This is a genomic window from Phreatobacter sp., from assembly GCF_052440005.1.
GTDB lineage: Bacteria > Pseudomonadota > Alphaproteobacteria > Rhizobiales > Phreatobacteraceae > Phreatobacter.
In genome coordinates, this window is record NZ_JBQVQL010000023.1 from 1 (window position 1) to 49,964 (window position 49,964).

Genomic DNA, 49,964 nt, shown 5'->3' on the forward strand with positions numbered 1-49,964 from the left:
ACACCACCATGGTCGCGCCTCTGCCGCTGCGCCGCCCCGCGCAGGCTTCCGCCACCGCGACACCGGAGACGCCGCGCGTCGCCGCCCGTCGCCCGGCCGGCGAGACGCAGGCCGCGGCACCGGCCGCCCAGTCCGACGGGCGCAACTTCTTCGAACGCATCTTCGGCCAGCGCCGCGAGGCCGACGGCCCGCAGCTCGCCTATGCCCCCTCCAGCGGCGGCGCGGTGGACGGCGGCAGCGCCGGCACCGGCGGCGGTTTCGGCGGCAGCCTCGGCCTGAGCTTCCCCGGCATGTCGGCGCCGAAGCCCCCGATGGGCCTCGCCATCTACGACATCGGTTCGCGCATGGTGTACCTGCCCAACGGCGAGCGGCTGGAGGCCCAGTCCGGCCTTGGCGAGATGCGCAACGACCCGCGCTATGCCCATGTGCGCATGCGCGGCCCGACGCCGCCCCACACCTACGACCTGACCGAGCGCGAGGCGCTGTTCCACGGCGTGCGCGCCATCCGCCTCAATCCGGTGGGCGGCAGCCAGGCGATCCATGGCCGCGCCGGCCTCCTCGCCCATACCTACCTGCTGGGGCCCAACGGCGATTCCAACGGCTGCATCTCGATCAAGGACTACAACCGCTTCCTTCAGGCCTTCCTGCGCGGCGAGATCCGCAGGCTGATCGTCGTGCGCACGCGGTCCGAGGCGGTCGCGGCGGTGGCGCGGGCCAATCTCCAGGTGTCCCAGCGCTCGGACGCGTCGCAGCGCTCGGACGTGGCGCAGCGCTGATTTCACGGTCAGCGGTCACATTCATGTGACAAGGCTGGACGACACCCCCATTCCGGCAATGTAATCGCCTGCGCGTGACGGCTGCCATGGTCGTCGTGCGTCCTGCTGCCGGAGGAGCTCCCATGACCACGATCGACCGCCGCACCGCCCTTGCCGCGGGCGCTGCAACCCTTGCCGCCCCCGCCTTCCTGACCGGCGCGACGACGCCGCTCTTCGCCCAGGCCGCCGCTGCCGCCGCCCAGGCGCCCGGCTTCTACAAGTACAAGGTCGGCGACATCACCGTCACCGCCATCAACGACGGCTTCTTCGCCCGCCCGATCGATGGCTTCATCCGCAACGCCGAGCTTCCGGCGGTCCAGGCAGCGCTCGGCGCGGCCTTCCTGCCGACCAACGCCGTGCCGATCCCCTTCAACACCCTCGTCGTCGAGACCGGCGGCAAGGTCGTCCTGCTCGACACCGGCAACGGCAATGTCGGCGCGCCGACCTCCGGCACCTGGATGTCCAACTTCAAGGCCGCCGGCTTCGACCCGGCCAAGGTCGACTCGGTCGTCATCAGCCACTTCCACGGCGACCACATCAACGGCCTGCGCCTGCGTGATGGCACGGCCGTCTTCCCCAATGCCGAGATCTCCGTGCCGGCCCCGGAATGGGCCTTCTGGATGTCGGACGAGCGGATGAACGCGGCTCCCGAGGCCATGCGCGGCGGTTTCCAGAACGCCCGCCGCGTCTTCGCCCCGATCGCCGCCAACGTGAAGCGGTTCGAACCGGGCGCCGAGGTCGGCAGCGGCATCACCTCCATGGCGGCCTTCGGCCATTCGCCGGGCCACACGGTCTTCGTGATCTCGTCGGGCAACGCCAAGCTCACCTACATGGCAGACGTGACCAACCATCCCGCGCTCTTCGTGCGCAACCCCGACTGGTCGGCGATCTTCGACATGGACGCGGACGCTGCCAGGGCGACCCGCCGCAAGCTGCTCGACATGGCGGCGAGCGAGAAGACCCGCGTCCACTTCTACCACGCGCCCTTCCCATCCAACGGCTTCATCGCCAAGGACGGCAACGGCTTCCAGCTCGTCCCGGCGCAGTGGACGCCGTCGATCTGATCCACCGGACCTGACGACGGAAGGCCGGCCGGCGACGACCGGCCTTTCTGTTTCTGGGGAAAGCCGGCGTTCCTTGACAGGGCGGCCGCACGCGGCGCATTCATGGGGCCTCGCGACGGCGGCCGCCCATCATCCGGGACGGCCACGGGAATGCGGTGCGTGGCGGGCCCCAAAGCCTTCCACAAGGCCGCAGCTGCCCCCGCAACTGTAAGCGGCGAGCCCTTCCCCAGATGCCACTGAGGCCGCAAAGCCTCGGGAAGGCGGGACCGGGCGACGACCCGCAAGCCAGGAGACCGGCCGCCGCGACGTCACTGTCCGACCGTGCGGGATGGCGCGTTCGGGAGCGGTTGGTTCCGCTTGATCCGTGACACCGAATGTCGCGGATTCATGCCCTCGCCCGTCGAGGCACTCCGCGACCCTTTGTGGTCCCGAGCGGAGTGCCGCCCATGTCGTCCCCGTCTGCCCCCTGTCCCTTCCAACGCCGTCTTCGCGCCGGCCTGCTCGCTACCGCGGCGCTGGTCGCGACCCCCGCCCTCGCCCAGCAGACACCGGGGCAACTCCCCGAAATCACCGTCTTCGGTGCCAGCAACGTGCCGCTGGAGGCGCCGCGCGTCGGCGCGTCGGTGACGGTGATCACCGCCGAGGACATCGCCACCCAGGGCGCCGCCTCGGTACCCGACGTGCTGCGCCTCGTTCCCGGCGTCGCGGTCAACCAGTCCGGCGGGCGCGGCGGGCTCACGCAGACCCGGGTGCGCGGCGCCGAATCCAACCAGGTTCTGGTGGTCGTCGACGGCATTCCCATCAACGACGTCAATTCGGGCGACGCCGACCTCGCCAACGTGCCGGTGGACAACATCGCTCGGATCGAGGTCATCCGCGGTCCGCAGTCCGGCATCTGGGGCCCGAACGCCCAGGCCGGCGTCATCTCCATCACCACCAAGTCCGGACGCGGCCTCGCCAAGCCCGAAGTTTCCGCGCGGATCGAGGGCGGCTCCTTCGGCACGGTGCAGGGGTCGGCGCTGGTGCGCGGCGCGCAGGGACCGTTCTACGGGTCGCTGTCCATCTCCGGCCTCAGGTCCGGCGGCTTCGTCGTGGCGCCGGGCACGACCCGCCCCAACGGCTCGGACATGGGTGCCTTCACCGCCAAGATCGGCGCCGACCTGACCGACTGGTTCAACGTCGAGGGCGTCGTGCGGATGGTCAGCCGCGGCGGCTTCTACAATCCCGGCAACACCGCCTTCGGTCCCGGCTTCGTGCCCGATCCCGGCTACGGGTTCCTCGCCGACGGCACCGGCCGCAACACCGCCAACGACCTGCAGGGCCGCTTCGTCGCCAATCTGAAGCTGCTCGACGGCGCCTGGACACATCGCTTCTCGGCCGACGCCTCGCAGCAGTCCACCAATGCCCGCGACAGCTATCTCTCGGCCTTCGGCTTCCTGGAGTCCCAGGGCTTCTGGTCGCGCACCCAACGCACCCGCGCCGACTACCGCACCGCCTATACGTTCGAGACGCCGGGCCTCCTCGGCGCGCGCCATACGATCGTCGGCGGTGCCGACATGAGCCGCGAGCATTTCCGCTACTACTACGAGAGCGACGGCTTCTTCGGGCCCTATGTCAACGACAGCTACGCGACCGCCGGCCGCTCGCGCGAACGCAAGGGCCTCTACGGCGAGTATCTCGTCAGCCTGCCGACCGGCCTGTCGCTGTCGGCGGCGCTCCGGCAGGACTGGAACTCCACCTTCCGCAACGCGCTGACCTGGCGGATGACCGCCGCGCAGACCTTCTCGACGGGCACGCGGCTGCACGGCTCGGTCGGCAAGGGCGTCACCAACCCGACCTTCTTCGAGCTCTTCGGCTTCCTCGCCAACTTCACCGGCAATCCGACGCTCAGGCCCGAGCACTCCATCGGCTGGGACGCCGGCATCGAGCAGCGCTGGTTCGGCGGCCGTCTCGTCACCGACGTGACCTATTTCCGCGCCAGCGTGCGGGACGCCATCGTCCAGTCCAACGGCACGGCGATCAACCTGCCCTTCGAGACCACCCGCCAGGGCGTCGAGGTATCGGTGACGGCGCGCCCCGTGGACTGGCTCGCCATCACCGGCTCCTACACCTACACGGACAGCCGCTCGGCGGAGCTCGTCGGCCTGACCTATGTTGCCAAGGAGGCGCTGCGCCGGCCGCGCCATGCGGCGAGCCTCTCGGCGGTGGCGACCCTGCCGGATGACAAGACGAAGATCACGCTCACGCTGGCCCACAACGGCAACATGCGCGACTCGTTCTTCGGGCCGTTCGGCACGACGGACGTGCGCCTCGGCTCCTACACGCTGGTGGGCGCGCAGATCTCCCACGACCTGACGAAGGCGGCGACCGTCTATGTCCGCGGCGAGAACGTTTTCGGCCAGCGGTTCCAGGAGGTCTACGGCTACCAGGGGCCGGGCGCTGCGGTCTATGCCGGCATGCGGGTGAAGCTCGGCGGCGAATAGGGCTTTTCAACCGTTTCGCATCGCAGCCTTGCCGCGCCCCCGTCGACAGGGGCGCGGCTTTCCGCCAGTCTCCGGGCCTCAAGAGCGGGCCGCAGTGCCCGCCGGATCGGGAGGATGACATGTCGCAGCGGATCGCAATCGTCACGGGCGCGGGATCGGGTATCGGCCGCGCCTCGGCCCTCGGCCTCGCCAAGGCGGGCTATGCGGTGGCGGTCGCCGGCCGGCGCAAGGATGAACTGGACAAGACGGTGGCAATGGCCGCCGGCGCCACCGTCATTGCCGTGCCGACCGACGTGTCGGACGAGAACTCGGTCGCCGCCCTGTTCCAGACGGTGAAGGAGCGCTTCGGCCGCCTCGACGTGCTCTTCAACAATGCCGGCATGGGCGCGCCCGCCATCCCCATGGACCAGCTCTCGGTCGCCCAGTGGAAGCAGGTGGTGGACGTGAACCTCACGGGCTCCTTCCTCTGCGCCCGCGCCGCCATGGCGATGATGCGCGCCCAGGACCCCAAGGGCGGCCGCATCATCAACAACGGCTCGATCTCGGCCTATGCGCCGCGGCCCTATTCGGCGCCCTATACCGCCACCAAGCACGCCGTGCTCGGCCTCACCAAGGCCATCTCGCTGGATGGGCGCGCCGATCGCATCTCCTGCTCGCAGATCGACGTCGGCAATGCCGCGACCGAGATGACCGAGCGGATGACCAACGGCGTGCTGCAGGCAGACTTCTCCGTGAAGGTGGAACCGCGCATGGACGTGCGCCACGTCGCCGAGGCCGTCGTCCACATCGCCAACCTGCCGCTGGACGTGAACATCCTCACCATGACGGTGATGGCCAACGACATGCCCTTCGTCGGCCGCGGCTGAGGCTGCGGGACTGGCGAATAGAGCCCCACCCGCCCCTCCCCTTCGCGGATGCGTGGAGGGCTGGGGCGGGGCCGTCCGCCGCACCACCCGTCAGGCCGTCTCCGCCCTCAGCCAGGCGAGATAGTCGGCATCCCCGCCGGGGACCTCGATCACCAGGAAAGCCGGCGTTTCGTAGGAATGGGCCTCGCGGAAACGAAGGCGGGCCGGCTCGACCAGCCTCCGGGCGGTCTTGACGATCATCACCACCTCGTCGGCCCGCTCCACGGCGCCCTTCCAGCGGTAGAGGGAGCGCATCCCGGGCAGGATGTTGACGCAGGCCGCCAGCCGCCGTTCGACCAGATCGGCGCCGATCGTCTCCGCCTCGACAAGGCTCGCCGCCGTCGTATAGACCAGAACCACGTCGTCCGGCGCTTCGGTCCGCGTCATCTTGTGTCCCCGTTCCGATCGGTCGCCCGCCATGCCGGATCATCGACCCGACCCGAAGAAGATCGCCTTCGTCGCCTCGCCGGCGTCGGAAGCCCAGGAGGCGTGGAAGCGCCTCACCGCCCGCTACGGCCAGGTGCCGGGCGACGAGGCCGAAGTGGTCGTCGCCCTGGGCGGTGACGGGCTCATGCTGCAGACGCTGCACAAGTACATCTCCACCGGCAAGCCGATCTACGGGATGAACCGCGGCTCTGTCGGGTTCCTGATGAACGAATATGCCGAGGACGGCCTGGTCGAGCGCATCTGGAACTCGGAACGCTCGGTGATCCACCCGCTGCTCATGACGACGGTGGACATCCATGGGGAGCGGCAGGACGCGCTCGCCATCAACGAGGTGTCGCTGCTGCGCCAGACCTCGCAGGTGGCGAAGCTCCGGATCAGCGTCGACGGGCACCCGCGGATGGACGAGCTCATCGCCGACGGCGTGCTCATCGCCACTCCGGCCGGCTCGACGGCCTACAATCTTTCGGCCAACGGACCGATCCTGCCGCTCAATGCCACCCTCCTCGCCCTCACCCCGATCTCGCCCTTCCGGCCGCGGCGCTGGCGCGGGGCGCTGCTGCCCGACAGGGTGGCGATGACCATCGAGGTGCTGGAATCGGCCAAGCGCCCGGTCAGCGCCACCGCCGACCACCACGAGGTGCGCGACGTCGCGACCGTCTCGGTGGCCATGGACCACACCCGCTCGATGATCCTGCTGCACGATCCCGGTCACTCGCTGGACGAGCGCATCCTGCGCGAACAGTTCGGCGCCTGACGCCATCAGCCTTAACGGAGCGCTAACGCCCCTCCGGTAAAGTTGCTGGCGATGATCCGCATCGACTTCAACCGGCTGCGATTCCTGGTGATCGACGACAACGCGCACATGCGCCGGATCGTGAGAACCCTTCTGCACGGCTTCGGCGCCCGCGAGGTCTACGAGGCGGAGGACGGCGCGGCCGGCCTCGAGGCCTTCACCCACTACATGCCTGACATCGTCATCACCGACTGGTCCATGCCGATCTTCGATGGCCTGGAACTGACCAGCATGATCCGCCAGCCGGGGGCCAATGCGAACCCCTATGTCGCGATCATCATGCTGACCGGTCACTCGGAAAAGAAGCGCGTGCTGGAATCGCGCGATGCAGGCGTCACCGAGTTCCTCGCCAAGCCGATCTCGGCCAAGGCGCTCTACCAGCGCATCCTCAACGTGGTGGTCAATCCGAGACCGTTCATCAAGACCAAAACTTTTTTCGGACCGGATCGCCGCCGCAACCACGGTTCCAGCTATGTGGGTCCCGAGCGCCGCAAGGGCGAGAAAGCCGAGATGATCAAGGTCCAGCCGCTGCTGGACAAGACCAAGAGCTCGATGTGAGGGGAGCGGCATGACCAAGACACCTGTGAAGAGCCCCTCCCGCATCGGCTCCAAGGGCGGCCTGGACGAGGCGAGCGTCTCGGCCTTCGCCGACCACGAGGTCGTGACGCCCAAGCGCAACCTGAAGGCCTACGGGAAGAAGGCCAACATCAAGGTCGATGAGTTCGGCTTCGACATGGAAGCGATCGAGCGGGCGGAAGCCGCGCTGGCCGACCTCTCCTCCGAGTTCGACGACTGGATGGCGAAGGAGGTCGAGCGCCTCACCCGGGCACGCGATGCGGTGGCCGCCGAAGGCATCAACGCCGGCTCGCGCGCCAACATCTATATCGCCTCCCACGACATCAAGGGCGAGGCCGCGACCTTCGGCTATCCGCTCGCCGCACGCGTGGCGGAGAGCCTCTGCCACCTCCTCGACGGCGTCGCCGACGACGCCAGGGTGCCCGCAGACCTGGTGATCCAGCATGCGGACGCCATCCGCGCGATCGTGCGCGAGAACGCCAAGGGCACCGACCATCCGCTGGCCGTGACGCTGTCGGAGCGGCTGGGCGAAGCGACGACGCAGATGCTCGTCACCATCAACGGCGCCCCGTCCATCACGCCCTGAGCCATCCCAGAATCAGCCCTGCATCCGACCAGTACGTCCTTCGAGGCTCGCACCTCAGGATGAGGACCGGTCTGCGTGGCCCGGCGCCAAGCCATCGCCGCACCCTTCTTGCAGGCCACACTCCTCCGCATCCCGAGGTGCGAGCGCATAGCGAGAAGCGGACGCATCTCGCGTGCGCTCGATGCTATGGAGCCTCGAAGGGCGCACTCCATTGATGCAGGGCGCGAAGCCGGGCTCAGGCCGCGGCGACCATGGGGAAATCCAGCGCGTCGTCGTCCAGCGCCTCGTTTCCGGCAATGAGGTCGCGGGTGAAGGCGCGGGCCTCGTCGCGCGCTGCCTCGGCAGCGAACCGGCGGAGCTGGGCGAGAAGCTGGTCGAGGTCGTCCTCGGCGAGCGGCGCATAGGCGGTCAGTACACGCTCCACCATGCGGCGGCGCAGCTGGGCATGGCCACCGCGCTGGGTGCCGCCGCCGTCCTCGTGCCAGGCATCGAGGGCGGCGCGGAAGGCCTGCCAGGTGGAGGCCGGCAGCCCCGCCCTGTCGTAGAGGGCGCGGAAGCCGGCGCCACGGCGGTCGTGGACGAGGCCGGAGGCCTGGCGGAGGGTCAGGCCGGCGAGCTCTGCCAGCGCCTCTTCGAAGAGCCGGACATTGCCGGACAGGAGGGCACGGAGGACCAGCCCGGTGGAGAGCTGGCCGGACTGGCGCAGGTGGCGCACGAGCGGGCCCAGCCCCTCGCCCCGGCAGTCGGCGGCGATGGCGACGGTGGCCTTGTCGGAGGCCTCGCGGGCGATGCGCCGGGCGCGATCCTCCGGCAGCCAGGCACGGCCGGCGACGAAGGCCGACAGCGCGGCCGACAGCTTGACGACCAGGGCCTGGCGGGCGCCAGGGGAGAGGTCGGCGCGGGCGAACAGCGCCTCGCGGATGTCCGGGTCCTCGCCAAAGCGCTCGATGATCCGGTCGATGGAGAAGGCCGGCACCTCGGCCGTACCGAGCGAGACAACCGCGAGGCAGGCCTCGAGGCAGCCGACCTCGGCGATGGCGGCCGCCACGGGGGCCGGCACATGGTCGCGGCGGGAGACGGCATATTGCACCTGCGGATCGCCGCCGCCGACGAGGTCGACGAGTTCGGCGTCGAAGAGCAGGGGCGAATGGCGGGCGATGATGGCGGCGATCTCAGGCTGGTCCTGCAGCAGGCCGACGATCACGGTGTGCGGGGCGTCCTCGGAGGTGGCGAGCGCGTCGGCGAGCGCCCGGCGGACCAGCGGCGAGGGATCGTCCATCAGGGTGATCATCGCGGCCTCGGCCGCGGCGCGGTCGTCGCCGGCGAGGTCGGAGTGGAGATAGGCGCGGGCGAGGGCCGAGGTGGCATCCGCCCGGTCGCCGGCAGCGGCCGTCTGGATCCAACGCAGGAAGTGACGAACGATCATCGGGTGCGCCTGAACGGAGGCATGAAACTGGAACGGGGAACGCGTCTCGCTCCTGGGGACCAGCTTACCGGCGGCGCGCTTAACAAAGCGTTCACCATGGAATTTAAGTGATTTTTATCGCGGCAGCCGCGGACTGCTCAGCGGCGGGTGTCGGGACGCAGGAAGCTCGACAGGTCGAGCGGCTGGCCCCGGCGGGCCGTCTGGACCTGGACCGGGATGAACGGGCCGCCGATGGAAGACCCGCCCGCGGCGGAGAGCTGCGGCGCCGTTGTCCCCGAGGCAGACGACGACGCGGGGGTCAGTACGGCGGCCATGTTGACCGGCCGCGAGGCGGTCGCCGCGTCGCGCCCGAGCGAGGTCCAGGTGGCGGCGACGAAGGCGTTGATCGGCCCGCCGCCGCCCGAGAACAGCGAGTGGAAGGGCCGTGTCGGATCGGCGTTGATGCGCGGCACGGCGGACCAGGAACTCGCCTGCTCCTGGGCGCTGGTGGCGGCGGCGAGCGTCGTCTGGCCGGCCGGGGTGGCCGCGGGGGGCGTGCCGGCAACGGCGGTCGACTGGCCCGAGGCGAGGACCTGGTAGACCTCGGCGACGGTGCGCGGCCGGCCCTGGTCGAAGAAGATGCGGCGGTTGGCGCCGGCCGCGTCGGGAAAGAGCAGCGCGGCGCTCGCCTGCGGATTGGTCTGGTTGGAGTTGATGAGCCGCGCCGCCCCGCCCGAGCCGAGGAAGTGGGCCATGTAGAGTTCGCCCTCGGTCGGGTCGCGGCCGGTGGCGGCGCGCAGGTCCGCGGCGTTGCGGTTGGTAAAGGCACCGGCCATCAGCGCGGCGACGGAGGGATCGTCGCGCAGGGCGAGGATCTCCTGGCGCGCCGCGGGATCGGCGACGGTAGGCCGGCCGCTGGCGTCGCGGCCGATCTTCTCGGCATAGCTGCCGAGGCCGAGATTGCGCCCCTCGTCGCGCACCATGGTGAGCCAGGTCGAATCGATGAACTGGTAGAGGCCGCGGGCGCTGGAGGTGGAGGCCTGGGCGGTGGGCTGGAGGCTCGATTCGCGCCGCGCCGTGCGGAGCAGGTAGTCGAAGCCGGCACCGGTCTTCTGCGCCGCCGCCTGAATGGCGGAAACCACGCGGCTCACGCCGGCCTCGGCCGCCGTGGTCGGGCGGCTCTGCGGTTCGGCGGATGAGCGGAACAGAAACATCTCGGCTATGTCCCCGGGGAGGAGGCGGTGCCGATCAGCGTCCCTCATTATGGTAAACGAAGTCGTAACGACCTGACCCAAGGGGACGCCCTCATGACCGCCACGACGCTCATCACCGACGACAGGCGCCATCCGCGCGGCGGCATCTATTTCGACGACTTCGCCGTCGGCCAGCTCATCCGCCACCGCATCACCCGCTCGGTGACGCAGATGGACAACGTGCTGTTCTCGACCCTGACCATGAACCCCCAGCCGCTGCACATCGACCGGCAGTTCTCGGAGGCCTCCGACTGGGGGCAGCCGCTGATGAATTCGCTGTTCACGCTCGGCCTGCTCATCGGCATCTCGGTGCCGGACACCACCAACGGCACGCTCTTCGCCAATCTCGGCATGACCGACGTGAAGTTCCCGCACCCCCTGTTCGAGAACGACACGATCCATTGCGAGAGCACCGTGACCGCCACGCGCGAATCGAAATCGCGGCCGACCATGGGCGTCGTCGAGTTCCACCACCGTGCCTATAACCAGAACGACAAGCTGGTGGCCGAGTGCACGCGCCAGTCGCTCGTCCTGAAGCGCGGGGCCTGAGGCCATGCGCTCGCTGCTCTTCGTACCCGCCGATTCGGAGAAGAAGCTCGCCAAGGGGCTGGAGAGCGGTGCCGACGCATTAATCCTCGACCTCGAGGATTCGGTCTCGGCGGCAAACAAGCCGCTGGCGCGGGAGACGGCGCGGGCCTTTCTCGCCGCCCATGCGGCGCGCAAGGACCGTCCGCGGCTGATGGTGCGGGTCAACGCGCTCGACACCGGCCTGACCGATGAAGATCTCGCAGCCGTCGTCGGAGCGGGACCCGACGCCATCATGCTGCCGAAGAGCGAGTCGGGCCGCGACGTCGCCCATCTCGACGCCAAGCTGACGGCGCAGGAGGCCATCGCCGACCTGCCCGAGGGACGGATCACCATCACCGTGGTGGCGACGGAGACGGCGAAGGCCATCTTCACGCTCGGCACCTACCAGGGTGCGAGCCCCCGCCTCGCCGGCCTCACCTGGGGGGCGGAGGACCTCTCCGCCGACATCGGGGCAGAGACGAACCGCAGCGAGGACGGCCGCCATACCGAGCCGTTCCGCCTCGCCCGGGCACTCTGCCTGATGGGTGCGGTGGCGGCGGGGGCTCAGCCCATCGACACGGTCTTCCCGGCCTTCCGCGACCTCGACGGCCTGAAGCGCGAATGCGAGGAGGCGCGACGCGACGGCTTCACCGCCAAGATGGCGATCCACCCGGCGCAGGTGCCGGTGATCAACCAGGTGTTCACGCCGACGGCGGAGGCCATCGCCACGGCGGAGGCCGTGGTGGCGGCGTTTGCGGCGCAGCCCACGGCGGGTGTCGTCAATATCGGCGGCGAGATGTTCGACCGCCCCCACCTGACGCGGGCGGAACGGCTGCTGAAGCGCGCGGGGCGCTGACAGGCTGGCGGAGAAACCGGTTCGCAGGGGCCGGTCCGAGGCCCCTGCCCTCACTCCGCCGCGAGCACGAGGTCGTCGCGGTGGATCATCTCGCTGCGGCCCTTGTAGCCGAGCACCGCCTCGATGGCGCCCGAGCTCTTGCCCATGATCTGCACCGCCGCCACGGCGTCGTAGGCGACGAGGCCGCGGCCGATCTCCGCCCCGTCCGGCCCGCGCACGACGACGCAGTCGCCGCGCTCGAACGTCCCGTCGACCTTGGCCACGCCGGCCGGCAGGAGGCTGCGCCCGAGCCGCAGGGCGCCGACGGCGCCGGCGTCCAGCCACAGCACGCCGCGCGGCTCCAGCGAGCCGGCGATCCACTTCTTGCGGCTGGTCACGGGATGGGTGGGCGTGAGGAACCAGGTGCATGGCCCGCCCGCCTCGATGCGCGCCAGCGGTGCGTCGTGCTTGCCGGAGGCGATGACCATGGTGGTGCCGGCCGTGGTGGCGATCTTGCCCGCCTCGACCTTGGTGGTCATGCCGCCGCGCGACAATTCGGAGGCCGCGCCGCCGGCCATGGCCTCGATCTCCGGCGTGATGCGCGGCACCACCGGGATCAGCGCCGCCGAGGGGTCCTTTGCCGGCGGGGCCGTATAGAGCCCGTCGATGTCGGAGAGGAGGACGAGGCAGTCGGCGCCGACCATGGTGGCGACGCGGGCGGCGAGCCGGTCGTTGTCGCCGTAGCGGATCTCGTCGGTCGCCACCGTGTCGTTCTCGTTGACGACGGGGACGGCGCGCACTGCGAAGAGCGTCTCCATGGTGTTGCGGGCGTTGAGGTAGCGGCGGCGCTCCTCGGTGTCGTGGAGCGTGACGAGGATCTGGCCGGCGACGATGCCGTGGCGGCCGAGCACCTCCGACCAGGCGCGGGCGAGCGCGATCTGGCCGACGGATGCCGCCGCCTGGCTTTTCTCGAGCTCCAGCGGCCCGGCCGGCAACTTCAGGATGGTGCGGCCAAGGGCGATGGCGCCGGAGGAGACGACGAGAATGTCGGCGCCGCGGGAAGCGTGGCGGGCGAGATCGGCGCCGAGCGTCTCCAGCCAGGCCTGGCGGATGGCGCCCTTCGCACCGTCGACGAGCAGCGAGGAGCCGACCTTCACGACGATGCGGCGGAAGGCGGCGAGCGCGGGCGTTGCGGCGGGAGCGGACATGGGACGGATGGCCTGGCCCGCCGCGGGCTGCGGCGGGTGCCGGTTCTTAGACGAGGAGGATGGCGCGAGGCAATCGGGCCCCTGCCTGCCCCTCACCCGGCCTTCGACCGATCACAGGCCCACTCGCCCGGCCTGCGGGCGAATCCACCCCTTCACCCGGCCTTCGGCCGACCTCTCCCCATCGGGGAGAGGTGAAGGGAAGCACAATCCTTCTGGCCTCGACAGGCGCGACCGCGCCGTCGCGTCACCTCTCCCCGGCGGGGAGAGGTCGCCAAGCGAAGCGAGGCGGGTGAGGGGGCCTTAGGGACCATCCCGACGCGATTGTCATGCGGCCTCCGGCTATTCTGACGGGAAGTGAGGAGGCTAACCGTGTCCCGCGCCGCGGCCTTCCACCGCCGACTCCGCCGCGAGAACACCAGAGCCGAAGCCACGTTGTGGTACGCCCTGCGCAACCGCCGCTTCGGCGGCTACAAGTTCCGGCGCCAGCACCCCATCGCCGGATATGTTGCCGACTTCGTTTGCATCGACGCGAAGCTCGTTATCGAGGTCGACGGCGAGACGCACTCGACGGGGGCCGAAAGGCGGAAGGACGCAGAACGAACCCACGTCCTGGAGGCAGCGGGCTATTTCGTTCTTCGGTTCGACAATGACGACATCCGCCGCAATCTGTCGGGGGTCCTCGACGCGGTATGGATGCATCTGAACATGCGCGCAACGCTCTGAGGTGATTGCCCCCTCACCCGGCCTTCGGCCGACCTCTCCCCACCGGGGAGAGGTGAAGTGGCGCTTCGCCCACCAGCGAACAGGACGCGCGGCCGCCGTTCCCCTCCCCTCAGTTCGCGCTCGGCACCCGCTCCTCGATGCCGCGGATGTAGAAGTTCATGCCGAGGATCTGCTCGTCGGCGAGCGCGCCATTGCCCTTGCACTCCACCGTCTGGCCGTCCTGACGGACGATCGGGCAGCGGAACGGGTGCAAGGTGCCGGCCTTGATGGCGGCTTCCGTCGCCTCGGCCATGGCCTTCACCTCGGCCGGCATGTTGGTGTAGGGCGCCATGTGGACGAGGCCGGTGTTGAGGCCGCCCCAGGTGTCGCCGGAGGACCAGCGGCCGTCCAGCATCGCCTGCACCCGCTGGATGTAATAGGGCGTCCAGTCGTTGACGATCGAGGTCAGCTGCGCCTTCGGCCCGAAGCGGATCATGTCCGAGTCCTGCCCGAAGGCGAGGATGCCGCGCTGCTCGGCGATCTGCATGGCGGCGGGGGAATCGGTGTGCTGGGCGAGGATGTCGGCGCCCTGGTCGGCGAGCGCCTTGGCGGCGTCCGCCTCCTTGCCCGGGTCGTACCAGGAATTGACCCAGACGATGCGGATCTTCAGGTCGGGCCGGATCGACTGGGCGCCGAGCATGAAGGCGTTGATGCCGGAGACGACCTCGGGAATGGCGAAGGAGCCGATGTAGCCCACCGTCCCGGTCTTCGACATGCGGGCGGCGATCTGGCCGAGGATGTAGCGCCCCTCGTAGAAGCGGCCGGCATAGGTGGCGAGGTTCGGCGCCCGCTTGTAGCCGGTGGCGTGCTCGAAGCGGACGTTGGGATGGCGGCGGGCGACGCGCTCGGTCGGGTCCATGAAGCCGAAGGACGTCGTGAAGATCAGCCGGTGACCGGTACGGGCGAGCTGCTCGATGACGCGCTCGGCGTCGGGCCCCTCGGCCACCTTCTCGACGAAGGTCGTCTCGACGCGGTTGCCGAACTGGCGCTCCACCGCCTGGCGGGCGACGTCGTGCTGGTAGGTCCAGCCGTGATCGCCGACCGGGCCGACATAGACGAAGCCGATCTTCAGCTTCTCCTGTGCCCAGGCGGTCGCCGTGGCGGCAACGGCGCCGGCGGCGGCGAGAGCGACGGCGGCGAGAGTCCTGCGGTTGAACCAGACTGTCATGGAGACGCCCCTTGCGAATGGCCGGACCGGCCCTGAAAGGGAATGGTGACGCGGCGGCTTGCGGCGATCAAGTCTTTCGGGCGAGAACAGGCGACACGGCCGCCGGAACCCATGACCTCATCAGCCAGCCCCGCCGAAGGTCCCCTGCCCCGCCCCTGGAAGGAACGGGTGCGGGCGCTCTACGAGGACCACACCGAAGCCTCGGAGCGCTTTCGCTACGCGCTGCTCGCCTTCGACCTCTCCACCATCGCCTTCGTGGTGGCGACGAGCTTCATGCCGCGCCACACCACCATCGAGGTGGTCGACTTCGTCATAGGCCTCGGGCTGCTCGCCGATTTCGCCGCCCGCCTGTGGATCGCCCGGCGCCCGTGGCGGGAGATGGCGAACCCGCTCACCTGGGCCGACATCGTCGCCATCGCGTCCTTCCTCGCCCCCATCGTCGGCGAGGGCGGCGGCTTCCTGCGCGTGCTGCGCACCCTGCGGCTGATGCGGACCTACCAGCTCGTCAAGCAGCTGCGCGGCGACAGTGCCTTCTTCCGGCGCAACCAGGAGGTCATCTTCGCCGCGACGAACCTCCTGGTCTTCATCTTCGTCATGACCGGGCTCGTCTACGAGACGCAGCACCGCACCAATGCCGGCATCAACAACTATGTGGACGCGCTCTATTTCACCGTCACCTCGCTGACGACGACAGGCTATGGCGACATCACCCTGCCCGGCACGGCCGGGCGGCTGACCTCCGTGGTGATCATGATCTTCGGGGTGACGCTGTTCCTGCGCCTCGCCCAGGTGCTGTTCCGGCCCGTGAAGGTCCGCTTTTCCTGCCCAACCTGCGGGCTGCAGCGCCATGAGCCCGACGCCGTCTGCTGCAAGGCCTGCGGCACCGTGCTCAACATTCCCGACGAGGGGAGTTGAGGGCGCGGGAGCGCCCTCCCCGGCTCAGCGCCGCTCGTTGAAATTGCCGCCGCCGGGCGGCCGGGTCATCTTGAACATCTGCTCGGAGCCTACCTGGAAATACTGGTCGTAGCCGCCGCGCATGACCGGGTGCATCCGGCCGGTATCCACGATGCCGTCCTTGATGAAGTCGTCGTTGATGTAGATGCCGACCACCTGGCCGATGACGAGGTGATAGCTCGTCACGCCCTCGAGCGAGGTCAGCGGCACGGTCTGCAGCCACTTGCACTCGAGCGCGGCGGGGGATGCCTTCACCCGCGGCGGCTTGACGAAGACCGAAGGCGCGGCCTCGAGGCCGGCGAACTCCATCTCGTTCTCACCGCGCGGCAGCGGCGCGGAGGTGGCGTTCATCGCGTCCCGCAGCTCCCAGGAGACGAAGGAGCAGGTGAACTCGCCGGTCTCCTCGGCGAAGGCGAGCGCGTCCTTGCGGCCGCCGGAGCCGAAGCAGACCATGTGCGGCTTGTCGGAAATGGCGTTGAAGAAGGAATAGGGCGAGCAGTTCACGCGCCCGTCCTTGTCGACGGAGGTGATCCAGCCGATGGGGCGCGGCGAGACGATCGCCTTGAAGGGATCGAAGGGCAGGCCATGGTCGGCGGCAGTGACGTTGTAGTGCATGGTCTTCAGCCCTCAGAGACGTGTGACGATGGCGGCCATGTCCGGCCTCTGGCGGTCTTCCGCCTTCGCCTCCGGGGTGCCGATATGGACGAAGCCGGCGATCTTCTCCTCGGCCGACAGGCCGAGATGGTCGAGGACCCGGCGGTCGTAGGAGGGCCATTCGGTGACCCAGTTGCCGCCGAAGCCGAAGGCATTGGCGGCATGGAGGAGGTTGAGGCAGACGCCGCCGGCGGAGAGCACCTGCTCCCATTCCGGGATCTTCGGATGGGGAGCAGCGCGCGAGACGACGGCGACGCAGACGGGCGCGCGGGCGAAGCGGGCGCGGTCGATCTCGATCTTCTTCGGATCGGTGGCCGGGTCGTCGGCCAGGACCAGGCGCTCGATCTGCGCACCGAGTCTCGCTCCGGCGGCGGCGTCGATGACGATGAAGCGCCAGGGCGCGAGCTTGCCGTGGTCGGGGACGCGGGCGGCGATCGCCAGCATGGCATCCAGGGTCGCGGCGTCGGGGCCGGGACCGCGCATCAGTGCGAAGGGCGTGGACCGGCGGGTCCTGAGGTGATCGACGAGGTCGGAATCGACAGGCATGCTGGTCCCCGGGGCGCGGCCGTGCCTCCAACTAGGCAAGTTCCCCGCTTTCGCCAAGGGGACAAAGCGCAGGACTTGCCCGCCGATGCTTGCGTCCGGCCGGCGGGCGCACCAAAAAGGGCCATAATCGGACGCGAGATGATCGACGCATGAGTTGGATCGACGCATGAACCGGAGCGCGAGATCGCTCATCGCCGTGGCCGCGCTCGCCGCGATCTTCGGCCTCGCCGTCCCGGCGGGCGAGGCGATCGCGCAGGGCTTCGAGCGCCCGCCCCTGCCGCGCATCACCCCCTCGCCTCACTCGGATCTGCCGCCCATCGCCATCGAGCCCCAGCAGCGCCGCCGCCGCAACATGCCGGGCGGGGCGGCGACGCCGTTCTTCACCCTGCCCGACGGGGCGACGCCCTTCACGCCGCAGATGGGCACGCCGCCTGCGCTGATGCCGAGCATTCCCGGCCTTCCCGGCAGCCCCGGCCTGCCGCCGCAATTCGCCGACCGCACCGCGGTGGCACTCGACGCGCGCTACCGGCAGGGCGGGCAATATGTCCGCGACGGCCTGCACTGGCGCATCTTCGCCGACACGCCGGAGGCGAGCGGCGCCTTCGCGCTGGTGGCCGAATCGCGCGACCCCGCACCGGTGTTCGCCCTGCGGCCGGGCAGCTACATCATGCATGTCGCCTTCGGCACCTTCGCGCAGACGCGCCGCCTACGCATCGCCGGAGAGCCCTATCGCGAGAGCATCATCATGAACGCCGGGGCGGTGCGCCTCGTCGGCAAGGTCGGCGAGAGCCAGATCCGCAACGCCCGCCTGTCCTTCGACATCTTCGCCGGCGGCCTGTTCGACGGCGGCGAGCCGCGCCTCGTGCTGCGCCAGGCGCCGGCGGGCGATCTCATCGCCCTGCCCGAGGGCACCTACCACGTCGTGTCGATCTACGGCGACGCCAACGCCACCATCCGCGCCGACCTGCGCATCCGGGCGGGACAGGTGACCGACGCGACGATCCAGCACCGGGCGGCCAATGTCAGCCTGAAGCTCGTGCAGCAGCGCGAGGGGGGCGAAGCGATCGGCAACGCGGCCTGGACCGTGCTGACGCCCGGCGGTGACGTGATCAAGGAATCGATCGGCGCCTTCCCCTCCATGGTGCTGCAGGAGGGCGAGTACCTCGCCATCGCCCGCCACGAGGGCCGCGTGTTCAACCGGCGCTTCACGGTGGAGGCCGGCAAGGACCAGAACATCGAAGTCGTAGCGCGGTAGGCGCAGGCCAACGCACTGCCCCACTCGTCATGCCGGGGACAAGCCCGGGCATGACGACAAGGTCGGGCGTGCGGACTGGGGCCCGCCCTACTCCGCCGCCTGCGCGCGTCTGACGTCCGGCGGGGTCGCCTCGTCCTTGAGCTGCGCCACAAGCTCGGCGAGGCCGAGCGTCTCCTGCGCCTGGCTGCCGAAGCGGCGGACCGAGACGGTACGCTCGGCCGCTTCCTTCTTTCCGACCGCGAGGATCACGGGGATCTTCTGCAGCGAGTGCTCGCGCACCTTGTAGGAGATCTTCTCGTTCCGCAGGTCGGCATCGGCCCGCAGCCCCGCCTTGCGGCAGGCGGCGAGCACCTCCAGCGCGTAGTCGTCGGCCTCGGAGGTGATCGGGGCGATCACCACCTGCTTGGGCGCGAACCAGAAGGGGAAGGCCCCCGCATAGTTCTCGATGAGGATGCCGATGAAGCGCTCCATCGAGCCGCAGATGGCGCGGTGGACCATGACCGGCGGGGTCTTCTCGCCGTCGGCGCCGATGTAGAAGGCGCCGAACCGCTCGGGGAGGTTGAAGTCGACCTGGGTGGTGCCGCACTGCCAGTCGCGGCCGATGGCGTCGCGCAGCACATATTCGAATTTCGGCCCGTAGAAGGCGCCCTCGCCCGGGTTGATGGCGGTCTTGATGCGGCCGCCGGACTGGCTGGCGATCTTCTCCAGCACCTTCTCCATGACGCTCTCGGCGCGTTCCCACAGGGCGTCGGCGCCGACGCGCTTCTCGGGGCGGGTGGAGAGCTTCACCACGATCTCGTCGAAGCCGAAATCGGCATAGGTGGTGAGGATGAGGTCGTTGATGCGGATGCACTCGGCCTCGAGCTGCTCGTCGGTGCAGAAGACGTGGGCATCGTCCTGGGTGAAGCCGCGGACGCGCATCAGGCCGTGCAAAGCGCCGGAAGGCTCGTAGCGATGCACGACACCGAATTCCGCAAGTTTCATCGGCAGGTCGCGGTAGGACTTCAGGCCGTGCTTGAAGATCTGCACGTGGCCCGGACAGTTCATCGGCTTGATGGCGAACCAGCGCTTGTCCTCGGCCTCGTCGCCGGCAGACTGGGCCGCGAACATGTTCTCGCGGTACCAGCCCCAGTGTCCCGAGGTCTCCCACAGCGACTTGTCGAGGAGCTGCGGGGCGTTGACCTCGTCATAGCCGTGCTCGGCGAGGCGGCGGCGCATATAGGCCACGAGGGTCTGGAACATCGACCAGCCCTTGGGGTGCCAGAAGACGACACCGGGCCCCTCCTCCTGGAAGTGGAAGAGGTCCATCTCGCGGCCGAGGCGGCGATGGTCGCGCTTCTCCGCCTCCTCGAGCATGGTCAGGTAGGCCTTCAGCTCCTCGTCGGTGCGGAAGGCGGTGGCGTAGATGCGGGTCAGCATCGGCTTGGTGGAATCGCCGCGCCAGTAGGCGCCGGCCACCTTCATCAGCTTGAAGGAATTGCCGATCTGGCCGGTGGAAGCCATGTGCGGGCCGCGGCAGAGGTCGAACCAGCCGCCCTGGTCGTAGAGCTTGATGTCCTGGCCGGCGGGGATCGCCTCGACGAGCTCGACCTTGAAGGCCTCGCCCTTGTCGCGGAAGATCTGCGCCGCCTCCTCGCGCGACACGACGCGCTTGGTGAAGGGCTTGTTGGCGGCGATGATCTTGCGCATCTCCGCCTCGATCGCCGCGAAGTCCTCCGGGGTGAAGGGCTCGTTGCGGAAGAAGTCGTAGTAGAAGCCGTTCTCGATCACCGGGCCGATGGTGACCTGGGTGCCCGGCCAGAGCCTCTGCACGGCTTCCGCCATCACGTGCGCGGCGTCGTGGCGGATCAGCTCCAGCGCCTCGGGGCTGTCGCGGGTGACGAACTCGATCCGCGCGTCGCCGGGAATGGGATCGGTGAGGTCGACGACGACGCCGTCGAGCTTGGCGGCGATGGAGCGCTTGGCGAGCGAGGGCGCGATGGCCTTGGCGACGTCGAGGCTGGAGACGCCGGCGTCATAGGACCGCTGGGCGCCATCGGGGAAGGTCAGGACAGGCATGGTTCTCTCCGCTCACTCCTGCCGACGGAGCAGGTAAGGGGCTGGTGGTCGGGACGAAGGCGCCGGCGGATTTGCCGTCACAGGGCGGCATCAGCCGGGCGCGCACCGGAGATAGCCGAGCCGCAGCGCGATTGCAAAACCTCAGCCGCGCCCCGCGCCGTGGTTTGACAGGAGCGGCTTACCGCGGGCGCGGGGAACAAGGAGGCCAAATGGTGGGTTGATGCCGGCAACACGGAGGCACCACCATGTCACTCGGCACCATCCTTCTCATCCTTCTCGTCCTCGCCCTGCTCGGCGGCTTCAGCGGCATCGGCGGCGGGCCCTTCTACGGCACCGGTTACTACGGCGGCGGCGGCCTCGGCGTCGTGCTGGTGATCGTGCTGATCCTGGTGCTGATGGGACGCCTGTAGGCCCGACGGCGGAGCCGCCTCAGCCGGCGGCCTCCGGCCGGTCAGGAATCTCGCGGCGCGACCGCCTCGCAGACGGGGCCGCCGCGCCGCCAACGCCACCTGCCATAGCGCCACGGCAGATACCAGCGGCTATCCACCGGCCGCTCCATCGGCGGATTGTCGATGCCGGACGTTCCGAAGGGATGGCAGCGACAAAGACGCGCCAGCCCCATCCAGCCCCCCGCCCAGAGTCCGTGCCGCAGCATGGCCTCGTCCATATAGGCCGAGCAGGTCGGCATGTGACGGCACCAGCGGCCGACCAGCATGGAAATCGTCAGCTGATAGGTGCGGATGAGCCCGTGGCCGGCGAGGCGAGGCCAGCGCCGCGGCCTGATGTCGCCGAACAGGCGGTCAAGCTCGCCTCCCGCACTCACTGTGCGGCGGCGGGGACGCGGGCCGCCTCGGCCCGGGCGATGGCGTCCACCACCGCGTCGAAGGTGAGGAGCGTGGAGGCATGGCGCGCCTTGAAGTCCCGCACGGGCTCCAGCACGGCCACGTCGGCCCACTTGCCCGACGGCGCCGGACCGTTCTCCTTCAGCATGCGGCGCACGTCCTCGCGCAGCCTGCGCAACTCGTCGGTCGTCGATCCCACCACATGCTGCGCCATCAGCGCGGAGGAGGCCTGACCGAGGGCGCAGGCCTTCACGTCGTGGGCAAAATCCACCACCACGTCCCCGTCGAGGGCGAGATCAACGGTCACCGTCGAGCCGCAGAGCCTGGAATGGGCGGTAGCCGAGCCATCGGGGGCCGCGAGGCGGCCGAGCCGCGGAATCGTCGCGGCGAGTTCGAGAATGCGCTTGTTGTAGACGTCATCCAGCACGGCGGGCGCTCCCAGGGCCAAGATGAACGGCTGTTCATGGCGCGTTCAGGCCTGCTCATCATATATGCGTCGCATCGAGGCATTAAAGCCCGGCACGAGACCGGGACATCGATGGGCGGCGCAGGATCGCGACAATCTGTCGCAGAGGTGTCCCGATCCCGGGAGCCGGTCCGAAACGTTGTCACGAGGCGTAGCTGGAAACGTTTCCAAGACCGGAGTTGAGTCTGATGGATGCCGTCGTCACGTCCCTTCCCCTCCAGAAGGGCACGGAGGCACTGCGCCGCCGCCGCCCCACCCGCGAGGAGGCGGAGGCCGCAGTCCGAACCCTGATCGAATGGATCGGCGACGATCCCGACAGGGAGGGCCTCGTCGCCACCCCCCGCCGCATGGTCAAGGCCTGGGAAGATCTCTTCCGCGGCTATGGCCAGTCGGCGGCCAAGGAGCTCGGGACGGTCTTCGAGGAGGTCGGGGGCTACGGCGACATCGTGCTGGTGCGCGACATCCCCTTCTTCTCCCACTGCGAGCACCACATCGTGCCGATCAGCGGTCGGGCTCACATCGCCTACTATCCCCGCGAGGGCGTGGTGGGCCTCTCCAAGCTCGCCAAGGTGGTCGACATCTATGCCCGCCGCCTTCAGACGCAGGAGAACATGACGGCGGAGATCGTCGGCGCCATCGAGGAGAGCCTCAAGCCGCGCGGCCTGGCCGTGCTGGTCGAGGGCGAGCACATGTGCATGTCCATGCGCGGCGTGCAGAAGCAGGGCGTCTCGACGATCACCACGGGCTTCACCGGCCTGTTCAAGGACGATGCGTCCGAGCAGGCGCGGTTCATGCAGATGATCCGCGGCTTCCGCTGACCAACGTCGCACGGACCTGAACGACAACGCCCGCCGCACAGGCGGGCGTTGTGCGTTGGGGATCAGAGATCGACGCTCCCGCCCGGCTTCGGCACCGCCACCTTCGTCTTCGATCCCGCCATGCCCGCCACGAACTTGTCGGCGGTCGGGTCGAGCAGGCCGAAGGTGGCGTAGTGGCACGGGACGACCGTGTCGAAGGTGAAGAACTTCTGGCAGGCGAAGGCCGCGGCGTCGCCGCCCATGGTGAAGCGGTCGCCGATCGGCACCAGCGCGTGGGTCGGCTTGTGATACTCGGCGATCAGGCCCATGTCCGGCATCATGTCGGTGTCGCCCATGGCGTAGAGCACGACGCCGCCCTTCTGCTTGACGATCAGCCCGTTGGGATTGCCGAGGGCGTGGCTGACCCCGTCATGGAAGTCGCAGGACGAGTGCAGGGCATTGGTGAGCGTCACCGTGAAGTCGCCATGGTCGGTGGTCCCGCCGCAGTTCATCGGGTCGAAGGCCTTGAGGTCCTTGTTCGCCAGATACATGCAGAGATCGTAGTTGGTGACGACCTTGGCGCCGGTCTCCGCGGCAATGGCCAGCGTGTCGCCCACATGGTCCGCATGGCCGTGGGTGAGGAGAATGTGGGTGGCGCCAGCGATCGCCTCGGCGCGGTCGCCGGTGAAGCTCGGATTGCCGGTGAGGAACGGGTCGATCAGCACCACCGACGCGCCGAAGTCGAGGCGGAAGGCCGAATGGCCGAGCCAGGTGAGTTTCATCGTGCTTCGCTCCAAAATGGGATGAGCCGTGGCAGGGCGCCCGTTGTAGGATGAGACCTCGTTTCAGGCAAAGCGGGGGAGATCCATCATGAGCATCTGGCCTATCGCGCAGCTGGTCCCGGGCACCGTGGCGCAGAGCATCCTGCCCGGCTGGGGGTCGACCAACGTCACCGTCAACTACCAGGGCTCCCCGGATGTCGAGACCGAGGTGGTCCGCGATGTCGCCAGCTTCGGCCGGCAGATCGGCTGGCTGACCGAGATCGTTCTCGCCCAGCGCGACGGCACCCCTGAGAAGGCGGCAGAGGCGGAGGCGAAGCTGCGCGGGGCTGCCGCCAAGATCCGCGAGATCAAGGAACGCCGTGCCGCGAGCGCGCGTGCCGAGGCGGCCGAGGCGCTGGAGCGGTTCCGCAAGGAGCACCCGGAGCGCTATAGACGCTTCCTGCGCGAGAAGGCGGCCGAGCTGCCGCCGGCCGGCCCGGAGGACACCACGACTTGATCGCCGAACTCCACGACATCCGCGGCAAGGTCGGCGTCGGCCGCCGGCTGCTGGGCCTCGACCTCGGAACCAAGACGATCGGCCTCGCGCTTTCCGACGTCAACTGGACCATTGCCACCCCGCTGGAGACGATCAAGCGGGTGAAGTTCACGCCGGACGTGGCGGCCCTGCTGGCGCTCGCCGAGAAGCATGATGCCGGGGCGCTGGTGATCGGCCTGCCGAAGAACATGGACGGCACGGAGGGACCGCGCGCCCAGTCTACCCGCGCCTTCGTCCGCAATCTCGTGCCGAAGACGGAGCTTCCCATCGTCTTCTGGGACGAGCGCATGTCGACGGCGGCGGTGACGCGGACGCTGCTCGAGGCGGATGCCTCGCGGGCACGGCGGGCCGAGCTCGTCGACAAGATGGCCGCCGCCTACATTCTGCAGGGTTTTCTCGACCGGCTGGGCTACGGGGATTTCGAGGGGCGGTGAGGCGCGCAGCCGCAGCCGGAGCCACCGTCGTCGATCTCGCCCTCCCTTGTCGTCATGCCCGGGACAAGCCCGGGCATGACGCGTGGATGGTGCGGCACGACTATTCATCGCCCCCCGGCGCCAGACGGCGCGTGGCCGGCAGGACTCCGACAAGCGCAATGGTCCGCCGTCACCTCATCCCGAAATCCAGCGTCCAGTTCTGCCCGACGAGGTCGACGCCGAAGGAATGGTGCCTTTCCTCCGCCGACAGCGCGAAGCCCTCGTCCACGTAGATGCGGCGGGCGGCGGCGAGAATATCGTTGGTCCACAGGGTCATCCCCGCATAGCCCGCGCCCTTTGCGAAGGCGATGCAGTCGCGCACCAGCCGGCGACCGAGGCCGGTGCCGCGCTGGGAGGCGTCGACATAGAGCATGCGGAGCTTGGCGATCCCCTCGCCGCCGTCGACGCAGAAGACCGAGCCCACGACCTCGCCGGCCCTGTCCGCGATGAAGGCCCGCTCGCGGGCGGGGTCGTTCGCTCTGAGGAAGGCGGCCGCGATCTCGGCGACGAGGGCCTCGAACTCGTCGTTCCAGCCGTATTCTCCGGCGTAGATGCGCGCCTGGCCGGCGATGATCGCGCCCATGTCGCCGGGGCGATGGCGGCGGACGACCACCTCCGGGCCCTCCCCCGCCACGAGATCCCGCACCGTCGCCATGGCGGCGACGAGCCGGTCGCGATCCCCCGGGCCGAGGCGCGTGAGCATGGTGCCGACCTCGGCGCGCGAGGCCTCGTCATAGGGTGAGAAGGCGTCGCGGCCCGCGGCCGTGAGGCTGAGCAGGCTGCGGCGGGCATCGTCCGGCGCGGGGCTGCGGGAGACGAGCCCCTCCGCCTCGAAGCGGCGCAGGATGCGCGAGAGATAGCCGGCGTCGAGGCCGAGGTCCTCGCAGAGGTCGCTCGCCGCGAGGCCGTCGCGGGTGAAGAGCTCGTAGAGCACCCGCGCTTCGGTCAGCGACCAGGAGGAGCCGAGATAGCGGCCAAGAAGGCCGATGGCGCGGGTGTAGAAGCGGTTGAAGCCGCGCACGGCGGCGATCTGGCCGTCGAGGTCATCCGGTATCATATGAAGCTCTCCCCAGACGGGAGGCTTCAGCATTTAGTTGACCGAGTCAACCAATTAGCGGAGCTCGATCGGGCGCGGCAGCATCTCGGTGATCTGCACGCCGATGCGGTTGCCGTTGATGACCACCTGCCCCCGGGCGATGGGCATGTCGTTGGCGAGGATTTGCACCTCGTCGTCCTCCGTGGCATCGAGTTCGATGATGGCGCCGCGGGCCATGCGCAGCATCTGGTGGATCGGCATGACGGTCGTGCCGAGGACCACGGAGATGTCGAGGGAAACTGTTTCGAGCTGGGCCATGTCGCCTTTTGCCAAATGCACGTCGCGGGTTCCCGAGCACCCTGACCAAACATGGTGAACGAGTGGTAAACGATCGTTCCAATCTGGTGCTGGGCCTCGCCGCGCCGGCCGATGCGCCGCCGGTCGAATGGGTCATCAGCGAGGGCCTGGTGCCCTATCCGGAGGCGCTGGCGGCCATGGAGGCCCATGTCGCGGGGATTTCAGCGGGCACGGCGCGCGAGCGGGTCTGGCTGCTGGAACACCCGCCGCTCTACACCTCCGGCACCTCGGCGACGGCAGACGGCGTGGTCGATGCGCGATTCCCGGTCTTCGAGGCCGGGCGCGGCGGGCAGATGACCTATCACGGGCCGGGCCAGCGGGTGGCCTACGTCATGCTCGACCTCAACCGCCGCAAGCGGGACCTCCGGGTCTTCGTGGCGGGACTGGAAGACTGGATCATCGGTACGCTCGACGCCTTCAACATCCGCGGCGAGCGGCGCGAGGACCGCGTCGGCGTCTGGGTGAAGCGACCGGGCAGGGGCGAGGGATCAGAGGACAAGATCGCCGCCATCGGCATCCGGGTGAAGCGCTGGGTCACGCTGCACGGCATCTCGCTGAACGTCGAGCCGGACCTCGCCCATTTCGGCGGCATCGTGCCCTGCGGCATCGCCGATCCGCGCTACGGCGTCACCAGCCTCGTCGATCTCGGCCTGCCGGTGACCATACCGGAGGTTGATGCCATCCTGCGGACTGCCTTCGAGCAACGTTTCGGACCGACGGCGGTGGAAGCTGCCTGAACCGGAGACGCCGCGATGCCCGCCTCGAACGTCCAGACCTTCCGCGCCTCGGCCTACAACAATGCCTGGGCGAACCATCGCCTGCTGACGGCCTGCGCGTCCCTGACGCCGGAGGAGTTCGCCGCGACGCGGACGAGCTTCTTTCCCAGTATCGCGGCCACGCTGAACCACAACCTCATCATTGACTGGTTCTACGTGGATGCGCTGGAGGGCGGCGACCTCGGTCCGAAGGCCTGGGAGAACCAGATCCCTCATCCCGCGCTCGCCGACCTGAAGCGGGAGCAGGCGGCGGTGGACCGACGGCTCATCGCGTTCTGCGATGCCCTGACGGAGGACAAGCTGAACGGCGAGATCAGGGTCAACCGCATCACGCGCTGGCAGGTGGAGCGGACCGACCGGCTCCTCATGCACCTCTTCCAGCACCAGGTGCACCATCGCGGCCAGGCCCATGCCATGCTGGCGGGGACGGCGGTGAAGCCCCCGCAGCTCGACGAGTTCTTCTCCATCGGCGAGGCGCCACTGAGGGCGGCGGAGTTTGCGGAACTCGGCTGGACCGAGGAGATGGTGTGGGGGAAGGACGGCGCGTAAGGCGCCGCTTGCACTACCCGAGTGCGTCCTTCGAGGCTCGCTGACGCTCGCACCTCAGGATGAGGACGGTGAAGTCTGGCACAGCCGGCGACGAGGACAGCGCTCGGGGCAATGCACGGCCTTCCTCATCCTGAGGTGCGAGGCCGGAACGGCCGAGCCTCGAAGGACGCACTGACGTCGTGCAGGGCGCCCATTCCCCCGGAAAGGGCCCCACCCGCACCCTCCCCTCGCTCCGCGAGGAGAGGGGGACTTCGACGGCGAGGGCCTCCTTGTCGGCCGTGCCTGGCTCGGCCGGTCTTCAGAGAGGCGGGCCGCTGTGGTTCCCTCCCCGCGCAGCGGGGGGGTGCGGGTGGGGCCTTCAACCCGAAAGACCGTCATTCCGTAGGTAGGATGGCCATGCCCTCGGCGGGACCTGCCGCACGCTCCGCATCCGTCGCCGCCCGCCGTTCGATCCGGTCGACCTTGGCCCCGGCGGGACCGCTCATCGCAAGGCGGACGAGCGCCTCCACGGCCGCGTCGGCGCCGTCGATCACCGCCTCGACGCTCTCGTCGGCGCGGTTCCGCACCCAGCCCGCCACGCCCAGCTCCAGCGCCCGGCGGCGGAACCACTGGCGGTAACCGACGCCCTGGACAATGCCTTCGATCCTCAGGTGGAGCGCCACGGCAGCCCGCCCTCCCGCGTCGCCAGTTCCGTCTCCCTGGCGGTGATGAAGTCGCGCGTCACCGGCACGGCGTCGCGCCTCCCGGAGAGGAGCAGCTGGTAGACCATGTTGGAGCCGTCGCGAAAGCCGAGCTCCACCGCTGCGAGATAGAACTCCCACATGCGGGCGAAGCGCTCGCCCTGCATCGCGACGACCTGATCCCTCACGCCCTCGAAATTCTCGCGCCAGGCCTTGATGGTCCAGTAGTAGTGCAGGCGCAGCACCTCGCAGTCGTCCACCCACAGGCCGCAGCGCTCGGTGGAGGCGAAGACCTCCGACAGCGCCGGCACGTAGCCGCCGGGAAAGATGTATTTGCGGATGAAGGGTGCCGTGGTGCCGGGCGGCGACATGCGGCCGATGGCGTGGATCATGGCGTAGCCGTCACGCCCGCAGAGCCGCTTCACGGTCGAGAAATAGTCGTCGAAATGGGCGACGCCGACATGCTCCATCATGCCGACGGAGACGACGCGGTCGAAGGTGCCGGTCAGTTCGCGATAGTCCTTCTCGAAGAAGGTGACGCGGTCGGCGACCCCCGCCTGCGCGACCCTGTCGCGGGAGGCGGCGAGCTGGTCCGGCGAGACGTTGATGGCGGTGACCTTGGCGCCGCAGACGGCGGCGAGGTAGGTGGCGAGCCCGCCCCAGCCCGAGCCGATCTCGGCCACCGTCATGCCCGACTCGATGGCGAGCTTGGCGGCGATGTGGCGCATCTTGGCGACCTGCGCCTCCTTCAGGCTCATGTCCGGCCTTGAGAAGTAAGCGCAGGAATAGCTCATCGTCTCGTCGAGCCAGAGCTCGTAGAAGGCGCGGGGATGGTCGTAGTGGCTCGACACGTTGGCCGCCGCCTGCCCCACCCTGTTCGACTGGTGGCGTCGCTTCAGTGCCCGCCAGACCTTGCGCAGGGCCTGCTGCACCGGGTGCGAGCCGAGCCCCTCCCGGTTCACCGAGAAGAGCGTCAGGAGGTCGAGGACCCTGCCGCCGTTCTCGAAGGTGAGGCGCCCGTCCATATAGGCTTCCGCCGCCGAAAGCTCGGGATTGAAGAAGAGCTCGCGCTGCACCTTCGGGTCGTGGAGCTTCATCGTGACGTCGGGTCCTTCGACCCCTGAGCCGAAGCTTTCGCGAGTGCCGTCGTGGTGGATCACCGTCAGCCGGCCGTTGCGGACGAAACGCGACAGCAGATGGGCGAGCATGCTCATGGGTATTCAGCCTCGCAATCCGTTTCGCGCGACGCGGCGAAGATCCGCGATCGCGGCGGCGGGAAGGTGCCAGGACATCGCCGCAGCGAGAACGGCCTCCTCGAAGGGGCGGCGGAGCAGCCTGGCGCCCGCGCGCATCCTGCCGCCATGATAGACGATCGCGGTGCGGGCGCCACCGGGCGCGGTTACCGGCAGGCGGCTGCGGCGATAGCCGCCCGGTCCCAGGCCCTCGTAGACATCGAGCCGCACAAGGTCGCGTGGCGTCAGCCGCCACAGCACGCCGTGAACGGTTCCGGCGAGGACCGGATGCAGGGAGAGATACCCCGCCGGCGTGACGAAGAGCCGATGCCCCGCGAGACGCGCGATGCCGACGGCCCGGGCCGCCGGAGCGCGAAGCGCCATGTCGGCTGCGCTCATGTTGGTGCCATAGGCGAAACAGAACATGGGCCAGGGATGGCAAAGCCGGCGAGGAGGAGCAAGGGGGGCGCTCTTCGGCCCCAATCATCTGCAGATGCGAGATGCAAGCACCGCAAGCAGGAGGTGCGTCCTTCGATGCCGATACAGACAGGCGGGCCGGACGAGCGTTGAGCGCGGCCCTGACGTTCGTGCCGGAGCCTCCCGGAAATCCCTGCGCCGTGCTTTGGTGCGATTCCAAAGGGAGGACAACAACCATGGCGAAACGCCCGACCGGCACCACCAGCAAGGCTCCGCGGGGCATGCGCAAGGGGCTCACCGCCTATGGCGATGCCGGCTTCTCGCTGTTCCTGCGCAAGGCCTTCATCAAGGCGGCGGGCTTTTCGGACGACGCGCTCGACCGGCCGATCATCGGCATTACCGACACCTTCTCCGACTACAATCCCTGCCACGGCAATGTGCGGCAGCTCGTCGAGGCGGTGAAGCGCGGGGTCATGCTGTCGGGCGGCCTGCCCTTCGCCTTCCCCACCGTCTCCATCCACGAGAGCTTCTCCAACCCGACGTCGATGTTCCTGAGAAACCTCATGGCCATCGACACCGAGGAGATGATCCGCGCCCAGCCCATGGACGCCGTGGTGCTGATCGGCGGTTGCGACAAGACCGTGCCGGCCCAGCTCATGGGCGCCGCTTCGGCCGATGTCCCCGCCATCCAGCTCATCACCGGTCCCATGCTGGTCGGCCACTACAAGGGCGAGGTTCTCGGCGCCTGCACCGACTGCCGCCGGCTGTGGGCCATGCACCGCGCCGGCACAATCGACGAGGCGGAGATCGAGGCGGTCTCAGGGCGCCTCGCGCCGACGGTCGGCACCTGCATGGTGATGGGCACGGCCTCCACCATGGGCTGCCTCACCGAGGCGCTCGGCATGGCCCTGCCCCATACCGGCACCATCCCCGCGACCCACGCCGACCGCATCCGCGCGGCGGAGGCCTCGGGGCGCGAGGCGGTGAAGATGGCGGCGGCCGGCCGCAAGCCGAAGGACGTCATCACCCAGGCCTCGCTCCGCAACGCCATGGTGGTGCTGCAGGCGATCGGCGGCTCCACCAACGCCGTCGTCCACCTCGCCGCGCTCGCCGGCCGGCTCGGGCTGACCTGGGACCTCGGCGAGCTCGACAGGCTCGGCCGCGAGGTGCCCGTTCTCCTCGACCTGAAGCCCGCAGGCTCCCACTACATGGAGCATTTCCACTGGTCGGGCGGCGTGCCGCGCCTGCTGCAGGAGCTCAAGGACCATCTCGACCTCGACGCCCCGACCGTGACCGGCGAGCGGCTCGGCGACTGGGTGGACCGGGCCGAGCAGGTGCCGGGCCAGACCATCATCCGCTCCCTCGGCCAGCCCCTGAAGAAGACGGGCGCTCACGCCGTCCTGCGCGGCTCGCTGGCGCCCGGCGGCGCGGTGATCAAGGCGGCAGCGGCGACGCCGAAGCTGATGGTCCATACCGGCCGCGCCGTGGTCTTCGAGGATGTCGAGGACATGACCAACCGCATCGACGACCCGGACCTCGACGTCACCGCCGACGACATTCTCGTCATGCGCAATGCCGGGCCGAAGGGCCACCCGGGCATGCCGGAGGCGGGCCTCCTGCCGATCCCGAAGAAGCTGGCGCAGCAGGGCGTCACCGACATGATCCGCATCTCCGACGCGCGCATGTCCGGCACCGCCTACGGCACCATCGTGCTGCACGTGACGCCGGAGGCGGCGGAAGGCTCGCCGCTGGCGCTGGTGCGCTCCGGCGACAGGATCAGCCTCGACGTGCCGAACCGGCGGGTGGACCTGCTGGTGGACGAGGCGGAGCTCGCCGCCCGGCGGAAGACGTGGAAGAAGCCGAAGCACATGCGCGAGCGCCAGCGCGGCTATCGCAAGCTCTACCTCGACCACGTGACCCAGGCGGACAAGGGCTGCGACTTCGACTTCCTGGAGAAGTGAGGGGGCGACGGCGGGACGGTTGGCTCGGGCAGCGGCCGGAATTTGATGGCCGACCGTTTCGTCCACTCCGCCCGTCATGCCCGGGCTCGTCCCGGGCATCCACGAATTCCTTTCGACGGGCGGTGTTCAAGTCGTGGATGCCCGGCACCAGGCCGGGCATGACGGGTGAGGCTCCCGCGCGAGCAACCGAATCCGCGGCGCCGCGTTCGCACTCCTTCTTGCCCCCTCCCCCTTTCCGCCACCCCCTCATGCGCGGCGCGGCTTGCTCACCGGGCCTGCGCGTGATCGAAGACCCCTCCCACCCTCGCGACCCTTCCCCATGTTCCCCATCATCGCCAGCCTCGCGCCCGTCTTCCTCATCATCGTGCTCGGCGCCTGGCTGAGGGCGCTGCCGCTCATCGACGAGGCCGGCTGGCGGGGCCTCGAGCGCGCCACCTACTACGTCTTCTTCCCCGCCATGATCATCATGACCATGGCCAAGGCGGACCTGCGCTCGGTGCCGGTGCTCGCCATGGGCTTCTCGCTGATCGCCGGCATCCTCGCCATGGCGGCGATCCTGCTCATGCTGCGCCCGCTGCTCGCCCGCACCCTCGGCACCGACGGGCCGGCCTTCACCTCGGTGTTCCAGGGCGCGACGCGGTGGAACTCCTTCGTCGCCATCGCCACGGCCGGGGCGCTCTACGGCCAGCTCGGCCTGACGCTCACCGCCATCTCGGTGGCGGCAATGATCCCGCTTCTCAACGTTCTCGCGGTGGTGGTGCTGCAGCGCTATGCCCAGGACAAGCCGGTGGTGATCGGCCCGACGGTGAAGGCGCTGGCGAGCAATCCCTTCATCTGGTCCTCGGTGCTCGGCATCATCATCAACGTCGTCGGCATCCCGCTGCCGGTGATCGCCATGCGCTTCGGCGACATTCTCGGCGCGGCGGCGCTCGGCACCGGCCTGCTCCTGGTCGGCGCGGGGCTCGACGTCGGCGCCTCCCTGAAGCCGCGCGCCATCACCTGGGTCACCACCGGGCTGAAGCTGCTTCTCATGCCCGCCATGGCCGGCGGCATCGCCATGGCGCTCGGCGTCGACGGCGTGGCGCTGAAGGTCGCCATCCTCTCCGCCGCCATGCCCAGCGCCTCGGGAGCCTATATCCTCGCCCGGCAGATGGGGGGCGACGCGCCGCTCATGGCGGAGATCCTGACGGTGCAGACGCTGATGGCGGTCGTCACCATCCCGCTCGTCCTCGCCCTGGTGGGCTGAGACGGGGGCTGAAACGACAACGGCCCCCGCGAGGGGGCCGCCATCATATCGATTTCCGTGCCGCTCAGTCGTAGTAGCGGAACGTGTGGGGGTAGCGGTCGTCCACCGAGGGGCCGCGACGATAGACGCGGGCCGGCTCGCGGTAATAGACCGGCGGCGGCGCCTCGTACTCGGCCGGCGCATAGGAGCGGTAGCGCGGACGATAGTAGTAGCCGTCGTCATAGGCCTGGCGGCGCTGGTCGGCGGCGATCGCCGCGGCGCCGAGGCCGATGATGCCGAGGGCGATGCCGGCGCCGATGGCGGCACCACGGTCACCACGGTAGTGGCGGCGATACTGCGCCTCGGCGGGCGCTGCCAGGGTGGCGACACCGGCGGCGACGACGACGGCGGCGACGGTGGCTTTGAAGGAACGGGAAAGCATGAGAATGCCCCTTTCTGTCCGTCCGGGATCTCGTGGCGCGACGCGCCTCGCTGCGGACCCCTTGTGAACGTGGGAGCTAAGTAGCGGTTCCCCGTTGAACCGGTTCTGAACGAAGAAAGGCGGCATCGTGGCACCGCCGTGAACGGCCGTTCATCCCGCCGTGGCGGGCGTCCCGGGCAGGGCCTCGAGGATGACGAAGGCCTGCGCCATGGGGAAATCGTCGGTGATGGTGAGGTGGACGACGAGGCGGTGGCCGGCCGGCGTCAGCGCCTTCGCCCGCTCCAGCGCGCCGCCGGTGAGCACCATGGTGGGGGCGCCGGAGGCCATGTTGGCGACGCCCATGTCCTTCCAGAACACGCCGCGGCGGATGCCGGTGCCGAGCGCCTTGGCGCAGGCCTCCTTCGCCGCGAAGCGCTTGGCATAGGTCGCGGCCCGGTGCGCCCTCCCCTCCGCCCTCGCCCGCTCCACATCGGTGAAGAGGCGGTGGGTGAAGCGCTCGCCGTGGCGCTCCAGCGACTTCTCGATGCGGCGGATGTCGCAGAGGTCGGAGCCGATGCCGATGATCACGCCGGCCGCCTCCGCGCCAGCAGGGTCAGCCAGACCCCGCCGGCGAGCACGGCGAGGCCGAGGAGGATCAGCGGCAGGCGCTCGCGCGGCGGATCGTTCAGCACAACAAGGTCCTCGCAGCGCGCGCCCGGCACCACCTGCAGCGTCTCGTGCAAGGGCTTGCCGGCGGGCGCGTGGCGATACTGCACCAGCGGCACGCGGCATTCCTGCGGCATGGGGCCGATGCGCCGCTCGAAGACGAAGGTCGGCACGCCCACCGTGTCGCGGCTGGAGGTGGCGGTCTCCGAGCCCACCCAGCGGGCGGTGACCGCCTCGCCGCGGCTCGCCTGCCACCAGGTGAGGACCGGCAGGGCGTTGGGCACGAGGATGACCAGCCCGGTCAGCACGACGAAGAGCCCGACGAGCGTGCGCGAGCGCGTCGGCGAGAGCTCGTCCGCAGGACCCGGCGCGCTCAAGGCGCCGCCCCCTGGATGCCGCGCGAGCCGGGCTTCACCGCCGGCAGGCTGGCGAGCTCCGGCGGCAGGGCGTCGGCGGCATAGTCGGGCACGTACCAGGAGAGGAGGGAGACCAGCGGCACGCCGACGTCGACCTTGCCGCCCGAGCGGTCCACCAGCACCGCCGCGCCCACCGTCTCGCCGGGATGGCCGGCGATGGCGGCGAGGCATTCGCGGGTGGAGAGGCCGGTGGTGACGATGTCCTCGACAACCAGCACGCGGGCGCCCTTGGGGATCTCGAAGCCGCGGCGCAGCTTGAACTCGCCGTTCTCGCGCTCGACGAAGATGGCCCTGGCGCCAAGCTGGCGGGCCGTCTCGTAGCCCGGCACGATGCCGCCGACGGCAGGCGAGACGACGTAGTCGATGGTGCCGAACTGCGCCTTCACCTTCTCGGCGAGGGCCGCGCAGAGCCGCGCCGTGCGCTCCGGGTCCATGAACACGAACATCTTCTGCAGGAAAACCGGGCTGCGCCTGCCCGAGGACAGGATGAAATGGCCTTCGAGCAGGGCGCCCGCGGCGCGGAATTCGGCGAGCACGTCGTCAGGGGTCATGGGGCAAGGGTCCGTCTGGGGTCGACGGGAGAGACGACGAATGGGGGTGGTGAGTCAATGAGGGAGAAGCGCCAACTGACAGCATGAGGGCTTCGGCCGGACGTGCGGCCACTTCGACCTCGTAAGCCGGTCAGCCCTCCCCGTGAAGACATGCGGGACCCGCCGCGGCGACGGGGCCCGGCTTGATCACATCTGGATGTCGAAGCGCTGGTTGGCGACGTTTGGCCGACATGGCGTGCCGACGATCTTCGCGCCGGGCCGGGGGGCGCGGTCCACCGTCCAGCAGTAGTTGTCGCCGTTGCGGATCTGGCCTGTGCTCTCGTTGAACCGCCAGCGGTCCTGCGTGTCGCGGCACGAGATCATCATGACGTGCTCGGGCGGCTCCGGCGCGCGGTTCACGCTGGCGCAGGTGCCGTGGCGCTCCGACAGGCGGATGGCGTCGCCCGTGGTGACGAAGTTGAACATGGTGGCCGCATCGCAGCGCGCCAGCACGAGATCGGCGGATTCGGGGCCGTTGCCGCCGACATGGCGCACGCAGAGCCCGGTATTGGAGCGCAGGGCGAAGATGGTCGGCGCGTTGACCACCGCCGGCTGGCGCGGCGGCTGGGCCTGGGCCTGCTGCTGGCGCGGCGCGGGCGCATCGAACTGCGGCCGGCCCTGGGCCTGCTGCGGGGCCGAGGCGGGCATCACGCGGCCGAGGCGCTGGCGGCACTCCTCGACCTTGGTGATGGCGGCGGCGATGCCCGCGAGGCTGAAGTCGTAATCGGCGCGGCCGACCCCCAGCACGGCCTGCTGGCCGTTCCGCAGCGCGTCGACCTGACCCATGTTCAACCAGGCGATGGTCCAGTCGAAGACGGCCGTACCGCTGACGTCGGCGCCGGCGCGGCCCGCGGGCTCGCTGCCGTCGATCTCGAGGCGGCCCTGCCAGTCCGGGTTCGAGCGGACCGGCACCGCCAGCTGCCACTGCGTGCCGTCGCCGGGCATGGAGCGGTCGACGCCGATGCGCACGGTGCTGTCGCCGATCCGGGTCTCCGCGACGCAGTACATGAACAGCCGGCCGCTGAAGGCGGCGCTTACCTGCCACTGGCGGGCGCGCCCGTAGGGCTGCTCCATCTGGCCGTCCCCGATGATGGCGTAGCCGCCATAGTCCTGCGGCGCCACGAGCAGGGTGCCGCAGCGGGCCGCGAGCCGGCGGACGTGGACCGACGCGCTCTCGACGCGGTCCTGCGGTGTGCGCGCGCACCACTGGCGGTGCATGTCGCGGTCGCCGTGGACGCCGCGGCCGGGGTCGAGACAGGCGGGATTGGTGCGGATCGCGTCCTCGGCGGCCGTGGCGACCGTATCGGCATATTGCCGGCAGAACCTGTCGTCGCCGGGCGAACCTTGAGCAAAGGCGGCAGTGGAGACGAGAAGCGCGACGAGGGTCAGGAGAGGCGTTTTCGACATGGTGGGTCCGGTGTCTGGGCCGGCGAACCGGCGAAACAATCGAAAGGCGCGGGATCGAAGGCGTCTGTCAGCGCGTGGGGCGCCGCGGAGAGGGATAGCCGCGGAGCCGCGGCCAACCCGACCGGGACGCCCGTAACGACGCCCTAGCGCATGCTGATCGTCGCAGCCGGCGGACGGCTGCTGTCGGAGCGTCGATGCCAATAGCGGCCGTTCATGACGCCCGGCTCGGGGGAGGTCATGACGAACCAGTCCGTACCGTTGTTGGTAAAGGTGTAGGAATTGCCCTGCAGCGTGTAGCGGACGTCGAAGCAGCGACGGCCGCCGCCGGTGCCGTAGCAATAGCCGGCTTCACCCTGGCGGGCCGGATAGAGCTCGAAGGTGGCGGGAAGGACGTTGCCGTTCGACCAGCGCCAGGTGCCGCTGAACCGGACCGTTCCCGGCGTTGCCTGCGGCCGCGGCGCGGCCTGCTGCGGGCGCGGGGGCTGCGCGTTGCCGGTGCATTGCGTCACGATGCGGCGGATGTTGCCCTCGGCGCCCTGGACAGCCTGGGGTGACGACCGCATACACCAGTCGAAATGCAGCCGGTAGTCGCCGTGCACGCCCCTGTTGTAGTCGAGGCAGGCCGGATTGCGGGCGACGGCGCCCTGGCCGACCCCTGCCATGTTCGCGGCATAGCGCCCGCAGAAGTCCCGGTTCCCCTGCGCCAGGGCCGGGCTCACCAGGGCCATCGCGGCTAGCCCCGCCATCGCCAACGTCAAACGCGTGAATACGAGCATTGTATAGTCCCCCTTGGTCGGGCTCTCTTCCCCACCGTTCCGTTACCAAGCTACCGCGTCTCGTTTCGCCCAGCTACCGCACTTACGCAACGCCACTACGACGCCGGCGACACGACATGATTAGCCGAGCATATTCCCGGATATTCGGCAGTCGTCCTACGTTGAGCCGCCGGCTTTTTCCTGCGATCGCTACAACACACCAAACACTAACACATCGCCGCAAGAATACGATGCTTGCCGGTGTTTTCATTTAACTAACCTTTACGCGTGGCGCTCGGAAGAGCTCCTGAACAATTGATCGGCTACCCCACATCACACCCACGTCGCACTGTCGGCATCGGCGGCTGAACGGCAGCTGAATACCCGCTTGCCGTTTTTCCGTATTCACAAACTCTCGGGAAGGACCGTACTATTTCCGTGTCGACTCCGCCCGGGGCAGCATTCCACAGTACCCGCCAGTTTTATTACTTCGATCGCGCGAGAGGCCTTGTCGCAGCCTGGGCGGCGGATCTTCGGGCATGGCGAGCTGGTGTGGAACTCGGCCGTCGTCCGCCGAAGACCGCCGAGCCGAGGACGGCGCGCGCCCTACTCGAACACCCGCTGCGCCTCCGCCGTCATCGGCAGGGTCCTGATCCCGGCGATGATGGCGTTGAGATGCTTCAGGTCCCAGACCTCGAGGTCGATGGCGACGTTGGTGTAATCCGCCGTGGTGCGCTGCATGCGCAGGTTGTCGATGTTGCCGTCATTGTCGGCGATCACCTGCGTCACCGCGGCGAGCGAGCCCGGCGCGTTGCGCGACTTCACGGCGATGCGGGCGGGGTAGCGGGCGCGCCGCGCCTCGTCCACGTCCCAGCGCACGTCGAGCCAGCGCTCCGGCTCGTTGTCGTAGGCCGCCAGCGACGGCGACTGGATGGGGAAGATGGTGATGCCCTCGCCGGGCGTCATGATGCCGACGATGCGGTCGCCCGGCACGGCGCCCCCCTCACGCGAGAAGCGCACGGGCAGGTCGAGATTGACGCCGCGGATGGGAATGGCCCCCTCCGATTCCGGCACCTGGAACTTCAGCGCCGTCTCGCCGCCGACGCCGAACCAGCCCTCGCCGGGCTTGGGGCCGAGCGGCATCTCGCCCTTGAAGTCGGGGTGGACGGCCTTCAGCACGTCGTCCGGCGGGATCTCGTTGCGCCCCACCGCCCAGTACACGTCCTCGACGCCGGAGCGGGCGAGGCGCTTCAGACCCTGGCGGATGATGTCGTCGGAGAAGGGCTTGCCGGCCCGGGTGAAGAGCGTCTGGACGATGCGGCGGCCGAGCTCGAGATATTGCGCGCGGGTCGCCATGCGGGTGGCGCGGCGGATGGCGGAGCGGGCGCGGCCGGTGACGACGATGCTCTCCCAGGCGGGCGAGGGCGTCGCCTTGGGATCGGTGGTGATCTCCACCTCGTCGCCGTTCTGCAGCTCGGTGACCAGCGGGCGCTCGACGCCGTTGATGCGGGCGCGCGCGCAGTGGTTGCCGATGTCGGTGTGGACGGCATAGGCGAAGTCGATGCAGTTGGCCTTGCGCGGCAGGGCGATGAGCCGGCCCTTCGGCGTGAAGCAGTAGACCTGGTCGGAGAAGAGCTCGAGCTTGGTGTGCTCGAGGAATTCCTCCGGATTGTCGCCGTGGGCGAGCATCTCCACCGTGCGGCGCAGCCAGGCATAGGCGCTGCTCTCGGCGTGCTCGGCGCCGTCCTTGTAGAGGGCGTGGGCGGCGATGCCATATTCGGCAATCTCGTGCATCTGGCGGGTGCGGATCTGCATCTCGACGCGCTGGCTCTGCGGACCGATGACGGTGGTGTGCAGCGAGCGGTAGTCGTTGCCCTTGGGCGTCGAGATATAGTCCTTGAAGCGCAGCGGCACCGCCGGCCAGGTCGTGTGGATGATGCCGACGGCGGCGTAGCAGGCGGCGATGTCGTCGACGAGGATGCGGAAGGCGACGATGTCGGAGAGCTGCTCGAAGGAGACCGATTTCCGCTCCATCTTGCGATAGATCGAATAGGGCTTCTTCAGCCGTCCCGTGACCTCGGCGCTGATGCCCTCCCCCGCCAGCTTGCGGGCGAGCTGGGTCTCGATCTCCTCGATGACGGCGGCGGCGGCCTCGCGCTGGCGGTCGAGGCGCTGCTCCAGGGCCTCGTAGGCCTCGGCGTTGATCTGGCGGAAGGCCAGGTCCTCCAGCTCCTCGCGCATGTCGTGCATGCCCATGCGGCCGGCGAGCGGGGCGTAGATGTCCAGCGTCTCCTGGGCGACGCGGTTTCGCTTGGGGGCCGGCACGTAGTGCAGCGTGCGCATGTTGTGCAGCCGGTCGGCGAGCTTCACGAGCAGCACGCGCACGTCGGAGGTGATGGCAAGGAGGAGCTTCCTCAGGTTCTCCGCCTGCACGGCCTGCTTGGAGACGAGGTCGAGCTTCTTCAGCTTGGTCAGGCCGTCGACGAGTTCGGCGATGGCGGTGCCGAACTTCTCGCGGATGTCGTCCTTGGTGGCGTCGGTGTCCTCGATCGTGTCGTGCAGCAGGGCCGAGACGATGGTGGCGTCGTCCACCTTCAGGTCGGTGAGGATGGCCGCCACTTCGAGGGGATGGGAGAAATAGGGGTCTCCCGAGGCGCGCTTCTGCGTGCCGTGGGCGAGCATGGCATAGACATAGGCGCGGTCGAGCAGGGCCTCGTCGGCCTTGGGGTTGTAGCGCTTCACGCGCTCCACCAGCTCGTATTGACGCATCATGGGGGCAGGATCACCGTCGCGACGTCGGATCAGGGGGGCCGGTCAGGATAGCACCCGCCGGGGGGAACGCCGCAAGCTCCGCGGCGGCCTAGACCCCGCGGACGCTGATGGCTCCCGAACGCAAAAGGGCGGCCCGCCGGGCCGCCCTGACTGGGAGAGGAGACGCCGAGAGGCTCAGAGGCCGTCGTCGTCGTCGGTATCCTCCGGCGGCTTCAGGCCCTCGAGGCCGCGCAGCAGGTCTTCCTCGCTCATACGGTCCATGGCGACGTCGGCGTCGTCGGCGGTGGCGCCGGGGGCAGCGATCATCGGCACCATGTCCGGCTCGGGCTCGTCCACCTCGACATATTTCTGCAGCGAGTGGATCAGGTCCTCGCGCAGGTCGTCGGGGGAGACGGTGGCGTCGGCGATCTCGCGCAGGGCGACGACGGGGTTCTTGTCGCGGTCGCGGTCGATGGTGATCGGCGAGCCGGCGGCGAGCATGCGCGCCCGGTGGCTGGCGACGAGCACGAGCTCGAAGCGGTTATCGACCTTGTCGATGCAATCCTCGACGGTGACGCGAGCCATCGCTAGTCCTCGTGGAAAAAACGGGATGGGGCCTTGGAGACAGGCATCTGTCCGGCAAGCTGGCGTGTATAGCCATTGCCGCGCCGCGATACAAGGCGTGCCGGTCCGATTTGGACGGGCGGGGCGGAAGGCGGCCGCCGCTGGCGGAAACTCTGGGGAACGAACCCAATTATCAGATTGTTTCGGGAGAATGAGCTTGCTATAGATCGGCCTCAATAGGTTAGGAACGTTCTAAGCTGACCGTTTGGACAGCGTCTTGGAAGACCCGCCTTGCCCCGTGTTACCCCATTCCCGCCGAGTTCACCGTTTTCTTCACTGGATTGATTCCCCGAGGACGTTACGTCATGTCGACAGGAAATGAGCGCATTGCCCTCTTCATTGATGGTGCTAATCTTTATGCCACCGCAAAAACACTTGGCTTCGACATCGACTACAAACGACTGCTCGGTGAGTTCCGCAGCCGCGGCTACCTGCTGCGCGCCTACTATTACACCGCCCTGGTGGAGGATCAGGAATATTCCTCCATCCGGCCGCTGATCGACTGGCTCGACTACAACGGCTTCACCGTGGTCACGAAGGCCGCCAAGGAGTTCACCGATTCCATGGGCCGCCGGAAGGTGAAGGGCAACATGGACATCGAGCTGGCGGTGGACGCCATGGAGCTGGCGCCGCGGGTCGACCACATCGTGCTGTTCTCCGGCGACGGCGACTTCCGCTCGCTGGTGGAGGCGCTGCAGCGCCGCGGCGTCAAGGTCTCGGTCGTCTCGACCGTGTCCGTCCAGCCGGCGATGATCGCCGACGAGCTGCGCCGCCAGGCCGACGAGTTCATCGACCTCGCCCATCTCGCCCAGCGCGTCGGGCGCGACCCGTCGGAGCGGCCGATCCGGGCGCCGGGCACCGAGGTTCCCGGCTTCGTGCGGGAGCGGCCGCGGCCGCCGCGCCCCATCGCCCCCGCCTCCCCGATCGCCGGCGACGACTTCGCCGACCGCTGACCGTCCATGCCCAGTCCGGACCAGCCGGGGCGTGACTGCCCCCTCTGCCCGCGCCTCGTCGCGTTCCGCGAACGGCAGCGGGTGGCCCATGCCGACTGGCACAACGCGCCCGTCCCCTCCTTCGGGAGCGCGGATGCACGGCTGCTCATCGTCGGCCTCGCTCCCGGCCTGCAGGGCGCCAACCGCACCGGCCGACCCTTCACCGGCGACTGGGCCGGCGACCTGCTCTACGAGACCCTGATCGGCTTCGGCTTCGCCGCCGGCACCTATGACGAGCGGCCGGACGACGGGCTGGTGCTGCGCGACACCCGCATCACCAACGCGGTGCGCTGCGTGCCCCCCGAGAACAAGCCGACGACGGAGGAGATCGCCACCTGCCGCGGCTTCCTCACCGCCACCATCGCCGCCATGCCGAAGCTCCAGGCGGTGGTGACGCTGGGCAAGATCGGCCACGACAGCGCCGTGCGCGCCCTCGGCCACAAGCCCTCGCGGGTGCCGTTCAGCCATGGCGGCGTCCATGCGCTCGGCACCGTGACGCTGTTCTCGAGCTATCACTGCTCGCGCTACAACACGAACACGGGCGTGCTGACGCCGCAGATGTTCCGCGACGTGTTCGCCGCCGTCCGCCGCCATCTCGACGGGGCGTGAACCGTCCCGCGGACTTGTGCGACACAGAAGCGCGGCCTTCGCCGCGCGTCCTGCCCGCCCCGAGACCCGCCATGTCACCCTCGCTCCGCCGTATCCTGCGCATCGCCAGCCTCGCAGCCGCCGGCCTCGGCACCCTGTTCTGGCTCGGCGGGCTGGTCGCGGCCTACGCCGTGCCGTCGGCGCGCGCCGACGGTTTCCACATGCTGGGCGCCATTCTCGTCACCCTCTACTGGGTTCTCCTCGTGCTGCCCGGCCTCGTCCTCGCCCTACTGGACCGCTGGCCTTTGGTCTCGGCCCTTTTCGGCGCGGTGGCCATGGCGGTCGCGACCGACGTCGTCATTCCCTGGCTGCCCTGGGGCCTCCTGTCCTGAGGTTGCTCACGGCTTCGTGATCGCCCGCCCGCGTCCATGCTGCTCTTCTCGGGTGTTGCCTCAAAGACCGCCCCTCGAAGCTGGTCCCAGACACGGGAGACATGACCGATGAACCGACGCCACGCCCTCAAGCTGTTCGGAACCGCCGCCGCCATCGGCGCGACGATGTCCATTCCGGCGAGCCACAGGGTCTTCGCCCAGGCCGCCAGCGGCCCCTTCACCCTGCCCCCGGTCGGCTACGCCTATGACGCGCTGGAGCCGCACATCGACAAGATGACGATGGAGATCCATCACTCGCGCCACCACGCTGCCTTCCTCGGCGGCCTGAACACCGCCTCGCAGACCTATCGCGAGCTGACCCCCGCCAACACCGAGAAGGTGCTGCGCTCCCTGTCGGACGTGCCGCAGAACCTGCGCATGGGCGTTCGCAACCAGCTCGGCGGCTACTGGAACCACGTGCACTTCTGGGACATCATGACCCCCGGCGGCGCCAAGCAGCCCTCCGGCCCGCTGCTCCAGGCGATCAACGCGGCCTTCGGCGACGTCGACAAGATGCGCCAGCAGTTCAACCAGGCCTCCGTCGGCCGTTTCGGCTCGGGCTGGGGCTGGCTGGTGGTCGGCCGCGACGACAAGCTCGCCGTCGTCTCGACGCCCAACCAGGACAACCCGCTGATGGATAACGTCAAGGGCGTGGTGATGGGCATCGACGTGTGGGAACACGCCTATTACCTGAAGTACCAGAACCGCCGTCCCGACTACGTCACCACCTGGTGGAACGTGGTGAACTGGGACAAGGCCGCCGCCAACTTCCAGAAGGCGATGGGCTGACGGCCGGCGTCGGAGTGAGCCGGCGGGTCAGCCCCCGACCGCCGGCCCGCTCCAGAAGCCGCATCGGCGGAACCCCGGTTGCCTCGGCAGCCGGGGTTTCGTTCGTCGGGGAGGCGGCGGGCGAACGCCTGTCCGTGCAGTGGTGCTCGGCCCGCTGTCCCAAGCCTGCCGAAACGGCGCTCATGGGCCGAGGCTAGGCCGCTTTCGCCGCCGGTTCGGCGTCGGCACAGCTGGACGCGATGCGTTCAAAACGGGGCTCTGCCACGAGGAAGGCCGCCACGACCATTGGGTCAAATTGAGCCCCGGCACCATCGATCAGGATCTGGCGGGCTTCGGCGTGCGACATGGCAGGCTTGTAGACACGTTCGCTGCGCAGGGCATCGTAGACGTCGGCGAGCGCCATCACCCGTCCGGCGAGCGGGATCTGCGTGCCCTTCAGGCCCAGTGGATAGCCCGCGCCGTTCCACTGTTCGTGATGGCCGGCGATGACGTCGCGCGCTGCGGCAAGATAAGGCGTCACCCCGACATCGGCGATGACCTTGTCCATGACGGCGAGGCCATGGGCGACATGGGTCTTCATCACCTCGAACTCTTCGGCGGTGAGGCGCCCCGGCTTGCGGAGGATCGCGTCAGGCACGGCAACCTTGCCGATGTCATGGAGCGGCGCCGCCGTGACGATGTTCTCGATCCCCTGAGGGGTGAGCGCAGCGGCGTGTTGCGGATCCAGGGCGAGCTGTTCGCACAGGATGCCGACATAGTGCTGGGTGCGCTGGAGATGGCCGCCGGTCTCGTTGTCGCGTGCCCCGGTCAGACCGATCAGCGCCTGCATGATGGCGTCATTGGTCCGTGTCGTCGTCGCGTGGGCCCGTTCGAGCTCATCGAGGAGGCGGTTGATCTCCGCGGAGACAAAGCCGATCTCGTCATGGGTGCCGATGACGGCGCGGCGGCGCACGCGGCCGTCACGCGCCTCACCGAGGGTGACGACCTGTTCGGAAACCGCCTTCGCGAGCAGTTTCTCGACCTCCCGTGCACAGTTGGCGACGTAGCACAGGATGATCACGAAAACGAAAGCAAATTCAACGATGAGGCGGCGAAAGCCATCGACGTCCCGGACCGCGCCGTCCTCGATCCCGCGCAGCACGAGCAGGGAGACGACACCGAGCACCAGGGCCATCACCAGGCCGAAGCTCAGCCCGAGGCGGACCGCGAAGGGCGCACGCGGTGCTCCCGCGAAGGGGGGCATGCCGCCTTCCTCGAAACGGAGCCGGGTCCGCACGAAGCCCTGATCGAGGCCGGCAAACAAGCCGATCGTCACGAAACCCAGCATCGCCTTCAGGCCACTCCCGGGCGGAAAGCCGTGAAACAGGGTGTTGACGATACCGACCACCGAGCCACCGATGACGAAAACGCTCAGTTCCCCGAAAAAGGCAAGCTGCGGCCGCCTGTCGGGCGAAGCTGCGGAGACCCGCCGCGCGATCACGGTGCGGAGTCCCCATTGCCCCATCAGCACGGGCACCAGCGTCGCGGCCCAGAGCGAAACCTCGAGGCCGTTGATGAAGTTGCAGACGCTGTAGCCGTAGACGGTAACGAAGACCGCTGAGAGGACATGATGGGCTGCGGATCGCAGTGCCCCGGGTGACTCCACGAACTTCGCCATGCCCGTTCTCCTTACGCAAGGTTACCCACCGCCCGTTGCGAACGCGTTAATTGGGCGAAGATGGCCTTGGCCCCCGCCCACCGGGACGAGCGAGCTTTCGAGGCGGGTCGTGCGCTACGCCGACGCCTGGCCGTGATAGCTCAGGAACTCGAGCAGCGAGCCGTCGGGGTCGCGGAAATAGACGGACGTCGCCGGCCCGCGCACGCCGTTGGTCGCCACCGGGCCGAGCTCCACCGCGACGCCGCACCGCCCGAGATGCTCGGCGGCCCCCGCGATCGGCCCCTCCCATTCGAAGCAGATGTCGGAATTGCCGGGCATCACCGGCACGCGGGCGACGGCGTTGACGTGGCCGATGCCGGGCCCGTGGCAGTTCAGGCGGATGTCGCCGATCCTGTAGGCGAAACCGGCGCCGCGCGGCACCACCTCGGCCCCCAGCACGTCGCGGTAGAAGGCGTTCGAACGCTCCCAGTCGCTGACGTGGATGACGACGTGGTCGAGCTTGTAGGCCATGGCGGTTCTCCCCAGACGAGATGAGCGGAGGCAGCGCGCGGGATCAAGGGGGACGGCGGGATCGGATCAATCCGCGCACAGCGGCCGGACAGTCACCGGCGGAGACCTCCACGCCGCTCACCGCGTCATGCCCGGCCTCGTGCCGCGCATCCACGACTTCCTCCGCCTACGGACATGTTCAAGTCGTGGATGGCCGGGACAAGCCCGGCCATGACGGATGGGTCAGTTCCTCGCGGCTTTATGCCGTGACAACTGCCCCCTACCCCCGGTCCCTCATGATGCGCGCCTGATCGCGCTGCCAGTCGCGCTTCTTCTCGGTGTCGCGCTTGTCGTGCAGCTTCTTGCCGCGGGCGAGCGCCAGCTGCAGCTTCGCCCGGCCCTGCTCGTTGAAATAGAGCTTGAGCGGCACGACGGTGAGGCCGTCGCGCTGCACGGCCCCGGTCAGCTTGGCGATCTCGCGCTTGTGCAGGAGCAGGCGGCGCGGTCGCTTCGGCTCGTGGTTGAAGCGGTTGGCCTGCAGATATTCGGGAATGTTGCAGTTGAACAGGAAGAACTCCTCGCCCGAGGGGCCGGCATAGCTCTCCCCGATCGTCGCCTTGGCGGCGCGCAGCGACTTCACCTCGGTGCCGGTGAGCTGGAGCCCGGCCTCGAACGTGTCGAGGATCTCGTAGTCGAAGCGTCCGCGCCGGTTCTCGGCGATGACCTTGATCTTGGGGTCCGGCTTGGCCGCCATGGCGTGTGCTCTCTTAGCCCCCGTCAGTTCATCAGGCCGGCATGGACGAGCGCCTTCTTCAGCGTCTCGCGGGTGGCCTCGGAGGCCGCCACCATGGGCAGGCGCACCTCATCCGCCATGCGGCCGAGCAGCGCCAGCGCCGCCTTGGACGGCGCCGGGTTCGGCTCGACGAAGAGGGCCTGGTGCAGCGGGAACAGCTTGTCCTGGATCTCCAGCGCCTTGGCGTAGTCGCCGGCGAGGCAGGCGTTCTGGAAATCGGCGCAGAGGCGCGGGGCGACATTGGCCGTCACCGAGATGCAGCCGTGGCCGCCGTGGGCCATGTGGGCGAGCGCCGTGCCGTCCTCGCCGGAAAGCTGGATGAAGTCCTTGCCGCAGGCCTGGCGCTGGGCCGAGACGCGGTCGAGCTTCATCGTCGCGTCCTTGACGCCGACGATGTTCGGAATCTCGGCGAGGCGCGCCATGGTCTCCACGCTCATCTCCACCACCGAGCGGGGCGGGATGTTGTAGATGAAGATCGGCAGGGACGTGGATTCCGCGATGGCCTTGAAGTGCCGGTACAGGCCCTCCTGGCTCGGCTTGTTGTAGTAGGGCGTGACGTGCAACAGGCCCTGCGCTCCCGCCTTCTCGGCATGGCGGGAGAAGTCGATGGCTTCCGCCGTGTTGTTGGAGCCGGCACCGGCCATGACCGGCACGCGGCCGCGGGCCTCCTCGATCGCCCATTCCACCACGCGCTTGTGCTCGTCATGGGTCAGCGTCGGGCTCTCGCCGGTGGTGCCCACCGGCACGATGCCGTGGGAGCCCTCGGTGATGACCCAGTCGACATGGGCGCGGAACGCCTTCTCGTCCACCTTGCCGTCCTTGAACGGGGTGACGAGGGCAGGCAGCGATCCCTTGAACAGGCTGGACATGGAGCGGTCTCCGGAAACGGGAGATGGGTGGCGGCGAGCCGCCGCGAAAGGCCGGCCACAAAGCCTTGAGACGGCGGCAACGTCAAGGGCGCAGGCGCAATTCCAGGGTGGTCCGCCCGGCCTGCGGATGATAGGCGGGGGCGCAAAGGACCCGATGCCATGACCATTTCGAGCGAAGACGAACTCGCCGCGCTGAGGCAAATCGGCCGGATCGTCGCCGAAGCCCTGGAGACCATGGGCAAGGCGCTGGAGCCGGGCATGACCACGGCCGAGCTCGACCGGATCGGCCGCGCTGTCATGGAGGCAGCAGGCGCGCGCTCGGCGCCGGAGATGGTCTACGACTTTCCCGGCGCGACCTGCATTAGCGTCAACGAGGAGATCGCCCACGGCATTCCGGGCGACCGCCGCATCCTGGCGGGCGACCTCGTCAACATCGACGTCTCCGCCGAGAAGGACGGCTATTTCGCCGATACCGGGGCCTCCTTCGCCGTGCCGCCGGTGACGCGGGCCGTCGAGCGGCTGTGCCGGGACGGGCGAAAGGCCATGTGGGCCGGCCTCGGCGCCGTCGGGACCGGCAAGCCCTTCGCCGGCATCGGCCAGGCCGTCGGCGACTTCGCCCGGCGGCGCGGCTACACGCTGGTGCGCAACCTCGCGAGCCACGGCGTCGGCACCTCCCTGCACGAGGAGCCGACCGAGCTCGCCACCTGGCCCGACGCCTCCGAGCGCCGCGTCATGGCCGAGGGTATGGTCTTCACCGTCGAGCCCTTCCTCTCCCTCGGCGCCGAGATGGCGGAAGACGGCGACGATCCCTGGACGCTCTATTCCCTGCCCCGCGCCCTCACCGTCCAGTACGAGCACACGGTCGTCGCCACGCGGAATGGGCCGATGGTGCTGACGCTGGCGGGGCGGTAGGGGGAGCCAACAGCCGTACAGGTCGAAGGTGAATTTCGGAGACGATCGAATATGTTCCGCGGATGAATGAAGCTCGCCGTTCAGCACGCATGTCGCCCATTCATTCTAGCGTACAACCAGTTGCTTCGTGACCCATGGTCTGGCGTTCATTCAGCTGTTCTGGGAGATATCCATGTCGCCTCATCGCCGGATTGTCGCTGCACTGGGTCTCTCGCTTTCGATCACGGCGGCATCGGCCGGACCGGTAGCTGCACAGTCCCCCACCTTGCCGGAAGCGGTCGGCACCCTGCTGTTTCCGGACGCCATCACGGCGATGCCTATGACTTCCGGCCCCGGAAGCGTGACGTATCGCGGCAGCACCCAACCCGGTGGGCCCGAGCGGACCATCCTCCGCATCGCGTCGAGCCTCGCCGATCGCTGCCTGTTTGAGGCAGCCTTCCTCGAAGCGCCGGCGCCGGCGGACGTGCCCGGCATCGCGGTCACGACTGCACAATTGACGACCATTGACCTGCGCAGGCCCGCACAGGCCGTCCTGAGCCCCGCCGCGCAGCCAGGAGCCGCATCCCGTTTCGTGCTGAGCGGCAAGGCTCTCTATTGCTCGCGAAACATGATCCTCGAACAGACGCCGAAGCTGACGCTGAGCGAGAGCTGTCTCGAGACGGTCGAGGACAGCGTCCTGCCGGCGGACATGGCCCGCAAGACCGCAGCCTTCGACGCTCTTCGCCTCGCATGCCGCTGGTGATGCCATACACCACCGGTCGGACCTGCCATCGGAAGATAGATTTCTGGGAATATCGTCCTAGATACCACACAGCGTAACGCTGCTGCAAGCCCTGAGCAGCCTGCGGCGCGCCGCCGCATCCTTAACGGCTGCTTTACCACGCCGGGCGGTTCCCCCCCTCCCCGGAAAGGAAGCGTCAAGGAAAACGGCCTGATAACCACCTCTTCGAGGCCACATTCCCGTTCGAATGAGGTCGTTCCGCGTTGCGTATCAGGACGGACCTTCGCCCATGCCCGTTTGCCTGGCCCCGACCGCTCCCCGAATCCGCCTGTCGATGTGGGCGGGCGTCGCCCTCAGCACCCTGATCCTCGCCGGCTGCGCCCGGGGCGAGGTATCCGGCGGCGATGCGGCGGGACAGGCCGCCGGCGGCGAGGTAACGGCCCAGCTGACGAGCTATGCCGCAGCCGGTCCGGAAACCACTGCATCGATTTCGCGGGAGCAGCAGGTCTGGCGGCCCTCGGGCGGCGCGGCGAGCGAAGCCGACGTCTCCGCCCTCGGCCGTGTCGCGGCGGCGGCCCGGCGCGGGTCGGCCGAGCAGGCGACCGCCGCCCGTGACCAGATCCGCGATCCCGTGGCCCGGGTGCTGGCGGAATGGATGATCCTGCGCTCCATCGACACGGTCGGCTTCGACCGGCAGGCAGCGTTCCTGCGCGCCAATCCGGCTTTCCCGGCGAGCCAGCGCATCCGGCTGCGCGCCGAAGGCTCGCTCCTCGACAACAATGCCGGCCCCGACGTGGTTCGCGCCTTCTTCCAGGGCAACCCGCCGCGCTCGGCCAAGGGGCGGATCGCCTATGCCATCGCGCTGAAGCGCGGCGGCAGCGACGCCCAGGCCCTGCGCCTCGCCAGGGAGGTCTGGCACGAGTCGGATCTCTCGTCGGATGCGGAGGAGCGGCTGCTCGCGGTGTTCGGCTCGGCGCTGGGCGCGAGCGACCACAAGATGCGGCTCGACCGCATGCTGCATGAGAACGAGCCGGCGACGGCGCTGCGGGCGGCGCAGCGACTCGGGGCGGGCCAGGTGGCGCTGGCGCGGGCCTTCCTCGCGGTCGGCGGCCAGAAGCCGAACGGCGGTGCCCTGCTCGCCCAGGTGCCGGGCTCGCTGCACCGCGATCCCGCCTATCTCTTCGCGCGGGCCCAGTGGCTGCGCCGCGAGGACCGCGCCGGCGAGGCGGCGGCGATCCTCGTCGCCGCGCCGCGCGATCCGGCCGTGCTCGGCAAGGCGGAGGACTGGTGGGTGGAGCGGCGCGCCATGGTGCGCAAGCTGCTCGACGCCGGCCAGGCGCGCACGGCCTATCAGGTGGCCGCGACCCATGCGGTGCGCTCGGGCGGCCACAGGGTCGACGCGGAGGCCCATGCCGGCTGGCTGGCGCTGCGCCACCTGAACGACCCCGCCACCGCCATCCGCCATTTCGAGGCGGCGCGGCAGGCGGCGACGACGCCGATGTCGCAGTCGCGCGCGTCCTACTGGCTCGGCCGCGCCCACGAGGCGGCGGGGCACCAGGGACCCGCGCGCGCCAGCTACGAGGCCGCCGCCCGTCACGCCACGCACTACTATGGCCAGCTCGCGCGGGCGA

Annotated in this window: 54 protein-coding genes, 1 pseudogene and 1 riboswitch; of the genes and pseudogenes, 27 read left to right on the plus strand and 28 right to left on the minus strand. The window is 69.1% G+C overall.

What is annotated here, in order from left to right:
• The 4 genes from ACT6XY_RS07900 to ACT6XY_RS07915 form a co-directional block, all read left to right on the plus strand.
• On the plus strand, window positions 1-776 hold a 776-nt coding region (locus ACT6XY_RS07900; protein ID WP_444747791.1), incomplete at its 5' end, for a tlde1 domain-containing protein.
• Between the two features lie 122 nt (window positions 777-898).
• Window positions 899-1,879: an MBL fold metallo-hydrolase gene (locus ACT6XY_RS07905; RefSeq protein ID WP_444747792.1), complete on the plus strand. Its 981-nt coding sequence runs from the start codon at window positions 899-901 to the stop codon at window positions 1,877-1,879.
• A gap of 99 nt (window positions 1,880-1,978) precedes the next feature.
• Window positions 1,979-2,195, plus strand: a riboswitch (cobalamin riboswitch).
• Window positions 2,196-2,325: 130 nt separating this feature from the next.
• Complete coding sequence (locus ACT6XY_RS07910; protein WP_444747793.1) at window positions 2,326-4,362, plus strand: TonB-dependent receptor plug domain-containing protein; 2,037 nt, start codon at window positions 2,326-2,328, stop codon at window positions 4,360-4,362.
• A 119-nt stretch (window positions 4,363-4,481) separates the two neighbouring features.
• Complete coding sequence (locus ACT6XY_RS07915) at window positions 4,482-5,228, plus strand: SDR family oxidoreductase (RefSeq protein ID WP_444747794.1); 747 nt, start codon at window positions 4,482-4,484, stop codon at window positions 5,226-5,228.
• Window positions 5,229-5,318: 90 nt separating this feature from the next.
• On the opposite strand, the gene cutA is transcribed toward ACT6XY_RS07915, so the two are convergent.
• A complete protein-coding gene (gene cutA, locus ACT6XY_RS07920) occupies window positions 5,319-5,654 on the minus strand; it encodes a divalent-cation tolerance protein CutA (RefSeq protein WP_444747795.1) in 336 nt (111 codons plus the stop codon).
• Between the two features lie 31 nt (window positions 5,655-5,685).
• On the opposite strand from cutA, the gene ACT6XY_RS07925 reads away from it, so the two are divergent.
• The 3 genes from ACT6XY_RS07925 to ACT6XY_RS07935 are packed head-to-tail and all read left to right on the plus strand — an operon-like array spanning window position 5,686 to window position 7,669.
• Window positions 5,686-6,468 carry an NAD kinase gene (locus tag ACT6XY_RS07925; protein WP_444747796.1) on the plus strand — a complete coding sequence of 261 codons (783 nt, stop codon included), beginning with the start codon at window positions 5,686-5,688 and terminating at the stop codon, window positions 6,466-6,468.
• 51 nt (window positions 6,469-6,519) lie between these two features.
• Window positions 6,520-7,065 (plus strand): response regulator, encoded by a 546-nt coding sequence (locus ACT6XY_RS07930; RefSeq protein WP_099084394.1) that lies wholly within the window; start codon window positions 6,520-6,522, stop codon window positions 7,063-7,065.
• Between the two features lie 10 nt (window positions 7,066-7,075).
• Complete coding sequence (locus tag ACT6XY_RS07935; protein ID WP_444747797.1) at window positions 7,076-7,669, plus strand: Hpt domain-containing protein; 594 nt, start codon at window positions 7,076-7,078, stop codon at window positions 7,667-7,669.
• Between the two features lie 235 nt (window positions 7,670-7,904).
• Here ACT6XY_RS07935 and ACT6XY_RS07940 read toward each other — a convergent pair whose 3' ends face one another.
• Both ACT6XY_RS07940 and ACT6XY_RS07945 read right to left on the minus strand, forming a co-directional pair.
• Window positions 7,905-9,095 carry a DUF2336 domain-containing protein gene (locus tag ACT6XY_RS07940; protein WP_444747798.1) on the minus strand — a complete coding sequence of 397 codons (1,191 nt, stop codon included), beginning with the start codon at window positions 9,093-9,095 and terminating at the stop codon, window positions 7,905-7,907.
• Window positions 9,096-9,232: 137 nt separating this feature from the next.
• Window positions 9,233-10,288, minus strand: a complete 1,056-nt coding sequence (locus tag ACT6XY_RS07945) for a lytic transglycosylase domain-containing protein (RefSeq protein WP_444747799.1) — start codon at window positions 10,286-10,288, stop codon at window positions 9,233-9,235.
• 93 nt (window positions 10,289-10,381) lie between these two features.
• Here ACT6XY_RS07945 and ACT6XY_RS07950 point away from each other — a divergent pair, with 93 nt between their 5' ends.
• Complete coding sequence (locus ACT6XY_RS07950) at window positions 10,382-10,876, plus strand: MaoC family dehydratase (protein WP_444747800.1); 495 nt, start codon at window positions 10,382-10,384, stop codon at window positions 10,874-10,876.
• 4 nt (window positions 10,877-10,880) lie between these two features.
• Entirely contained in the window at window positions 10,881-11,750 is an 870-nt protein-coding gene (locus tag ACT6XY_RS07955) for an HpcH/HpaI aldolase/citrate lyase family protein (RefSeq protein ID WP_444747801.1), read from the plus strand.
• 50 nt (window positions 11,751-11,800) lie between these two features.
• On the opposite strand, the gene proB is transcribed toward ACT6XY_RS07955, so the two are convergent.
• Entirely contained in the window at window positions 11,801-12,937 is a 1,137-nt protein-coding gene (proB, locus tag ACT6XY_RS07960) for a glutamate 5-kinase (protein WP_444747802.1), read from the minus strand.
• A 369-nt stretch (window positions 12,938-13,306) separates the two neighbouring features.
• On the opposite strand from proB, the gene ACT6XY_RS07965 reads away from it, so the two are divergent.
• Window positions 13,307-13,660, plus strand: a complete 354-nt coding sequence (locus ACT6XY_RS07965) for an endonuclease domain-containing protein (RefSeq protein WP_444747803.1) — start codon at window positions 13,307-13,309, stop codon at window positions 13,658-13,660.
• 109 nt (window positions 13,661-13,769) lie between these two features.
• Here ACT6XY_RS07965 and ACT6XY_RS07970 read toward each other — a convergent pair whose 3' ends face one another.
• Window positions 13,770-14,867 (minus strand): BMP family ABC transporter substrate-binding protein, encoded by a 1,098-nt coding sequence (locus tag ACT6XY_RS07970; protein WP_444747804.1) that lies wholly within the window; start codon window positions 14,865-14,867, stop codon window positions 13,770-13,772.
• 111 nt (window positions 14,868-14,978) lie between these two features.
• Between ACT6XY_RS07970 and ACT6XY_RS07975 the strand changes: the two genes are divergently transcribed.
• Window positions 14,979-15,782 (plus strand): ion transporter, encoded by an 804-nt coding sequence (locus tag ACT6XY_RS07975; protein WP_444747805.1) that lies wholly within the window; start codon window positions 14,979-14,981, stop codon window positions 15,780-15,782.
• Between the two features lie 24 nt (window positions 15,783-15,806).
• Here ACT6XY_RS07975 and ACT6XY_RS07980 read toward each other — a convergent pair whose 3' ends face one another.
• Window positions 15,807-16,436, minus strand: coding sequence for a flavin reductase family protein (locus ACT6XY_RS07980; protein ID WP_444747806.1), 630 nt, complete (start codon window positions 16,434-16,436; stop codon window positions 15,807-15,809).
• Window positions 16,437-16,448: 12 nt separating this feature from the next.
• Window positions 16,449-17,021 carry a nitroreductase family protein gene (locus ACT6XY_RS07985; protein ID WP_444747807.1) on the minus strand — a complete coding sequence of 191 codons (573 nt, stop codon included), beginning with the start codon at window positions 17,019-17,021 and terminating at the stop codon, window positions 16,449-16,451.
• Window positions 17,022-17,187: 166 nt separating this feature from the next.
• Between ACT6XY_RS07985 and ACT6XY_RS07990 the strand changes: the two genes are divergently transcribed.
• Window positions 17,188-18,276, plus strand: a complete 1,089-nt coding sequence (locus ACT6XY_RS07990; RefSeq protein WP_444747808.1) for a hypothetical protein — start codon at window positions 17,188-17,190, stop codon at window positions 18,274-18,276.
• An 87-nt stretch (window positions 18,277-18,363) separates the two neighbouring features.
• On the opposite strand, the gene thrS is transcribed toward ACT6XY_RS07990, so the two are convergent.
• Window positions 18,364-20,334: a threonine--tRNA ligase gene (thrS, locus tag ACT6XY_RS07995; protein ID WP_444747809.1), complete on the minus strand. Its 1,971-nt coding sequence runs from the start codon at window positions 20,332-20,334 to the stop codon at window positions 18,364-18,366.
• 245 nt (window positions 20,335-20,579) lie between these two features.
• On the opposite strand from thrS, the gene ACT6XY_RS08000 reads away from it, so the two are divergent.
• Complete coding sequence (locus ACT6XY_RS08000; RefSeq protein WP_444747810.1) at window positions 20,580-20,744, plus strand: DUF3309 family protein; 165 nt, start codon at window positions 20,580-20,582, stop codon at window positions 20,742-20,744.
• A gap of 41 nt (window positions 20,745-20,785) precedes the next feature.
• Here the strand turns inward: ACT6XY_RS08000 and yidD are convergent, their stop codons facing one another.
• Window positions 20,786-21,157, minus strand: coding sequence for a membrane protein insertion efficiency factor YidD (gene yidD / locus ACT6XY_RS08005; protein WP_444747811.1), 372 nt, complete (start codon window positions 21,155-21,157; stop codon window positions 20,786-20,788).
• A complete protein-coding gene (locus ACT6XY_RS08010) occupies window positions 21,154-21,603 on the minus strand; it encodes an iron-sulfur cluster assembly scaffold protein (RefSeq protein ID WP_444747812.1) in 450 nt (149 codons plus the stop codon). The genes yidD and ACT6XY_RS08010 overlap by 4 nt, the downstream gene beginning before the upstream one ends.
• 227 nt (window positions 21,604-21,830) lie before the next feature.
• Between ACT6XY_RS08010 and folE the strand changes: the two genes are divergently transcribed.
• Window positions 21,831-22,460 carry a GTP cyclohydrolase I FolE gene (gene folE / locus ACT6XY_RS08015; protein WP_444747813.1) on the plus strand — a complete coding sequence of 210 codons (630 nt, stop codon included), beginning with the start codon at window positions 21,831-21,833 and terminating at the stop codon, window positions 22,458-22,460.
• Window positions 22,461-22,522: 62 nt separating this feature from the next.
• Here folE and ACT6XY_RS08020 read toward each other — a convergent pair whose 3' ends face one another.
• Window positions 22,523-23,221 (minus strand): metal-dependent hydrolase, encoded by a 699-nt coding sequence (locus ACT6XY_RS08020; protein WP_444747814.1) that lies wholly within the window; start codon window positions 23,219-23,221, stop codon window positions 22,523-22,525.
• Between the two features lie 88 nt (window positions 23,222-23,309).
• On the opposite strand from ACT6XY_RS08020, the gene ACT6XY_RS08025 reads away from it, so the two are divergent.
• Together ACT6XY_RS08025 and ruvX are read left to right on the plus strand one after the other, a co-directional pair.
• A complete protein-coding gene (locus ACT6XY_RS08025; RefSeq protein ID WP_444747815.1) occupies window positions 23,310-23,717 on the plus strand; it encodes a hypothetical protein in 408 nt (135 codons plus the stop codon).
• Window positions 23,714-24,190: a Holliday junction resolvase RuvX gene (gene ruvX / locus ACT6XY_RS08030; protein ID WP_444747816.1), complete on the plus strand. Its 477-nt coding sequence runs from the start codon at window positions 23,714-23,716 to the stop codon at window positions 24,188-24,190. The genes ACT6XY_RS08025 and ruvX overlap by 4 nt, the downstream gene beginning before the upstream one ends.
• Window positions 24,191-24,359: 169 nt before the next feature.
• On the opposite strand, the gene ACT6XY_RS08035 is transcribed toward ruvX, so the two are convergent.
• Together ACT6XY_RS08035 and ACT6XY_RS08040 are read right to left on the minus strand one after the other, a co-directional pair.
• Window positions 24,360-25,286 carry a bifunctional helix-turn-helix transcriptional regulator/GNAT family N-acetyltransferase gene (locus tag ACT6XY_RS08035; RefSeq protein ID WP_444747817.1) on the minus strand — a complete coding sequence of 309 codons (927 nt, stop codon included), beginning with the start codon at window positions 25,284-25,286 and terminating at the stop codon, window positions 24,360-24,362.
• 54 nt (window positions 25,287-25,340) lie between these two features.
• Window positions 25,341-25,583, minus strand: a complete 243-nt coding sequence (locus tag ACT6XY_RS08040) for a FliM/FliN family flagellar motor switch protein (protein WP_106747913.1) — start codon at window positions 25,581-25,583, stop codon at window positions 25,341-25,343.
• Window positions 25,584-25,645: 62 nt separating this feature from the next.
• On the opposite strand from ACT6XY_RS08040, the gene lipB reads away from it, so the two are divergent.
• Both lipB and ACT6XY_RS08050 read left to right on the plus strand, forming a co-directional pair.
• Entirely contained in the window at window positions 25,646-26,359 is a 714-nt protein-coding gene (gene lipB, locus ACT6XY_RS08045; RefSeq protein WP_444747818.1) for a lipoyl(octanoyl) transferase LipB, read from the plus strand.
• A 15-nt stretch (window positions 26,360-26,374) separates the two neighbouring features.
• Window positions 26,375-26,947, plus strand: a complete 573-nt coding sequence (locus ACT6XY_RS08050) for a DinB family protein (RefSeq protein ID WP_444747819.1) — start codon at window positions 26,375-26,377, stop codon at window positions 26,945-26,947.
• 374 nt (window positions 26,948-27,321) lie between these two features.
• Here ACT6XY_RS08050 and ACT6XY_RS08055 read toward each other — a convergent pair whose 3' ends face one another.
• From ACT6XY_RS08055 to ACT6XY_RS08065, 3 genes are read right to left on the minus strand one after another with little or no spacing between them, the layout of a single operon-like run.
• The gene (locus ACT6XY_RS08055; RefSeq protein ID WP_444747820.1) at window positions 27,322-27,609 is read right to left on the minus strand and encodes an acylphosphatase; all 288 of its coding nucleotides are present in this window, start codon (window positions 27,607-27,609) and stop codon (window positions 27,322-27,324) included.
• Complete coding sequence (locus tag ACT6XY_RS08060) at window positions 27,594-28,841, minus strand: class I SAM-dependent methyltransferase (RefSeq protein ID WP_444747821.1); 1,248 nt, start codon at window positions 28,839-28,841, stop codon at window positions 27,594-27,596. Before ACT6XY_RS08060 ends, ACT6XY_RS08055 begins: the two co-directional genes overlap by 16 nt.
• 6 nt (window positions 28,842-28,847) lie before the next feature.
• Entirely contained in the window at window positions 28,848-29,285 is a 438-nt protein-coding gene (locus ACT6XY_RS08065) for a gamma-glutamylcyclotransferase family protein (protein ID WP_444747822.1), read from the minus strand.
• Between the two features lie 227 nt (window positions 29,286-29,512).
• On the opposite strand from ACT6XY_RS08065, the gene ACT6XY_RS08070 reads away from it, so the two are divergent.
• Entirely contained in the window at window positions 29,513-31,237 is a 1,725-nt protein-coding gene (locus ACT6XY_RS08070; protein WP_444747823.1) for an IlvD/Edd family dehydratase, read from the plus strand.
• Window positions 31,238-31,556: 319 nt separating this feature from the next.
• Window positions 31,557-32,483 carry an AEC family transporter gene (locus ACT6XY_RS08075; RefSeq protein WP_444747824.1) on the plus strand — a complete coding sequence of 309 codons (927 nt, stop codon included), beginning with the start codon at window positions 31,557-31,559 and terminating at the stop codon, window positions 32,481-32,483.
• A 64-nt stretch (window positions 32,484-32,547) separates the two neighbouring features.
• Here the strand turns inward: ACT6XY_RS08075 and ACT6XY_RS08080 are convergent, their stop codons facing one another.
• The 8 genes from ACT6XY_RS08080 to rpoZ form a co-directional block, all read right to left on the minus strand.
• Window positions 32,548-32,904 carry a hypothetical protein gene (locus ACT6XY_RS08080; protein ID WP_444747825.1) on the minus strand — a complete coding sequence of 119 codons (357 nt, stop codon included), beginning with the start codon at window positions 32,902-32,904 and terminating at the stop codon, window positions 32,548-32,550.
• A gap of 150 nt (window positions 32,905-33,054) precedes the next feature.
• Complete coding sequence (gene acpS, locus ACT6XY_RS08085; RefSeq protein ID WP_444747826.1) at window positions 33,055-33,471, minus strand: holo-ACP synthase; 417 nt, start codon at window positions 33,469-33,471, stop codon at window positions 33,055-33,057.
• Window positions 33,468-33,926, minus strand: a complete 459-nt coding sequence (locus tag ACT6XY_RS08090) for a hypothetical protein (protein WP_444747827.1) — start codon at window positions 33,924-33,926, stop codon at window positions 33,468-33,470. Before ACT6XY_RS08090 ends, acpS begins: the two co-directional genes overlap by 4 nt.
• Complete coding sequence (gene pyrE / locus ACT6XY_RS08095; protein WP_444747828.1) at window positions 33,923-34,516, minus strand: orotate phosphoribosyltransferase; 594 nt, start codon at window positions 34,514-34,516, stop codon at window positions 33,923-33,925. Before pyrE ends, ACT6XY_RS08090 begins: the two co-directional genes overlap by 4 nt.
• 186 nt (window positions 34,517-34,702) lie before the next feature.
• Window positions 34,703-35,962 carry a ricin-type beta-trefoil lectin domain protein gene (locus ACT6XY_RS08100; RefSeq protein ID WP_444747829.1) on the minus strand — a complete coding sequence of 420 codons (1,260 nt, stop codon included), beginning with the start codon at window positions 35,960-35,962 and terminating at the stop codon, window positions 34,703-34,705.
• Window positions 35,963-36,105: 143 nt separating this feature from the next.
• The gene (locus tag ACT6XY_RS08105) at window positions 36,106-36,690 is read right to left on the minus strand and encodes a hypothetical protein (protein WP_444747830.1); all 585 of its coding nucleotides are present in this window, start codon (window positions 36,688-36,690) and stop codon (window positions 36,106-36,108) included.
• Between the two features lie 633 nt (window positions 36,691-37,323).
• Window positions 37,324-39,489, minus strand: a complete 2,166-nt coding sequence (locus ACT6XY_RS08110; RefSeq protein WP_444747831.1) for a RelA/SpoT family protein — start codon at window positions 39,487-39,489, stop codon at window positions 37,324-37,326.
• Between the two features lie 174 nt (window positions 39,490-39,663).
• Entirely contained in the window at window positions 39,664-40,053 is a 390-nt protein-coding gene (rpoZ, locus tag ACT6XY_RS08115; protein WP_106747897.1) for a DNA-directed RNA polymerase subunit omega, read from the minus strand.
• Between the two features lie 344 nt (window positions 40,054-40,397).
• Between rpoZ and ACT6XY_RS08120 the strand changes: the two genes are divergently transcribed.
• From ACT6XY_RS08120 to ACT6XY_RS08135, 4 genes are all read left to right on the plus strand, one after another.
• Window positions 40,398-41,045, plus strand: a complete 648-nt coding sequence (locus tag ACT6XY_RS08120) for a LabA-like NYN domain-containing protein (protein WP_444747832.1) — start codon at window positions 40,398-40,400, stop codon at window positions 41,043-41,045.
• A 6-nt stretch (window positions 41,046-41,051) separates the two neighbouring features.
• The gene (locus tag ACT6XY_RS08125; RefSeq protein WP_444747833.1) at window positions 41,052-41,693 is read left to right on the plus strand and encodes a uracil-DNA glycosylase; all 642 of its coding nucleotides are present in this window, start codon (window positions 41,052-41,054) and stop codon (window positions 41,691-41,693) included.
• Between the two features lie 71 nt (window positions 41,694-41,764).
• Window positions 41,765-42,064 (plus strand): hypothetical protein, encoded by a 300-nt coding sequence (locus ACT6XY_RS08130; RefSeq protein WP_444747834.1) that lies wholly within the window; start codon window positions 41,765-41,767, stop codon window positions 42,062-42,064.
• 108 nt (window positions 42,065-42,172) lie between these two features.
• Complete coding sequence (locus ACT6XY_RS08135) at window positions 42,173-42,892, plus strand: superoxide dismutase (protein ID WP_444747835.1); 720 nt, start codon at window positions 42,173-42,175, stop codon at window positions 42,890-42,892.
• Window positions 42,893-43,085: 193 nt separating this feature from the next.
• On the opposite strand, the gene ACT6XY_RS08140 is transcribed toward ACT6XY_RS08135, so the two are convergent.
• The 4 genes from ACT6XY_RS08140 to dapA form a co-directional block, all read right to left on the minus strand.
• Complete coding sequence (locus tag ACT6XY_RS08140) at window positions 43,086-44,549, minus strand: HD-GYP domain-containing protein (protein WP_444747836.1); 1,464 nt, start codon at window positions 44,547-44,549, stop codon at window positions 43,086-43,088.
• Between the two features lie 114 nt (window positions 44,550-44,663).
• Window positions 44,664-45,059, minus strand: a complete 396-nt coding sequence (locus ACT6XY_RS08145) for a VOC family protein (protein ID WP_444747837.1) — start codon at window positions 45,057-45,059, stop codon at window positions 44,664-44,666.
• Between the two features lie 259 nt (window positions 45,060-45,318).
• Window positions 45,319-45,792: an SsrA-binding protein SmpB gene (smpB, locus tag ACT6XY_RS08150; protein WP_444747838.1), complete on the minus strand. Its 474-nt coding sequence runs from the start codon at window positions 45,790-45,792 to the stop codon at window positions 45,319-45,321.
• Between the two features lie 23 nt (window positions 45,793-45,815).
• The gene (gene dapA / locus ACT6XY_RS08155) at window positions 45,816-46,700 is read right to left on the minus strand and encodes a 4-hydroxy-tetrahydrodipicolinate synthase (RefSeq protein ID WP_444747839.1); all 885 of its coding nucleotides are present in this window, start codon (window positions 46,698-46,700) and stop codon (window positions 45,816-45,818) included.
• A gap of 159 nt (window positions 46,701-46,859) precedes the next feature.
• Here dapA and map point away from each other — a divergent pair, with 159 nt between their 5' ends.
• The 3 genes and pseudogenes from map to ACT6XY_RS08170 all read left to right on the plus strand — a co-directional run.
• Window positions 46,860-47,612, plus strand: coding sequence for a type I methionyl aminopeptidase (gene map, locus ACT6XY_RS08160; RefSeq protein ID WP_444747840.1), 753 nt, complete (start codon window positions 46,860-46,862; stop codon window positions 47,610-47,612).
• 127 nt (window positions 47,613-47,739) lie between these two features.
• Entirely contained in the window at window positions 47,740-48,354 is a 615-nt protein-coding gene (locus ACT6XY_RS08165) for a hypothetical protein (RefSeq protein WP_444747841.1), read from the plus strand.
• 268 nt (window positions 48,355-48,622) lie between these two features.
• Window positions 48,623-49,964, plus strand: a pseudogene (locus ACT6XY_RS08170) (lytic transglycosylase domain-containing protein); the annotation flags it as partial.

What these genes read in the sequence shown, in the direction of transcription:
- folE (WP_444747813.1), top strand. Translation starts at nt 21,831, where the DNA reads ATGGATGCCGTCGTCACGTCCCTTCCCCTCCAGAAGGGCACGGAGGCA.
- ACT6XY_RS08075 (WP_444747824.1), top strand. Translation starts at nt 31,557, where the DNA reads ATGTTCCCCATCATCGCCAGCCTCGCGCCCGTCTTCCTCATCATCGTG.
- map (WP_444747840.1), top strand. Translation starts at nt 46,860, where the DNA reads ATGACCATTTCGAGCGAAGACGAACTCGCCGCGCTGAGGCAAATCGGC.
- ACT6XY_RS07905 (WP_444747792.1), top strand. Translation starts at nt 899, where the DNA reads ATGACCACGATCGACCGCCGCACCGCCCTTGCCGCGGGCGCTGCAACC.
- ACT6XY_RS07935 (WP_444747797.1), top strand. Translation starts at nt 7,076, where the DNA reads ATGACCAAGACACCTGTGAAGAGCCCCTCCCGCATCGGCTCCAAGGGC.
- ACT6XY_RS08020 (WP_444747814.1), bottom strand. Translation starts at nt 23,221, where the DNA reads ATGAAACTCACCTGGCTCGGCCATTCGGCCTTCCGCCTCGACTTCGGC.
- ACT6XY_RS08120 (WP_444747832.1), top strand. Translation starts at nt 40,398, where the DNA reads ATGTCGACAGGAAATGAGCGCATTGCCCTCTTCATTGATGGTGCTAAT.
- ACT6XY_RS08100 (WP_444747829.1), bottom strand. Translation starts at nt 35,962, where the DNA reads ATGTCGAAAACGCCTCTCCTGACCCTCGTCGCGCTTCTCGTCTCCACT.
- thrS (WP_444747809.1), bottom strand. Translation starts at nt 20,334, where the DNA reads ATGCCTGTCCTGACCTTCCCCGATGGCGCCCAGCGGTCCTATGACGCC.
- ACT6XY_RS07945 (WP_444747799.1), bottom strand. Translation starts at nt 10,288, where the DNA reads ATGTTTCTGTTCCGCTCATCCGCCGAACCGCAGAGCCGCCCGACCACG.
- ACT6XY_RS08105 (WP_444747830.1), bottom strand. Translation starts at nt 36,690, where the DNA reads ATGGCCCTGGTGAGCCCGGCCCTGGCGCAGGGGAACCGGGACTTCTGC.
- ACT6XY_RS08040 (WP_106747913.1), bottom strand. Translation starts at nt 25,583, where the DNA reads ATGGCCCAGCTCGAAACAGTTTCCCTCGACATCTCCGTGGTCCTCGGC.
- ACT6XY_RS07910 (WP_444747793.1), top strand. Translation starts at nt 2,326, where the DNA reads ATGTCGTCCCCGTCTGCCCCCTGTCCCTTCCAACGCCGTCTTCGCGCC.
- ACT6XY_RS07950 (WP_444747800.1), top strand. Translation starts at nt 10,382, where the DNA reads ATGACCGCCACGACGCTCATCACCGACGACAGGCGCCATCCGCGCGGC.
- ACT6XY_RS08130 (WP_444747834.1), top strand. Translation starts at nt 41,765, where the DNA reads ATGTCACCCTCGCTCCGCCGTATCCTGCGCATCGCCAGCCTCGCAGCC.
- ACT6XY_RS07930 (WP_099084394.1), top strand. Translation starts at nt 6,520, where the DNA reads ATGATCCGCATCGACTTCAACCGGCTGCGATTCCTGGTGATCGACGAC.
- ACT6XY_RS07970 (WP_444747804.1), bottom strand. Translation starts at nt 14,867, where the DNA reads ATGACAGTCTGGTTCAACCGCAGGACTCTCGCCGCCGTCGCTCTCGCC.
- ACT6XY_RS08025 (WP_444747815.1), top strand. Translation starts at nt 23,310, where the DNA reads ATGAGCATCTGGCCTATCGCGCAGCTGGTCCCGGGCACCGTGGCGCAG.
- ACT6XY_RS08000 (WP_444747810.1), top strand. Translation starts at nt 20,580, where the DNA reads ATGTCACTCGGCACCATCCTTCTCATCCTTCTCGTCCTCGCCCTGCTC.
- ACT6XY_RS07990 (WP_444747808.1), top strand. Translation starts at nt 17,188, where the DNA reads ATGAACCGGAGCGCGAGATCGCTCATCGCCGTGGCCGCGCTCGCCGCG.
- rpoZ (WP_106747897.1), bottom strand. Translation starts at nt 40,053, where the DNA reads ATGGCTCGCGTCACCGTCGAGGATTGCATCGACAAGGTCGATAACCGC.
- ACT6XY_RS08145 (WP_444747837.1), bottom strand. Translation starts at nt 45,059, where the DNA reads ATGGCCTACAAGCTCGACCACGTCGTCATCCACGTCAGCGACTGGGAG.
- ACT6XY_RS07975 (WP_444747805.1), top strand. Translation starts at nt 14,979, where the DNA reads ATGACCTCATCAGCCAGCCCCGCCGAAGGTCCCCTGCCCCGCCCCTGG.
- ACT6XY_RS07980 (WP_444747806.1), bottom strand. Translation starts at nt 16,436, where the DNA reads ATGCACTACAACGTCACTGCCGCCGACCATGGCCTGCCCTTCGATCCC.
- ACT6XY_RS08060 (WP_444747821.1), bottom strand. Translation starts at nt 28,841, where the DNA reads ATGAGCATGCTCGCCCATCTGCTGTCGCGTTTCGTCCGCAACGGCCGG.
- ACT6XY_RS08125 (WP_444747833.1), top strand. Translation starts at nt 41,052, where the DNA reads ATGCCCAGTCCGGACCAGCCGGGGCGTGACTGCCCCCTCTGCCCGCGC.
- ACT6XY_RS08070 (WP_444747823.1), top strand. Translation starts at nt 29,513, where the DNA reads ATGGCGAAACGCCCGACCGGCACCACCAGCAAGGCTCCGCGGGGCATG.
- cutA (WP_444747795.1), bottom strand. Translation starts at nt 5,654, where the DNA reads ATGACGCGGACCGAAGCGCCGGACGACGTGGTTCTGGTCTATACGACG.
- smpB (WP_444747838.1), bottom strand. Translation starts at nt 45,792, where the DNA reads ATGGCGGCCAAGCCGGACCCCAAGATCAAGGTCATCGCCGAGAACCGG.
- proB (WP_444747802.1), bottom strand. Translation starts at nt 12,937, where the DNA reads ATGTCCGCTCCCGCCGCAACGCCCGCGCTCGCCGCCTTCCGCCGCATC.
- ACT6XY_RS07985 (WP_444747807.1), bottom strand. Translation starts at nt 17,021, where the DNA reads ATGCCTGTCGATTCCGACCTCGTCGATCACCTCAGGACCCGCCGGTCC.
- ACT6XY_RS08110 (WP_444747831.1), bottom strand. Translation starts at nt 39,489, where the DNA reads ATGATGCGTCAATACGAGCTGGTGGAGCGCGTGAAGCGCTACAACCCC.
- ACT6XY_RS07955 (WP_444747801.1), top strand. Translation starts at nt 10,881, where the DNA reads ATGCGCTCGCTGCTCTTCGTACCCGCCGATTCGGAGAAGAAGCTCGCC.
- ACT6XY_RS07925 (WP_444747796.1), top strand. Translation starts at nt 5,686, where the DNA reads ATGCCGGATCATCGACCCGACCCGAAGAAGATCGCCTTCGTCGCCTCG.
- dapA (WP_444747839.1), bottom strand. Translation starts at nt 46,700, where the DNA reads ATGTCCAGCCTGTTCAAGGGATCGCTGCCTGCCCTCGTCACCCCGTTC.
- ACT6XY_RS08140 (WP_444747836.1), bottom strand. Translation starts at nt 44,549, where the DNA reads ATGGCGAAGTTCGTGGAGTCACCCGGGGCACTGCGATCCGCAGCCCAT.
- ACT6XY_RS08050 (WP_444747819.1), top strand. Translation starts at nt 26,375, where the DNA reads ATGCCCGCCTCGAACGTCCAGACCTTCCGCGCCTCGGCCTACAACAAT.
- pyrE (WP_444747828.1), bottom strand. Translation starts at nt 34,516, where the DNA reads ATGACCCCTGACGACGTGCTCGCCGAATTCCGCGCCGCGGGCGCCCTG.
- ACT6XY_RS08080 (WP_444747825.1), bottom strand. Translation starts at nt 32,904, where the DNA reads ATGCTTTCCCGTTCCTTCAAAGCCACCGTCGCCGCCGTCGTCGTCGCC.
- ACT6XY_RS08135 (WP_444747835.1), top strand. Translation starts at nt 42,173, where the DNA reads ATGAACCGACGCCACGCCCTCAAGCTGTTCGGAACCGCCGCCGCCATC.
- ACT6XY_RS07915 (WP_444747794.1), top strand. Translation starts at nt 4,482, where the DNA reads ATGTCGCAGCGGATCGCAATCGTCACGGGCGCGGGATCGGGTATCGGC.
- ACT6XY_RS07940 (WP_444747798.1), bottom strand. Translation starts at nt 9,095, where the DNA reads ATGATCGTTCGTCACTTCCTGCGTTGGATCCAGACGGCCGCTGCCGGC.
- ACT6XY_RS08065 (WP_444747822.1), bottom strand. Translation starts at nt 29,285, where the DNA reads ATGTTCTGTTTCGCCTATGGCACCAACATGAGCGCAGCCGACATGGCG.
- ACT6XY_RS08035 (WP_444747817.1), bottom strand. Translation starts at nt 25,286, where the DNA reads ATGATACCGGATGACCTCGACGGCCAGATCGCCGCCGTGCGCGGCTTC.